At 67.2% G+C, this 55612-nt stretch carries 50 protein-coding genes and 1 pseudogene (1 of these 51 cut by a window edge); 28 read left to right on the top strand and 23 right to left on the bottom strand.

Translation table 11 applies throughout. The features are described from left to right. Window positions 1-25: 25 nt before the first annotated feature. The 3 genes from ACSX1C_RS00005 to ACSX1C_RS00015 all read left to right on the top strand — a co-directional run bounded on the left by ACSX1C_RS00005 (window position 26) and on the right by ACSX1C_RS00015 (window position 1815). A complete protein-coding gene (locus ACSX1C_RS00005) occupies window positions 26-274 on the top strand; it encodes a MoaD/ThiS family protein (RefSeq protein WP_439887688.1) in 249 nt (82 codons plus the stop codon). Window positions 275-276: 2 nt separating this feature from the next. Continuing rightward, window positions 277-732, top strand: a complete 456-nt coding sequence (moaE, locus tag ACSX1C_RS00010) for a molybdopterin synthase catalytic subunit MoaE (protein WP_439887689.1) — start codon at window positions 277-279, stop codon at window positions 730-732. A 306-nt stretch (window positions 733-1038) separates the two neighbouring features. Further along, window positions 1039-1815 (top strand): ABC transporter substrate-binding protein, encoded by a 777-nt coding sequence (locus ACSX1C_RS00015; RefSeq protein ID WP_439887690.1) that lies wholly within the window; start codon window positions 1039-1041, stop codon window positions 1813-1815. Window positions 1816-1909: 94 nt separating this feature from the next. On the opposite strand, the gene ACSX1C_RS00020 is transcribed toward ACSX1C_RS00015, so the two are convergent. The 7 genes from ACSX1C_RS00020 to ACSX1C_RS00050 all read right to left on the bottom strand — a co-directional run bounded on the left by ACSX1C_RS00020 (window position 1910) and on the right by ACSX1C_RS00050 (window position 9628). Beyond that, on the bottom strand, window positions 1910-2539 hold the full coding sequence (locus tag ACSX1C_RS00020; RefSeq protein ID WP_439887691.1) for a helix-turn-helix transcriptional regulator: 630 nt from the start codon (window positions 2537-2539) through the stop codon (window positions 1910-1912). A 78-nt stretch (window positions 2540-2617) separates the two neighbouring features. Then, window positions 2618-3745 (bottom strand): NAD(P)/FAD-dependent oxidoreductase, encoded by a 1128-nt coding sequence (locus tag ACSX1C_RS00025; RefSeq protein ID WP_439887692.1) that lies wholly within the window; start codon window positions 3743-3745, stop codon window positions 2618-2620. Next, window positions 3745-4713, bottom strand: coding sequence for an ornithine cyclodeaminase family protein (locus ACSX1C_RS00030; RefSeq protein ID WP_439887693.1), 969 nt, complete (start codon window positions 4711-4713; stop codon window positions 3745-3747). Before ACSX1C_RS00030 ends, ACSX1C_RS00025 begins: the two co-directional genes overlap by 1 nt. 153 nt (window positions 4714-4866) lie before the next feature. Then, window positions 4867-6333, bottom strand: a complete 1467-nt coding sequence (rhlB, locus tag ACSX1C_RS00035) for an ATP-dependent RNA helicase RhlB (protein WP_439887694.1) — start codon at window positions 6331-6333, stop codon at window positions 4867-4869. Window positions 6334-6468: 135 nt separating this feature from the next. After that, a complete protein-coding gene (locus ACSX1C_RS00040) occupies window positions 6469-7629 on the bottom strand; it encodes a dipeptidase (protein ID WP_439887695.1) in 1161 nt (386 codons plus the stop codon). Between the two features lie 156 nt (window positions 7630-7785). After that, window positions 7786-8724: a GGDEF domain-containing protein gene (locus ACSX1C_RS00045; protein WP_439887696.1), complete on the bottom strand. Its 939-nt coding sequence runs from the start codon at window positions 8722-8724 to the stop codon at window positions 7786-7788. 217 nt (window positions 8725-8941) lie between these two features. Further along, complete coding sequence (locus ACSX1C_RS00050) at window positions 8942-9628, bottom strand: alpha/beta hydrolase (protein ID WP_318643040.1); 687 nt, start codon at window positions 9626-9628, stop codon at window positions 8942-8944. 481 nt (window positions 9629-10109) lie between these two features. Between ACSX1C_RS00050 and ACSX1C_RS00055 the strand changes: the two genes are divergently transcribed. From ACSX1C_RS00055 to ACSX1C_RS00070, 4 genes are all read left to right on the top strand, one after another. Continuing rightward, entirely contained in the window at window positions 10110-11138 is a 1029-nt protein-coding gene (locus ACSX1C_RS00055) for an amino acid ABC transporter substrate-binding protein (RefSeq protein ID WP_318643038.1), read from the top strand. 99 nt (window positions 11139-11237) lie between these two features. After that, window positions 11238-12422, top strand: a complete 1185-nt coding sequence (locus tag ACSX1C_RS00060; protein ID WP_439887697.1) for an amino acid ABC transporter permease — start codon at window positions 11238-11240, stop codon at window positions 12420-12422. A 10-nt stretch (window positions 12423-12432) separates the two neighbouring features. Continuing rightward, window positions 12433-13530 carry an amino acid ABC transporter permease gene (locus ACSX1C_RS00065; RefSeq protein WP_439887698.1) on the top strand — a complete coding sequence of 366 codons (1098 nt, stop codon included), beginning with the start codon at window positions 12433-12435 and terminating at the stop codon, window positions 13528-13530. 10 nt (window positions 13531-13540) lie between these two features. Then, entirely contained in the window at window positions 13541-14308 is a 768-nt protein-coding gene (locus ACSX1C_RS00070) for an amino acid ABC transporter ATP-binding protein (RefSeq protein ID WP_439861135.1), read from the top strand. An 89-nt stretch (window positions 14309-14397) separates the two neighbouring features. Here the strand turns inward: ACSX1C_RS00070 and ACSX1C_RS00075 are convergent, their stop codons facing one another. Beyond that, entirely contained in the window at window positions 14398-15351 is a 954-nt protein-coding gene (locus ACSX1C_RS00075) for a GlxA family transcriptional regulator (protein ID WP_439887699.1), read from the bottom strand. Window positions 15352-15470: 119 nt separating this feature from the next. Between ACSX1C_RS00075 and ACSX1C_RS00080 the strand changes: the two genes are divergently transcribed. From ACSX1C_RS00080 to ACSX1C_RS00095, 4 genes are all read left to right on the top strand, one after another. After that, window positions 15471-15941, top strand: a complete 471-nt coding sequence (locus tag ACSX1C_RS00080) for a nuclear transport factor 2 family protein (protein WP_439887700.1) — start codon at window positions 15471-15473, stop codon at window positions 15939-15941. 140 nt (window positions 15942-16081) lie between these two features. Continuing rightward, window positions 16082-16801 carry a phosphatidylcholine synthase gene (gene pcsA, locus ACSX1C_RS00085; protein ID WP_439887701.1) on the top strand — a complete coding sequence of 240 codons (720 nt, stop codon included), beginning with the start codon at window positions 16082-16084 and terminating at the stop codon, window positions 16799-16801. Next, window positions 16794-17093: a GIY-YIG nuclease family protein gene (locus ACSX1C_RS00090; protein ID WP_318643026.1), complete on the top strand. Its 300-nt coding sequence runs from the start codon at window positions 16794-16796 to the stop codon at window positions 17091-17093. The genes pcsA and ACSX1C_RS00090 overlap by 8 nt, the downstream gene beginning before the upstream one ends. 66 nt (window positions 17094-17159) lie before the next feature. After that, on the top strand, window positions 17160-18095 hold the full coding sequence (locus ACSX1C_RS00095) for a glutathione S-transferase family protein (protein ID WP_439887702.1): 936 nt from the start codon (window positions 17160-17162) through the stop codon (window positions 18093-18095). Here the strand turns inward: ACSX1C_RS00095 and ACSX1C_RS00100 are convergent, their stop codons facing one another. The 4 genes from ACSX1C_RS00100 to yjeH all read right to left on the bottom strand — a co-directional run bounded on the left by ACSX1C_RS00100 (window position 18096) and on the right by yjeH (window position 22918). Further along, window positions 18096-18953: a DUF4344 domain-containing metallopeptidase gene (locus ACSX1C_RS00100; RefSeq protein ID WP_439887703.1), complete on the bottom strand. Its 858-nt coding sequence runs from the start codon at window positions 18951-18953 to the stop codon at window positions 18096-18098. A 169-nt stretch (window positions 18954-19122) separates the two neighbouring features. Next, on the bottom strand, window positions 19123-20130 hold the full coding sequence (gene yejK, locus ACSX1C_RS00105; RefSeq protein WP_439887704.1) for a nucleoid-associated protein YejK: 1008 nt from the start codon (window positions 20128-20130) through the stop codon (window positions 19123-19125). A gap of 86 nt (window positions 20131-20216) precedes the next feature. After that, window positions 20217-21560, bottom strand: a complete 1344-nt coding sequence (locus ACSX1C_RS00110; protein WP_439887705.1) for a TAXI family TRAP transporter solute-binding subunit — start codon at window positions 21558-21560, stop codon at window positions 20217-20219. An 80-nt stretch (window positions 21561-21640) separates the two neighbouring features. Next, window positions 21641-22918: an L-methionine/branched-chain amino acid transporter gene (gene yjeH / locus ACSX1C_RS00115; protein WP_439887706.1), complete on the bottom strand. Its 1278-nt coding sequence runs from the start codon at window positions 22916-22918 to the stop codon at window positions 21641-21643. Between the two features lie 124 nt (window positions 22919-23042). Here yjeH and ACSX1C_RS00120 point away from each other — a divergent pair, with 124 nt between their 5' ends. Together ACSX1C_RS00120 and sbcD are read left to right on the top strand one after the other, a co-directional pair. Continuing rightward, complete coding sequence (locus ACSX1C_RS00120) at window positions 23043-23462, top strand: Lrp/AsnC family transcriptional regulator (protein ID WP_318643013.1); 420 nt, start codon at window positions 23043-23045, stop codon at window positions 23460-23462. Window positions 23463-23464: 2 nt separating this feature from the next. Then, window positions 23465-24685 (top strand): exonuclease subunit SbcD, encoded by a 1221-nt coding sequence (gene sbcD, locus ACSX1C_RS00125; protein WP_439889453.1) that lies wholly within the window; start codon window positions 23465-23467, stop codon window positions 24683-24685. An 88-nt stretch (window positions 24686-24773) separates the two neighbouring features. On the opposite strand, the pseudogene ACSX1C_RS00130 reads toward sbcD, so the two are convergent. After that, window positions 24774-24941 (bottom strand): annotated as a pseudogene (locus tag ACSX1C_RS00130) (IS110 family transposase); the annotation flags it as partial. Window positions 24942-25108: 167 nt separating this feature from the next. Here ACSX1C_RS00130 and ACSX1C_RS00135 point away from each other — a divergent pair. The 4 genes from ACSX1C_RS00135 (at window position 25109) to ACSX1C_RS00150 (ending at window position 30383) form a co-directional block, all read left to right on the top strand. After that, on the top strand, window positions 25109-25609 hold the full coding sequence (locus ACSX1C_RS00135; protein WP_439887707.1) for a hypothetical protein: 501 nt from the start codon (window positions 25109-25111) through the stop codon (window positions 25607-25609). 108 nt (window positions 25610-25717) lie between these two features. Then, the gene (locus ACSX1C_RS00140) at window positions 25718-26224 is read left to right on the top strand and encodes a GNAT family N-acetyltransferase (RefSeq protein WP_439887708.1); all 507 of its coding nucleotides are present in this window, start codon (window positions 25718-25720) and stop codon (window positions 26222-26224) included. 95 nt (window positions 26225-26319) lie between these two features. After that, a complete protein-coding gene (locus ACSX1C_RS00145; protein WP_439887709.1) occupies window positions 26320-26694 on the top strand; it encodes a hypothetical protein in 375 nt (124 codons plus the stop codon). A 269-nt stretch (window positions 26695-26963) separates the two neighbouring features. Next, window positions 26964-30383 carry an AAA family ATPase gene (locus tag ACSX1C_RS00150; RefSeq protein WP_439887710.1) on the top strand — a complete coding sequence of 1140 codons (3420 nt, stop codon included), beginning with the start codon at window positions 26964-26966 and terminating at the stop codon, window positions 30381-30383. 35 nt (window positions 30384-30418) lie between these two features. Here the strand turns inward: ACSX1C_RS00150 and ACSX1C_RS00155 are convergent, their stop codons facing one another. Next, on the bottom strand, window positions 30419-33046 hold the full coding sequence (locus ACSX1C_RS00155) for a putative bifunctional diguanylate cyclase/phosphodiesterase (RefSeq protein ID WP_439887711.1): 2628 nt from the start codon (window positions 33044-33046) through the stop codon (window positions 30419-30421). A gap of 504 nt (window positions 33047-33550) precedes the next feature. On the opposite strand from ACSX1C_RS00155, the gene ACSX1C_RS00160 reads away from it, so the two are divergent. Continuing rightward, a complete protein-coding gene (locus tag ACSX1C_RS00160; protein ID WP_439887712.1) occupies window positions 33551-33976 on the top strand; it encodes a potassium channel family protein in 426 nt (141 codons plus the stop codon). Window positions 33977-34004: 28 nt separating this feature from the next. Here the strand turns inward: ACSX1C_RS00160 and rlmF are convergent, their stop codons facing one another. Together rlmF and ACSX1C_RS00170 are read right to left on the bottom strand one after the other, a co-directional pair. Beyond that, a complete protein-coding gene (rlmF, locus tag ACSX1C_RS00165; protein WP_439887713.1) occupies window positions 34005-34994 on the bottom strand; it encodes a 23S rRNA (adenine(1618)-N(6))-methyltransferase RlmF in 990 nt (329 codons plus the stop codon). Window positions 34995-35614: 620 nt separating this feature from the next. Continuing rightward, window positions 35615-36595 (bottom strand): IS5 family transposase, encoded by a 981-nt coding sequence (locus tag ACSX1C_RS00170; RefSeq protein WP_439887714.1) that lies wholly within the window; start codon window positions 36593-36595, stop codon window positions 35615-35617. Window positions 36596-36806: 211 nt separating this feature from the next. Between ACSX1C_RS00170 and folD the strand changes: the two genes are divergently transcribed. Continuing rightward, the gene (gene folD, locus ACSX1C_RS00175) at window positions 36807-37721 is read left to right on the top strand and encodes a bifunctional methylenetetrahydrofolate dehydrogenase/methenyltetrahydrofolate cyclohydrolase FolD (protein ID WP_439887715.1); all 915 of its coding nucleotides are present in this window, start codon (window positions 36807-36809) and stop codon (window positions 37719-37721) included. A 58-nt stretch (window positions 37722-37779) separates the two neighbouring features. On the opposite strand, the gene ACSX1C_RS00180 is transcribed toward folD, so the two are convergent. From ACSX1C_RS00180 to thiS, 3 genes are all read right to left on the bottom strand, one after another. Next, window positions 37780-38913, bottom strand: a complete 1134-nt coding sequence (locus ACSX1C_RS00180; protein WP_439887716.1) for an aminotransferase class V-fold PLP-dependent enzyme — start codon at window positions 38911-38913, stop codon at window positions 37780-37782. Window positions 38914-39054: 141 nt separating this feature from the next. Beyond that, window positions 39055-39852 (bottom strand): thiazole synthase, encoded by a 798-nt coding sequence (locus tag ACSX1C_RS00185; RefSeq protein ID WP_439887717.1) that lies wholly within the window; start codon window positions 39850-39852, stop codon window positions 39055-39057. Window positions 39853-39889: 37 nt separating this feature from the next. Beyond that, window positions 39890-40090 carry a sulfur carrier protein ThiS gene (thiS, locus tag ACSX1C_RS00190; protein WP_439889454.1) on the bottom strand — a complete coding sequence of 67 codons (201 nt, stop codon included), beginning with the start codon at window positions 40088-40090 and terminating at the stop codon, window positions 39890-39892. Window positions 40091-40398: 308 nt separating this feature from the next. Here thiS and ACSX1C_RS00195 point away from each other — a divergent pair, with 308 nt between their 5' ends. Both ACSX1C_RS00195 and ACSX1C_RS00200 read left to right on the top strand, forming a co-directional pair. After that, the gene (locus tag ACSX1C_RS00195) at window positions 40399-41787 is read left to right on the top strand and encodes an aminotransferase family protein (RefSeq protein WP_439887718.1); all 1389 of its coding nucleotides are present in this window, start codon (window positions 40399-40401) and stop codon (window positions 41785-41787) included. A 221-nt stretch (window positions 41788-42008) separates the two neighbouring features. Next, window positions 42009-43481 carry a PLP-dependent aminotransferase family protein gene (locus tag ACSX1C_RS00200; RefSeq protein ID WP_439887719.1) on the top strand — a complete coding sequence of 491 codons (1473 nt, stop codon included), beginning with the start codon at window positions 42009-42011 and terminating at the stop codon, window positions 43479-43481. 22 nt (window positions 43482-43503) lie between these two features. Here the strand turns inward: ACSX1C_RS00200 and ACSX1C_RS00205 are convergent, their stop codons facing one another. Beyond that, on the bottom strand, window positions 43504-44760 hold the full coding sequence (locus ACSX1C_RS00205; RefSeq protein ID WP_439887720.1) for a mechanosensitive ion channel family protein: 1257 nt from the start codon (window positions 44758-44760) through the stop codon (window positions 43504-43506). 209 nt (window positions 44761-44969) lie between these two features. On the opposite strand from ACSX1C_RS00205, the gene ACSX1C_RS00210 reads away from it, so the two are divergent. Further along, window positions 44970-45386, top strand: coding sequence for a DUF6491 family protein (locus tag ACSX1C_RS00210; protein ID WP_439887721.1), 417 nt, complete (start codon window positions 44970-44972; stop codon window positions 45384-45386). Window positions 45387-45415: 29 nt separating this feature from the next. Here the strand turns inward: ACSX1C_RS00210 and ACSX1C_RS00215 are convergent, their stop codons facing one another. Further along, a complete protein-coding gene (locus ACSX1C_RS00215; RefSeq protein WP_439887722.1) occupies window positions 45416-46240 on the bottom strand; it encodes a peptidoglycan DD-metalloendopeptidase family protein in 825 nt (274 codons plus the stop codon). Between the two features lie 54 nt (window positions 46241-46294). Beyond that, window positions 46295-47674 (bottom strand): exodeoxyribonuclease VII large subunit, encoded by a 1380-nt coding sequence (xseA, locus tag ACSX1C_RS00220; protein ID WP_439887723.1) that lies wholly within the window; start codon window positions 47672-47674, stop codon window positions 46295-46297. A 106-nt stretch (window positions 47675-47780) separates the two neighbouring features. Between xseA and ACSX1C_RS00225 the strand changes: the two genes are divergently transcribed. From ACSX1C_RS00225 to tadA, 5 genes are all read left to right on the top strand, one after another. Further along, window positions 47781-48332 carry a sugar ABC transporter ATPase gene (locus ACSX1C_RS00225; RefSeq protein ID WP_439887724.1) on the top strand — a complete coding sequence of 184 codons (552 nt, stop codon included), beginning with the start codon at window positions 47781-47783 and terminating at the stop codon, window positions 48330-48332. A gap of 129 nt (window positions 48333-48461) precedes the next feature. Then, entirely contained in the window at window positions 48462-49931 is a 1470-nt protein-coding gene (gene guaB / locus ACSX1C_RS00230; RefSeq protein WP_318642993.1) for an IMP dehydrogenase, read from the top strand. Window positions 49932-50068: 137 nt separating this feature from the next. Continuing rightward, window positions 50069-51649, top strand: coding sequence for a glutamine-hydrolyzing GMP synthase (guaA, locus tag ACSX1C_RS00235; RefSeq protein ID WP_439887725.1), 1581 nt, complete (start codon window positions 50069-50071; stop codon window positions 51647-51649). Between the two features lie 178 nt (window positions 51650-51827). Then, window positions 51828-53198 carry a multicopper oxidase family protein gene (locus ACSX1C_RS00240; protein ID WP_439887726.1) on the top strand — a complete coding sequence of 457 codons (1371 nt, stop codon included), beginning with the start codon at window positions 51828-51830 and terminating at the stop codon, window positions 53196-53198. A gap of 2 nt (window positions 53199-53200) precedes the next feature. Beyond that, window positions 53201-53680, top strand: coding sequence for a tRNA adenosine(34) deaminase TadA (gene tadA, locus ACSX1C_RS00245; protein ID WP_439889455.1), 480 nt, complete (start codon window positions 53201-53203; stop codon window positions 53678-53680). Between the two features lie 3 nt (window positions 53681-53683). On the opposite strand, the gene mltF is transcribed toward tadA, so the two are convergent. Beyond that, on the bottom strand, window positions 53684-55144 hold the full coding sequence (gene mltF / locus ACSX1C_RS00250) for a membrane-bound lytic murein transglycosylase MltF (RefSeq protein WP_439887727.1): 1461 nt from the start codon (window positions 55142-55144) through the stop codon (window positions 53684-53686). Window positions 55145-55311: 167 nt separating this feature from the next. Between mltF and purL the strand changes: the two genes are divergently transcribed. Next, window positions 55312-55612: the 5' portion of a phosphoribosylformylglycinamidine synthase gene (gene purL, locus ACSX1C_RS00255; RefSeq protein ID WP_439887728.1), read on the top strand. The gene runs 3596 nt beyond the window's last position; only the first 301 of its 3897 coding nucleotides appear in the window; its start codon is at window positions 55312-55314; its stop codon lies off the right edge, out of view.

Below are 55612 nucleotides of genomic sequence, written 5' to 3' on the forward strand. Positions count from 1 at the left end.
GCCACTACAAGGCTGGGGACGAGCAATGATCCGCGTGCAGTACTTCGCCCGCTACCGCGAAACCCTGGGCCTGGATGGCGAGCAGCTGCGCGACAGCCAGGGCTTCGCGACCCTCGACGACCTGCGCCGCCACCTGCTGGCCCGTGGCGGGGTGTGGGAGGTGCTGGCCGAGCAGAACCTGATGTGCGCGCGCAACCAGGAACTGTGCGGTCTCGACGAGCCCCTGGCGGAGGGCGACGAGGTGGCCTTCTTCCCCACCGTGACCGGGGGCTGAGCATGGCCATTCGCGTTCAGCACGAGCCGTTCGATCCGGGTGCCGAGACCAACGCGCTGCATGCGGCCAATGTCGGCGTCGGTGCGGCGGTCAGCTTCGTCGGTTACGTGCGCGACTTCAACGAGGGCCGCGAGGTCGGCGGCATGTTTCTCGAGCACTTCCCCGGCATGACCGAGAAGGCCTTGGGCAAGATCGCCGCAGAGGCCGGGCGGCGCTGGCCGCTGCTGAATATCCAGATCATCCACCGCATCGGCCGCCTGGAGCCGGGCGAGCCTATCGTCTTCGTCGGCACCAGCAGCGCCCACCGCCAGGCCGCGTTCGACGCCTGCGCCTTCGTCATGGACTACCTCAAGACCCGCGCGCCGTTCTGGAAGAAGGAAGACACCAGCGACGGCCCGCGCTGGGTCGAGGGCCGCGCCAGCGACCAGGGTGCCGCTGCGCGCTGGGGCAAGGCCTAGGCGTACCGGCGCGGCGGTGCGCGCCTGACGGCACTGCCGCCGTTGCTCCCCTGACCAGGCCGAGTCGCGCGCCCCGCGGCTCGCCTATCCGGCTGCCCGGTTGACGATGTGTACCCAAGAGTCCAGTATGGACTTATAAGTACAATACGAGGCCGGCCGATGCCCGCTCCGCCAGCGCTATCGCTCATCCGCTCCCGCCCGGTAGCAGTCCCTCTGCGCCTGTCTTTCGTGTTGCCGCCTTCCGCGCGGCCGCGGCGTCTGCCCGTGGTCGCCAGCCCTGTCACCCACCCCGCAGGAACCCGCACCATGAAGAAACTCGCCATACTGGGCGGCTTCGCCCTGAGCCTGATGACGTCCAGCCTGTTCGCCGCCGACAAGCCCTTGCGCCTGGGCATCGAGGCGGCCTATCCGCCGTTCGCCTTCAAGACCGCCGATGGCCGCATCGACGGTTTCGACCACGACATCGGCAACGCCCTGTGCGCCGAGATGAAGGTCGAGTGCCAGTGGGTCGAGCAGGAGTTCGACGGCCTGATCCCCTCGCTGAAGGTGAAGAAGGTCGACGCCATCCTCTCCTCCATGACCATCACCGACGAGCGGCGCAAGTCGGTGGACTTCACCGGCAAGTACTACTACAGCCCGGCGCGCCTGGTGATGAAGCAGGGCAGCGAGGTCGACGCGGACTTCGCCGGCCTCGCGGGCAAGCGCATCGGCGTGCAGCGTTCGACCACCACCGACCGCTTCGCCAGCGAGGTGCTGGCGGCCAAGGGCGTCGAGGTGGTGCGCTACAGCTCGCAGAACGAGATCTACCTGGACCTGATCTCCGGGCGCCTGGACGGCACCCTGGCCGACGCCGTTCCGGTGGACGAGGGCTTCCTCAAGACCGACAACGGCAAGGGCTTCGCCTTCGTCGGCCCGTCCTTCACCGACCCGCACTACTTCGGCGAGGGCGCCGGCATCGCCGTGCGCAAGGGCGACGCCGAGCTGCTCGGCAGGCTCAACGCGGCGATCCAGGCGATTCGCGCCAGTGGTCAGTACCAGAAGATCCAGAGCAAGTACTTCGACTTCGACATCTACGGCGACTGACGCCTCCTGACCTGCAAAAAAGCCGCGCAGTGCGCGGCTTTTCCATGGGCGCTCGGTGAGCGCGGCGGCCAGCGCAGGGATGCGTGGTCCGGGCTCAGCCCTCGCCCTTGATCTCCTTGAGGTGCTTGTACACGGTGGCGCGGCCCATGTTCAGCACGTTGGCCACGTAGTTGGCGGCGCTCTTGCCCTTGAACGCGCCCTCGGCGTGCAGCGCCTCGACCAGTTCGCGCTTGTGCTCGCGGGTCAGCAGGTTGAGGCCGAGCTGGCGCTGGCGCAGCCAGTTGTGCAGGAAGGTGTTGATGCGCTCCTGCCAGTCGTCGCGAAACAGCGCGTCGGGCTGGGGGATCAGCCGGCCGGGGGCGAGGAACAGGTCCAGCGCCTGCTTGGCGCTCTCGAACAGCGAGATGTTCAGGTTCAGGCACAGCACGGCAATCGGCGTGCCCCGGGCGTCGCGCAGCACGCTGCTGACCGAGCGGATCTTCTGCCCGTCCCAGTTGAGCTTCTCGTAGGGGCCGATGGTGCGCTCCTGTGTGGCGCCGTCGAGCATGTCCTCCAGCGCCGCGTCGTCGCCGACCTCGCGCTTGGAGAGGTTGTTGGCGATGTAGTCGATCTTCTGCGTGCGCAGGTCGTGCAGTACCACCTCGGCGTGGGGGAAGAACAGGGTGGCGATGGCGTCGGCGATGGCCCGGAAATTGTCCAGGTCGGCGGCGGGTGTCGGCTTCATCGGGGAAGGGCTCCAGTCAGCGCCCGGCACGAGGGGCGCTGCGAGTGTGCCGCAAAGTGTCCGTAGCGTCATCTTCGCTCAGCGGAGGAGGCGGGCGGGGGACAGCTGTTCGGCGCTCAGGCCGAACTGGCGCAGCGCTGCGGGCAGCGCTTCACCGCGCACCAGGGCGGCGCAGGCCTGGCCCATGGCCGGCGAGGTCTGGATGCCGTAGCCGCCCTGGGCAGCGCACCAGAAGAAGCCCGGCGCCAGTGGGTCGAAGCCGCCGACCAGGTCGCCGTCGGCGACGAAGGAGCGTAGCCCGGCCCAGGTATGCGCTGGGCGGCGGATGCTCAGGTGGGTGTGCTCCTCGATCTGGTAGATGCCCAGGGCGATGTCCAGTTCCTCCGGCTGCACGTCGTGGGGCTCGACCGGGTCGGCGTTGGCCGGCGAGCCGAGCAGCAGGCCGGCGTCGGGCTTGAAGTAGAAGGACTCGTCGAGGCTGACCACGCAGGGCCAGGCCTGGCAGTCGAGGCCTTCCGCGCCCTGGAAGGTGAAGGCGGCGCGGCGCTTGGGCACCAGGCCGATCGGCGCCACCCCGGCCAGGGCGGCGATCTGGTCGCACCAGCCGCCGGCCGCGTTGATCAGCACCCGGGCGCGGTACTGGGCGCTGCCGCAATCGACCCGCCAGCCGTCGCCGTCGCGGGCGATGGCCTGCACCTCGCGCTGGTTGTGGATCTCGCCGTCGTGCTGGCGGATGCCGCGCAGGTAACCCTGGTGCAGGGCGTCGGTGTCGATGTCGGCGGCGCTGGGGTCGAGCATGGCGCCCCGCACCTTGTCGCGGCGCAGCACCGGGACCAGGGCGCAGTCCTGGTCGGCATCCAGCAGGCGCATCTCGGCCACGCTGGCCTGGGCGCTGGCAAACTGGCGCTGCAATTCCTCCGGGTCGCCGCTGAAGTCGACGACCATCTCGCGGCGCGGGCTGAGCAGCGGGTGTTCGGCAAAGCCCGTCGGTGGGCTGTCGAAGAACGTCCGGCTGGCGGCACTCAGGGCCCTGACCTGGGGCGTGCCATAGGCCAGGGTATAGAGGGCGGCCGAGCGTCCGGTAGCGTGGTAGCCGGGCAGACTTTCACGCTCGAGCAGGACGGTCTTGCCGTGGGGGGAGAGGAAGTAGCCAGTCGATGCCCCGGCGATCCCGGCGCCGATGATTAGGTAGTCGACGTGCTGCATCAGGCGACGACCTCCTGCTGGCACTTGAGTCGATAGAGCGCGTGGGCCAGGGCGATATCTTCCAGGCCCAGGCCGATCGAGCGGAAGAAGGCGTGGCGGCGGTAGTCCGGCAGCGGCGCCTGGTCGCTGAGCAGTTGCGCCAGGTCGCCGCGGATCTGGCTGCGATCCCAGCCGTGGTCTTCGCTCGCCAGGCACATTTCGCCGGCGCTGGCGGGGGTGGTGGCGCGGTAGTCGCAATACACGTCCATATCGTCCAGCGACTGCGGCGGCACCTCGTGGGCGCGCGGCGCGTTGGTGCTGATCGAGGTGATCAGTGCCGGTCGGCCCAGCTTGGTGGGGTCGAGCACCGGGCCGGCAGAGGAGGTGCAGAGCATGATCACCTCGGCGCCGTCGGTGGCCTCCTCCAGGCGGGCGCACAGCTGCAGGCGCGGGTCCAAGCGCTGCAACTGCTGCAGCTGCGCCGGGTCCTGCTCGAGCAGGCCCGGCGAATAGATGGCGATGCTCTGCCAGGCGCGCAGGCCCCTGGCGTAGTGTACGTGGGCGCGGGCCACGGCGCCGCTGCCGATCACCGCCAGGCGTCGTGCCTGGGCGGGCGCCAGGGCGTCCACGGCGACCGCGGTGGTGGCGGCGGTGCGCGCGGTGGTGAGCAGGCCGGCGTCGCACAACAGCAGCGGCTGGCCGCTGTGCATCGACATCAGCAGGGTCCAGGCGCTGACCAGCGGACCCTGCTGGCGAACGATATAGGGCGAGGTCTTGACCCCGTACACGCCGGCTTCGGCCAGTACGCCGAGGTAATTGATGAAGTCGCCGGCGGCGTTGGGGAACTCGACCAGCTGCTGCGCCGGCTGCACTGCCTCGCCCGCCGCCAGGCTGCGGAACATGGCGAGCATGATCTGGTGGACGTCGATCTGGCCGAGCAGCTGCTCGGCTTCGGCCTGCTGGATGACATAGGGGGTGACGCACGCCATAGGACGCTCCGGAGTCGAGTTATACAAAAAGTCTATTCTGGACTTTTATGTGTTGTTCGACAAATACCCGGGCGGCGGCGACTTACGTTCCGGCGACCTCGCAGGAAGAAAAAAGGCGAAGCCGGGGCTTCGCCTTGTCCTGTCGCTGTGCCGTCAGTGCTTGCGCGGCACCGGCTTGAGCAGCGCGTCCGGCGGCATCTCGCAGTTGATCTTGCGCCCCAGCAGCGCCTCGATCGGCGGCAGGGCGAAGGCGTCGTCCTCGCCGGCGAAGCTGATGGAGGTGCCGCTGGTTCCGGCGCGGCCGGTGCGGCCGATGCGGTGCACGTAGTCGTCCGGGTCTTCCGGCAGGGTGAAGTTGATCACATGGCTGATGCCTTCGACATGGATGCCGCGGCCGGCCACGTCGGTGGCCACCATCACGCGGATCTTGCCCTCGCGGAAGCCTTCCAGGGCGCGGATGCGCTTGTGCTGGGGCACGTCGCCGGACATCTGCACGGCGCTGACGCCGTCGCGGGTCAGGCGCTCCTCGATGCGCCGCACCTCGTCCTTGCGGTTGGCGAAGACCATCACCCGGCTCCAGTCGTTCTGGGTGATCAGGTTGTACAGCAGCTTGTACTTGTCGGCGCTGGCGACCGCATAGACGTGCTGTTCGACCGTGTCGCTGGCGACGTTCTCCGGCTCGATCTCGACGATGGCCGGATTCACCGTCCACTGCTTGGCCAGGTTCATCACGTCTTCGGTGAAGGTGGCGGAGAACAGCAGGGTCTGGCGTTCGCCCTTCATCGGGGTCTGGCGGATGATCTGCCGCACCTGGGGGATGAAGCCCATGTCGAGCATGCGGTCGGCCTCGTCGAGCACCATCACCTCGACCATGTCCAGGTGCACCTCGCCGCGCTGGTTGAAGTCCAGCAGGCGGCCCGGGGTGGCCACCAGGATGTCGCAGAAGCGCGATTCCAGTTGCTTGAGCTGCTTGTCGAAGTCCATGCCGCCGACGAAGCTCATCACGTTCAGGCCGCTGTACTTGGTCAGGCCGATGGCATCGTTGGCGATCTGCACCACCAGCTCGCGGGTCGGGGCGATGATCAGCGCGCGCGGCTCGCCCATGTAGCGTTCTTTCGGCGGCGGGGTCTGCAGCAGCTGACTGATGATCGAGACGAGGAAGGCCGCGGTCTTGCCGGTGCCGGTCTGGGCGCGGCCGATGGCGTCCTGGCCCTTGAGGGTGTAGCCGAGGACCTGGGCCTGGATCGGCGTGCAATAAGGGAAGCCGAGGTCGTGGATGGCGTGCATCACCCGCGGATCGAGGTCGAAGTCGTGGAAGCGGGTCTTGCCTTCGGCAGGTGCCACCACGAAGTCTTCCAGCTTCCAGTTGTCGACGGGCTTGGCCGCACGCTCGCGGCGTGGCTTGCTGGCGTTGCCCTTGCCGCCGCGTGCCGGTTTGGTTGCGGCATTGTCTGGCGCCTCGGCACTGTCAGTGGCCGCACGTCCGGCGTCTCTGGGCTTGGCGGGGCGGTTGGGCTTCTCGTCTTGGGCGTTTTGGCTGCGAGGCGCTGCGGGCGCAGTGAGCGTATCGGCTTGCTCGCCCTCGGCTTTGCCGAACATCTTCTTGAGTGCTTTGAGCACGGTCATCTCGTCAATTGGTTAAGGAGTGAACGGCGGCCAGTGTAAAGCAAGAAGTCGGCGCGGCGAAGCACCCTGCTCGGGCGACTTGTCAATGCCTGTGCGGCATTTTCCTCAAGGGGCTGCCTGACTGCTCGGTCAGTCCGGCGGCAGGGTCGCCAGCAGCAGGCGCTGGACGTTGCCGCCCATGATCGCGGCGATCTCGGCATGGCTGAAGCCGGCCGCCTGTAGGCCCTCGGTCAGCTGCGCCAGGCCGCTGACATCGAAGGGCGCGCGGATGGTGCCGTTGAAGTCCGAGCCGAGGGCCACATGTTCGACGCCGATCAACCCGCTGGTGTAGCGGATCGCCCGTACTATGGCCTCGACCGAGGTGGCGCAGACGGCCGCGTCCCAGTAGCCGATGCCGACCAGCCCGCCGCTGGCGGCGATGCCGCGCAGCTGCGGGTCGCTGAGATTGCGCGGGCCGGGGCAGGTGCCCGCGACGCCGGTGTGGGATACCAGCAGCGGTCGTCGGGCCATGGCCAGCACGTCGTCGATCAGGGCGGCGGAGGCGTGGGCCAGGTCGATCAGCATGGCCTTGTCTTCCAGGCGGGCGATCACCCGGCGCCCGAACGGGGTGAGCCCGCCCTTGTCCAGGCCGTGGGCGGAGCCGCCGACTTCGTTGTCGAAGAAGTGGGTCAGGCCGGCGATGCGAAAACCGGCGTCATACAGGCGCTCGAGGTTGTCCAGGTTGCCTTCCAGCGGGTGCAGGCCCTCGGTGGCGAGCAGCGCGGCCACCCGCCGCGGGTCCTGCTGGCGGGCCTGGATAAAGGCCGCTAGGTCTTTCCGGCTGCGGATCAGCACCAGGCGACCCTGGCTGGCGGTCGCCGCCTGCCGGAGTTTAGCGGCCTGGTACAGGGCCCGTTGCAGCAGGCTGTCCCAGGTCGCCCTTGGCCAGCGCTGGGCCAGCGCCAGCAGGGTGATGTTGTCGCTGTCGGCGGCGTTGCGCTGGTAGTTGAGCCCGCGCGGGGTCTTGGTCACGGCGGAGAATACCTGCAGCGCCACGCCGCCTTCGAGCAGCCGCGGCAGGTCGGAGTGGCCGTAGCTGTGGCGTTCGAGGAGGTCGCGCTGCCAGAGCAGCGCATCGTCGTGCAGGTCGGCGACGAACAGCTGCTGGTGAAGACGTCGCGCCGATTCGCTCGCCGAGTAGGGCGGGGCGACGGCGACGCCGTTGAGCAGGCGGTCGAGCAGCTGAGGCAGGCTGAAAAAGAGCGCCCCAGCACCCATGGCGAGCAGCAGGATAAGCAGGAGCTTGCGCATGGGGTCTCCGGAGGTGCGGGGCGAGCAAGGCATGGCGCTGGTATGAGCCTAGCCAAAGGTGAGGCAGGTTCATCCGGGGCTTCTGGAGGCCTCGGTTGGGCGCACGCCCAGAACGCCGGGAATCCACCGGCTGAACAATCTACCGAGAGGTCGCCGCTAGCCGTACAGGCAGTTGCGGCCCTGTTGCTTGGCCCGGTATAGCGCGCTGTCGGCCCGGGCGATCAGGTCTGATAGCTCATCCCTCTGGCGCATCAGGGCCAGGCCGATGGATACCGTTACCCCCGGCAGCACGCCGCTGGGCGCGTAGAAGGAGGGGATCTGCTGCAGGGCCATGCGCAGGCGCTCGCCGATGCGCCGACCGTCGTCCTCGCCGATCTCCGGCAGCAGGATGACGAACTCCTCGCCGCCGTAGCGGATCAGGCTGTCCTTGGGCCGCAACTGCTCGCGCAGCGTGTGGGCGACCATGCTCAAGGCATAGTCGCCGGCCAGGTGCCCGTGCCGGTCGTTGTAGGCCTTGAAGTGATCGACATCCAGCATCAGCAGGCACAGCGGCTGGCTGTTGAACGCGCAGCGGGTGCTTTCCCGTTCGAATACATGCTTGAGCCAGCGGCGGTTGAACGCGCCGGTTAGGGCATCGATATTGGCGCTCTGTTCGCTGTCCAGGAGAATGCGGTTGCCTGAACGCAGCCGTTCGCAGAGCAGGCTGAGCAGGTTGTGCATCAGTTGCGGCGATTGTTGGAACAGCTTGATCAGGGCTTCACGATGCAGGCGTAGCACGCTGCAGGGCGTACTCGCCACCACGTAGGCCGACGGCGCCTGGTTGTCGATGAAGCTGATCTCTCCCGCACAGTCGCCGACGTTCAGGGTATTCACCGGCTGGTTGTCCAGTGAGCCGAGATAGACCTTGAGTTGGCCACTGAGCAGCAGATACAGGTGCTGGTTGCGCTGGAAGGGCGAGAGCAGTATCTCGCCGGCTTCCAGCTCGCAGGCCCGGAAGGACTTCAGCACCTGGTTCACGCAGCTGGCGGCGACGTTGTTGAACAGTCGCAGTTGATGGATACGTTGCGGGTCGACTTGCCAATGCGCTTCTTTCATGGCGAAGGCGCGCGGCGCTGGCTGTGAAGGGGGGCGGGCATCGCGAACACTCCCTGTTGTCAGGCGATCTCCAATCCCGACAGTATGCCGGCGAGCCGGGGCTGGCAATCCTCAAGCTGCCTTGCACGACCGATGGCTGAGGAATCTGACTAGCTCGTCACGTTTCGGCGCCGCCGGCAGGGCCATGACGCAGGAGCCCCCTACGCCTTGCCCGGCATCATGGCACCTGTCCGGATGCCGCCCCGTTGTCGCCCAAGCGCTCCTCCAGCCAGTCGGCTATATCGCGAATCTCCTCCGGCAGGACTTCGTGAGCCATCGGGTATTCGCGCCAGCGCACCTCCACGCCCTGGGCCGCAAGCGCATCATGGGCGGCGCGGCCCAGGGTGGGCTGTACCACATCATCGAAGGTGCCGTGCAGGCAGAGCACGGGTAACTGCTTCTTGTCATCGGCCAGTTGCGTGTCGCCGTCGAGGGTCGGTGCATAGGTGGACAGCGCCAGCACTCCGCCGAGCGGCCCCTGCCAGCGCAGGAACGCGGCATGCAGGGCCACGGCACCGCCCTGGGAGAAGCCGGCGAGGAAGATGCGCCGGGGGTCTATGCCGCTGTCGCGCTGGGCCTCGATCAGCGCTAGCACCTGTTGCGCCGATGCCTCCAGTTGTTCGCGGTTGATCGCGCGAGCCGGGCTCATGGTCAAGATGTCGTACCAGCTGGGCATGGCCCAGCCGCCGTTGATGGTCACCGCCTGGGTCGGTGCCTGCGGCAGGACGAAGCGGGTGCTGGGTAGTCGCTCCTGCAGCGCTTCGGCCACCGGCAGGAAGTCGTAGCGGTCGGCGCCCAGGCCGTGCAACCAGACGACGCAGGCGTCTGCGCGAGGTGTGGGGTGAAGAATCAAAGGATCGCTCATGGCGGGGCTCCAGTCTGGTGCGGCCGTGTCTATTGGAGGGCGGCAGCGCTTTGGCTAGGTGACTAATCTGGGAAGAATATGTCGCAAGATTACAAGTTTTACGCTTGACCTGTCCGTATGGTGGTAATGGCAAGGTGCTGGTATGGGCTTTGCTATGGCCAATAGGACTGATGACGTTGCCCGGTGCGGTAACACCTGTACCAGGCCGGGAGCGGAGCAGACGGGAAGCCGATTTGATGGGGTTTCCAAAGGTTCGTCTAGCATTGCATGCCGGGCGAGGAGCAAATGGCTATCCGTCTCCGACCCATTCGACCAGTGGGTACACGAGAGTTTCTTGGCTTAAGGAAGATTCGCCAACTAGACTCTCGAAGAGGTCTGATCCGCCGGTTTGACGCGTTGCTGCCGACGCATCCGACGAGCCCCAAAAGGGCAGGGTGGTAGGACCGAGACTCCAACACAACAAAAGCAACTGGAGGTTTTAATGAAGATGGTGAAATCCACCCTGGCGGTACTGACTACCGCAGCCGTTCTCGGTGTCAGCAGCTTCGCTCAGGCGGGCGCTACCCTGGACGCGGTGCAGAAGAAAGGTTTCGTGCAGTGCGGTATCAGCGATGGTCTGCCGGGCTTCTCCTACGCGGACGAGAAGGGCAACTACCTGGGGCTCGACGTCGATGTGTGCCGTGCCGTGGCAGCCGCCGTATTCGGTGACGCAACCAAGGTCAAATACAGCCCGCTGACCGCCAAGGAGCGCTTCACCGCGCTGCAGTCCGGCGAAGTCGACATCCTTTCGCGTAACACCACCTGGACCAGCTCGCGCGACTCCGGCCTGGGCCTGAACTTCGCCGGCGTGAACTACTACGACGGCCAGGGCTTCCTGGTGAATAAGAAGCTCGGCGTGTCCAGCGCCAAGGAACTCGATGGCGCCACCGTCTGTATCCAGGCCGGTACCACCACCGAGCTGAACCTCTCCGACTACTTCCGTGCCAACGGCATGAAGTACACCCCCATCACCTACGATACCTCCGACGAGAGCGCCAAGTCGGTGGAAGCCGGCCGTTGCGACGTGCTGACCTCCGACCAGTCGCAGCTGTACGCCCAGCGCATCAAGCTGGCCGCGCCGGAAGAGTACGTGGTGCTGCCGGAAGTGATCTCCAAGGAGCCGCTGGGTCCGGTCGTGCGCCAGGGTGACGAAGAGTGGTTCGACATCGTGCGTTGGTCGCTGTTCGCCATGCTCAACGCCGAAGAACTGGGCATCGACTCGAAGAACGTCGAGGAGATGGCCAAGTCCACCAAGAACCCGGACATCGCTCGCTTGCTGGGCGCCGAGGGTGAGTTCGGCAAGGACCTGAAACTGCCGAAAGACTGGGCGGTACAGATCGTCAAGCAAGTGGGTAACTACGGCGAAAGCTTCAATCGCAACGTCGGTGCCGGCAGCGAGCTGAAGATCGAACGTGGCCTCAATGCCCTGTGGAACAAAGGTGGTCTGCAGTACGCACCGCCGGTGCGCTGACCGTCTTTGCCGGTGTCCCGTCCTGGGGCGCCGGCATCGTTCTGACGACGTGAACCCCTGGCCCGCGGACGCGGGCGAGGGTGTTCCAAGAGGGCTCCTATGCAAAATACCGCAGATACCTCGCACCCCAAGGGCTCGGTCTGGACCGATCCCAAGGTACGCGCATGGATATTCCAGATTCTCGCCGTCATCGCCGTCATGGCGATCGGCTGGTACCTGTTCGATAACACCCAGACCAACCTGGAGAAACGCGGCATCACCTCCGGCTTCTCCTTCCTCAACAACAGCGCCGGCTTCGGCATCGCCCAGCACCTGATCGACTACACCGAGAGCGACACCTACGGACGGGTGTTCGTCATCGGCCTGCTCAACACCCTGTTGGTCTCGGTCATCGGCATCGTCTTCGCGACCATCCTGGGCTTCATCCTCGGTGTCGCGCGGCTGTCCAAAAACTGGTTGATCAGCCAACTCGCCACCGTCTACATCGAGACCTTCCGTAACATCCCGCCGCTGTTGCAGATCTTCTTCTGGTACTTCGCGGTCATGCTGTCCTTGCCGGGCCCGCGGCAGAGCCTGGAGGTCGGGCAGAGCTTCTTCCTCAACAGCCGCGGCCTATACATGCCGGCGCCTAGCGCGTCAGACGCATTCGGCACCTTTATCGGGGCGGTGCTGATCGCGATCATCAGCATCGTGCTGATCGGGCGCTGGGCGAAGGCGCGTCGAGAGGCGACCGGTAAGGTCTTCCACGTGTCGATCGCCGCAGTGGCGCTGATCGTCGGGCTTCCGGGCCTGGCAGTCGTGGTGGCGGGTAATCCGCTGCAATGGAGCATGCCCGAGTTGGCCGGTTTCAACTTCCGCGGCGGCTGGGTGATGATCCCCGAGTTGATGGCCCTGACCCTGGCGCTGACCATCTATACCGCGGCCTTTATCGCCGAGAACGTGCGTTCCGGGATCATGGCGGTCAGCCATGGGCAGACCGAGGCGGCGCGCTCCCTGGGCCTGCGCGGCAGCTATACCCTGCGTCTGGTGATCATTCCCCAAGCCCTGCGGGTGATCATTCCGCCGCTCACCAGTCAGTACCTCAACCTGGCGAAGAACTCCTCCCTGGCGGCCGGTATCGGCTATCCGGACATGGTCTCGTTGTTTGCCGGCACCGTGCTCAACCAGACGGGGCAGGCCATCGAGGTGATCGCCATCACCATGAGCGTCTACCTGGCCATCAGCATCAGCATTTCCATCCTGATGAACTGGTACAACAAGCGCATTGCGCTGATCGAGCGGTAAGGAGCAGCCCATGCAAACCCATACCTTCAGACCCGACATGCCGCCACCCGTGCTGAGCGTCGGTGTACTCGGCTGGCTGCGGGCCAACCTGTTTTCCAACTGGTTCAACACCCTGCTGACCCTGTTCGCCGTCTACCTGGTCTGGCTGATCATCCCGCCGATCATCCAGTGGGCCTTCATCGAGGCCAACTGGGTCGGTACGACGCGGGCAGACTGCACCAATGAAGGCGCCTGCTGGGTGTTCGTGCAGCAGCGCTTCGGCCAGTTCATGTACGGCTTCTACCCGGAAACCCTGCGCTGGCGCGTCGACCTGACGCTGTGGATGGCGATAATCGGCGCGGCGCCCCTGTTCGTCCCGCAGATGCCGCGCAAGGCCGTGTACGGCCTGGCCTTCCTGGTGCTGTATCCGCTGCTGGCCTACTGGTTGCTGCACGGCGGTTTCTTCGGTCTGTCGACCGTGCCGACCAGCCGCTGGGGCGGTCTGATGCTGACCCTGGTGATCGCCTCGGTGGGGATCGCCGGCGCCCTGCCATTGGGCATAGTGCTGGCCCTCGGTCGGCGTTCGGACATGCCGGCGATCCGCGTGCTGTGCGTGACCTTCATCGAGTTCTGGCGCGGCGTGCCGCTGATCACCGTGCTGTTCATGTCCTCGGTGATGCTGCCGCTGTTCCTGCCGGAAGGGCTCAGCTTCGACAAGCTGATGCGCGCCTTGATCGGGGTGATCCTGTTCCAGTCGGCCTATATCGCCGAGGTGGTGCGTGGCGGTCTGCAGGCCATCCCCAAGGGGCAGTACGAGGCGGCCGCGGCCATGGGCCTGGGCTATTGGCGGATGATGGGGCTGGTGATCCTGCCGCAGGCCCTGAAACTGGTGATTCCCGGCATCGTCAACACCTTCATCGCCCTGTTCAAGGACACCAGCCTGGTGATCATCATCGGCCTGTTCGACCTGCTCAACAGCATCAAGCAGGCGACCACCGACCCGGCCTGGCTGGGCATGGCCACCGAGGGCTATGTGTTCGCGGCGCTGATTTTCTGGATTTTCTGTTTTGGTATGTCCCGCTACTCCATGCACCTGGAGCGCAAGCTGGACACTGGCCACAAGCGTTAGGAGTTATGTCATGAGTGAAGCTATCAAGCAGTCGATCAGCGCCGCGCCGGGGATCATCCAGATGGACGGCGTGCACAAGTGGTACGGCCAGTTCCATGTGCTCAAGGACATCAACCTGAACGTGCAGCAGGGCGAGCGCATCGTCCTCTGCGGCCCGTCCGGTTCGGGCAAGTCCACCGCCATTCGCTGCCTCAATCGTCTGGAGGAACATCAGCAGGGGCGAATCGTCATCGACGGCACCGAGCTGACCCACGACCTCAAGCACATCGAGGCGGTGCGCCGCGAGGTCGGCATGGTGTTCCAGCACTTCAACCTGTTCCCCCACCTCACCGTGCTGCAGAACTGCACCCTGGCGCCGATGTGGGTGCGCAAGATGCCCAAGCGCGAGGCCGAGGAAGTGGCCATGCATTACCTGGAGCGCGTGCGCATTCCGGAGCAGGCCAACAAGTACCCGGGGCAACTGTCCGGCGGTCAGCAGCAGCGCGTGGCGATCGCCCGGGCGTTGTGCATGAAACCGAAGATCATGCTGTTCGACGAGCCGACCTCGGCCCTCGACCCGGAAATGGTCAAGGAAGTGCTGGACACCATGGTCGGCCTGGCCGAAGACGGCATGACCATGCTCTGTGTGACCCACGAGATGGGCTTCGCCCGTACCGTGGCCAATCGGGTGCTGTTCCTCGACAAGGGCGAGATCGTCGAGGAGGCCGACCCGGACACCTTCTTCACCAACCCGAAGAACGAGCGCACCCAGCTGTTCCTCAGCCAGATCCTGCACTGACCCATCGGTAACGTGCCGCATAAAAAAGGGAGCCAGGAGGCTCCCTTTTTTATGCAGCCGTATTCGGCCTGCCGGGCTACAGCCGCGGCTCAGGTCGTTTGGCGCAGGCGCTGGCGGAAGGCGCCCGGAGACTCTCCGCACAGCTGCTTGAAGCGTTTGGCGAAGGTCGCGCGGTCGCCGTAGCCGACCCGCTCGGCAATCTGCTCCAGAGAGTGCGTCGGGTCGCTCAGGGCGCGCTGCGCGGCAGTGATGCGCAGGCGCTGCAGATAGTCGTTGGGCGTCAGTCCGGTGCTGGCCTTGAAGCGCCGCAGCAGGGTGCGTGGCGAGCAGTTGGCCCGCGCGGCCAGGCGGTTGAGGTCGATCGGTTCGGCGTGATGCTGATGCAGCCAGTGCAGCAGCGGGCCGAGCTGCGGGTCGTCGCGACTGTCCTGGGGGAGCAGCGGAGCGAAGCGCGCTTGCTGGCCGCGCGGGCTGTCGAACACCAGGGCGTTGGCAACCAGCCGCGCCAGGTCGTCCCCTGCATGCCGGGCGATCAGGTACAGGCACAGGTCCAGGCCGGCATGGGCGCCGCCGGAGCTGAGCAGGTTGCCGTCGTGGCAGAGCATCTGCTCGACATCCAGCGCAATTCTCGGGAAGCGTCTACGGAACGCATCGGCCAGGGCCCAGTGGGTGGTGGCCCGGCGACCGTCGAGCAAGCCGGCGGCGGCGAGCAGGAAGGCGCTGCTGCACAGGCTGGCGATCTGCTGGTGGGCGGGGCGCTGCGCCAGCCAGGCCAGGAACGCGGCATTCGCTGTCAGGTTGGCGTCGATGGCGCTGCCGGTCGCCGGCACTATCAGCAGCTCGGCGCGGGCTGCCAGCTCCAGGCCGCCGTCGACCCGGATGCAGGCGAACTCCAGTTCGACCGGCCGGGCATCGGCGCTGAAGCGCTGCAGATTGAACAATGGCCGTCCGGCCAGGCGGTTGGCCAGGGTGAAGGCATCGTGGGCCATGCTCAGGCTGGAGCACGAGGTTTGCGGGCAGACATGCAGCGCGATCTGGAGCATGGGGGTAGGCTGTCGACAGGAGTTTGGCGATTATTGACACAAGATTGTCGATTGCGCCAATCGCGTCGCGGCGTAGCTGCACCCATACTCATGGGCCTCATATCTTTGGAGCCGGGCCTATGCGTCATCCCAATGCCGAACTGATCAGCCGGTTCTACCGGGCTTTCCAGCAACTGGATGCCGAGACCATGGCCGCCTGCTACGCCGAGGACGTGCGTTTCGACGATCCGGTGTTCGAGGGTCTGCGCGGAGCCGCGGCGGCGGACATGTGGCGCATGCTCACGGCGCGGGCCCAGGACTTTTCCCTGACCTTCGACCGGGTGCAGGCGGACGACCGCCAGGGCAGTGCCCGCTGGGTCGCCCGTTATCGGTTCAGCCAGACCGGCCGGCGCGTGGTCAACCCAATCGAGGCGCACTTCCTGTTCCGCGACGGCAAGATCATCGAGCACCGCGATAGTTTCGACCTGTGGCGCTGGTCTCGCCAGGCCCTGGGGCTCAAGGGGTGGGTGCTGGGCTGGGCGCCGCCGGTGCAGCAGGCCATCCGCCGTCAGGCGCTCAAGGGCTTGGCGCAATTCAGGGCTACGCGCTAGCGGCGCCTGGTTCGGCTGCCTAGGTAGGTGACCGGGGGCGGTGGTAATCTCTGTGCCCCGTGCTTTCATCCAAGATAGCGGCGGCCTGCACAGCCGCGCTGTCCGATGACCATGAGCATCGCCTTTCAGGAAGCCCGACCGTGAGTGAACTGCTGCTATCGCTGAACAAGGCCAAGGCCTGGACCGTGCACGCGGTGACCGCCAGCGGGGTGATTCTCGCGCTGCTGGCGTTGCTGGCGGTGCTCGACGGGCGGCCGCAAACCTGCCTGCTGTGGCTCGGCCTGGCCCTGCTGGTGGACGGCCTGGATGGCACCCTGGCGCGCAAGTTCGACGTCAAGGGCGTGCTGCCGCATTTCGACGGGGTGACCCTGGACCTGGTGATCGACTACCTCACCTATGTGTTCATTCCGGCGATCTTCGTCTATCGCTTCGTGCCACTGCCCGACTACACCCTGCTGCCGGCGGTCGGGCTGATCCTGCTGTCGTCGTTGTTCTGCTTCTGCAACGTCAACATGAAGAGCCAGGACAACTACTTCGTCGGCTTTCCGGCCGCGTGGAACGTGGTGGTGGTCTACCTCTACCTGCTGGATTTCGCCCCCTGGCTGAGTTTTGCCACCATCCTCCTGCTCGCGGGGCTGACCCTCACGCGGATGAAGTTCCTCCACCCCTTCCGCGTCCGCCAGTTCATGCCGCTCAATATCGCCGTGACCCTGGTGTGGATGCTCGCCTGCCTGGCGCTGATCCTGCGCTACCCCAGCCAGCCGATCTGGCTGCTGGCGATCTGGCTGTCGGCCTCGGCCTATTTCGTCGGCATCTGCCTGTGGCGCTCGGCCCGGGAGTGGTTTTCCGCCGATGAGTGAGGCGGGGGGCAAGGTCTGGTTCGTCTACCTGGTGCGCGCCGGCAACGGCGCGCTGTACTGCGGCATCAGCGACGACCCGCAGCGGCGCTTCGTCCAGCACCGCAGCGGCAAGGGCGCGCGCTTCTTCCATTCCAGCCCGGCGGTGGCCTTGGTCTACACCGAGGCCTGTGCCGGCAAGGGCGACGCCCTGCGCCGCGAGCGGGCGATCAAGCGCCTGGGCAAGGCGGCCAAGGAGGCCCTGGTCGCCGCCGGCGGCCTTATCGGCGCGCCTGATGGCGTACTATCAGGCTAGGCAGGTAGGCCGGCGCCGGCCGGCCGGGTAAGCTTGTTACTTCCCCCTAGCGACACGGAGCCAGTCATGCACGAGTTGATCCTGCACCATTATCCGACCTCGCCGTTCGCCGAGAAGGCCCGCCTGATGCTGGGCTTCAAGCAGCTGTCCTGGCGTTCGGTGATGATCCCGCCGCTGATGCCCAAACCGGACCTGACCGCGCTGACCGGCGGCTATCGCAAGACCCCGGTGTTGCAGGTCGGCGCCGACATCTACTGCGATACGGCGCTGATCGCCCGGCGCCTGGAGGCGGAGAAGCTCACCCCGACGTTGTTCCCCGAGGGCCAGGAGTTCAATGTCGCGACCCTCGCCCAGTGGGCCGACTCCGTAGTGTTTCAGCACGCGGTGAGCCTGGTGTTCCAGCCCGAGTCCATCGCCGTGCGCTTCGCCACGCTGCCGCCGGAGTTCCTCAAGAGCTTCATGGCCGACCGCGGCGCGCTGTTCAGCGGCGGCCAGGCCTCCCGCCTGCCGTTGGAGCAGGCCAAGCACCAGTGGCCGACCCTGATGGCGCGCCTGCAGCAGCAATTGGCGCGTGAGGAGGGCGACTTCCTGTTCGGCGAGCCCTCGCTGGCCGACTTCGCCCTGGCCCATGCGCTGTGGTTCCTGCGCGGCACGCCGGTGACCGCGCCGCTGGTCGACGACTACCCGGAGATCGCCGCCTGGCTGGCGCGGGTGCTGGGCTTCGGCCACGGTTCGCTCAGCGAGATGAGTGCCGAGGAGGCCATCGCGGTGGCGCGCGAGGCGACGCCGGCGGCGTTGCCGGAGGAGGCCTTCGTCGATCCGAACGGCTTTGCGCCCGGGCAGCGGGTGGCGATCGCGGCCGTGGATTACGGCGTCGATCCGGTCGAGGGCGAGTTGCTGTTCTGCGGTGCCGAGGAGCTGATCCTGCGCCGCGAAGACCCGCGTGCCGGCGTCGTGCATGTGCACTTCCCGCGTCTGGGCTTTCGCCTCGAGACGCGCTAGCTAGTCCGGTTCGGCCTGGCGCAGGCGCGGCAGCTGCCTGGCCAGGCTGCGGAAATGCGCCAGGCTCTCGTAGCAGAGCACGACCTCGGCGCCGTTGCGACTGTACCAGGCGTCCGCGGCGCCGCAGTTGCTCAGGCGCAGGGTCAGCGGGCGGGGGAGGCGGTAGGCCTGGCTGACACGCTCGGCGATGGCCTCCACCACCCCGGACTCGCGCACCCATTCGAGCAGGCGCGGGCCGTCCTTGAGGCGCGGGCTGGGCGGGTCGTAGAGCACCTTCAGGCGATGCTCCGGCGGCGCGCCCGGCGGCCGTCCGTGTTGCTGCGCGACCCAGGCCAGGGCCCGGCGCACCTGGGCATACTCCTGGTCGCAGTACAGCGCGCGTTCCACCGGCAGGCCGGTGATGTGCGGCACCCACTCCAGCTCATCCGGATCGCTGCCGTAGATCAGGCACGCCAGGTTATAGAAGCGCTGGGCATCCAGGCCGTGGCTGTCCCAGGCATGTACCTCTTCGTAGGCCGGTTTCGGCCGCTGCCATTCCAGGCGCCAGTAGTCGGCGATATCCAGCAGCTTGGCGTAGAAGCCGGCGTCGTGGTGGCGGTCGTAGGAGAGGAACAGGCTGATGAAACCCAGCTGGTCGGCGGCGTCCTCCTCGCGGCCGAGCACCGGCAGTTGCAGTTCGGCGATCAGCAGATGGCCCATCTCGTGCAGCAGGGTGAACTCGGCGTTGGCGGTGACGAAGCGGGCCTCGTTCGAGCGCAGGGCCGCCGCTGGCGGCGTGCTCTGCGCCGTGCTGGGGCCGCTCTGCAGCAGTACCAGGGCGCACAGGCACAGCGCCCGCGCCTCAGCCCAGGCGGCCATGGTGCCGCGGCTGGGTAAGGTTGGCGCCCTGGCGGACGCCAGCAGGTCGGTCGGGTTCGCGCATATCGGCACCTCGGAAACGGCGTGGGTGCCTGTTTGACTCTAGCAGTTGGGGCGCCGATGGCCGTCGGCATGAGGGGCCCCTTGCGGGGGGCCGCCCTCGCGGCATTCAGTCCTTGCGGCGCTTGAGCTGATCGGTCAGCTGGGTCGGCAGGTGGCGGATGATCAGGCAGTCCTGGGCCTCGTCGTACTCGATCTTCGAGCCGAGCAGGTGCGACTCGAAGCTGATCGACAGGCCCTCGGCGCGGCCGGTGAAGCGGCGGAACTGGTTGAGGGTGCGCTTGTCCGGCGGAATCTCCGGCGACAGGCCGTAGTCCTTGTTGCGGATATGCTCGTAGAAGGCCTGGGGACGCTCCTCGTCGATCAGCCCGGAGAGCTCCTGCAGGGTCATCGGCTCGCCCTGCTTGGCCTGGCTGCTGGCGTAGTCGACCAGGGCCTTGGTCTTCTCCCGCGCCGACTCTTCCGGCAGGTCCTCGCTCTCCACGAAGTCGCTGAAGGCCTTGAGCAGGGTGCGGGTCTCGCCGGGGCCGTCGACGCCCTCCTGGCAGCCGATGAAGTCGCGGAAGTATTCCGAGACCTTCTTGCCGTTCTTGCCCTTGATAAAGGAGATGTACTGCTTGGAGTTGGCGTTGTTGCGCCACTCGGAAATGTTGATGCGCGCCGCCAGGTGCAACTGGCCGAGGTCCAGGTGCTTGGCCGGGGTCACGTCCAGGCTCTCGGTCACCGCCACGCCCTCGCTGTGGTGCAGCAGGGCGATGGCCAGGTACTCGGTCATGCCCTGCTGGTAGTGGGCGAACAGCACATGGCCGCCGGCCGATAGATTGGACTCCTCCATCAGCTTCTGCAGGTGTTCGACCGCCTGGCGGCTGAAGGCGGTGAAGTCCTGGCTGTCGTCGAGGTAGGCCTTCAGCCAGCCGCTGAACGGAAAGGCGCTGGATTCCTCGTGGAACAGGCCCCAGGCCTTGCCCTGCTTGGCGTTATAGCTCTCGTTGAGGTCGGCGAGCAGGTTCTCGATGGCCTGGGAGGCGCCCAGCTCGGTGTCGCGGGCATGCAGCACGGCGGGGGAGCCATCGGGCTTCTTGTCGATCAGGTGGACGATGCAATGACGGATCGGCATGGCGGTTCTCTTGGCAAGCTTCGGCGGTGAACGGGGCGTGGAACTACCCGCTGCGGATTGGCAGCGGCGCGAAAGTGCCGCGCAGTTTACCCGAGCGACTCGGCCTGGGTCGCCCGTCGCCGCTGCAGGGTCTGCAGGCGCTCGATCACGTAGCGTAAGTGCATATGCAACTCGTACAGCTCGTTGGAGTAGGACAGCGGCACCTCGACCTTGGCCAGCTCGTCCTGCAACTGCTCCAGACGCGCGATCTCGCTGCCCAGGCGTTCGGGCAGGGTGCCGGCGTCCAGCTGCCGGTCGATCTCGCGCAGGTACTTGTACCAGCGGTAGATGCGCGCGCGAATGCGCCAGCGGTAGAGCGGGCCGACCGCCTTGAACAGGGGGATCAGCACCATCAGCAGGGGGATCAGCAGAATGATGTAGCGATCGGCCAGGGAGGCGATACGGAACGGCAGGTAGCGCTGCAGCAGGGGCAGGCCGTTCTGGTAGTAGTGCGCGGCGTCGCGGGACAGGGAGAAGGTCCGCGGCTCGGCGCTGGGGAAGCTGCCGGCCGGGGCCAGCAGGCTACCGCTCTTCATCACCTCGCGGGCCGCCTCGAGGATTAGTGGCGCCAGACCGGGGTGGAAATCCTGGTTGACCACCAGGGTGGCCACCGGCGAGAGGATGTCCGTCGGCCGGGCCGGGGTGTTCAGCTCGAGGTTGAGCAGGCCTTCGCCGATCCTGAGTTGTTTGAGGAACGGCAGGTGCGCCTGGTAGGCCGCGGCGCGGCGGAAATGTGCCAGAACCAGGTCGGGGTTGGCGGCCAGGCGCTGTATCCGCGCGTTGCCCGCCGGGCTGACGAAGAAGGCGGCGTCCAGCTCGCCGGCGTTCAGGGCCTGTTCCGCCTTGCTGCCTCCCAGGGTCTGCCAGTGGCTTGGGTACTGTTCGGCGGCGATGCCGTTGACCGCCAGAACCGCCTCGCTGGCGGCGCGGGTGCCGCTGCCGGCACCGCCCAGTGCCAGGCGCAGGGGCAGCAGGTCGGACAGCAACTCGAAGTGCACATCCCGACGCAGGAACAGCCACAGGGGCTCCTGGTATACCGCGCCGAGGCTCTCCAGGCGGGCCTGGTCGACGGTCTCGAGCTGGCGCTCCAGGCCGCTCTGCACCAGGGCGATCTGCACCTGAGGATCATCGGCCAGTAGGCGTTCGAGGTTGTCCCGCGAGCCGGCGCTGGGTTGCAGGGTCAGTTCGAAACCCTGCTTGGCCAACTCGTCCCTGAGTTGCTCGGCGAATGCCCGGTAGCCACCGCCCTCGACGCCGGTGGCCATGGTCGCGTGCAGCGGCGGTGGCGGCGCCACGAAGTAGAACAGCGCCCCCACCAGGCCGGCCACCACCGGCACTATCCATAGGTTGGCCAGCAGGATGATCTTCAGGTCTTTGAGCACGCGGCGCATGGGGCTTCCTTTCGCGGATTTGCCCCAAGCATAGAGCCAGGTGTCGTGTGCGGTCACCCCGCGGGGCGCCCCGGCGTGGGTCAGGCCGAGGGCCGTGTGCCGCCCAGGAGCTTGCGCAGGTGCAGGCCGCGGGCGCCGTCCAGGGCCGCGAGAGCGGCCAGCAGCCCCAGGGCATACCAGGCCTCGAGGCCGAGCATCGCCAGCACCAGGCTGCAGAGCAGGGTGCTGAAGGCGGCCAGCCAGCGCCACGGGCCCTCGAGCAGCACCGCGCCTGCGGCCATGCTCAGCAGGTAGATCAGCACGAAGTTGCCGTTGGCGTAGCGGATCAGCTGATCCAGCGACAGCGACAGGCTCCAGGCCAGGGTCGCGCACAGGGCGCAGCCCAGCACCACCACCAGCAGGGCACGGGCCGGCACGCCGTGTTCGTTGCGCCGGGCCAGGCCGACGGGCAGCTTGCCTTCGTCGGCCAGGCTCCACAGCAGCCGGGCGAAGCCCTGGATATAGACGTTCATCGAGGCGAAACAGGCCAGGTAACCGACCAGCGCGCTGAGCCAGCGGGCCTCGCTGCCCAGCAGCAGGTCGAGCAGACGCGGCAGCGAGGCGGCGTCCGAGTCCAGGTTGCCGTAGACGCCGAAGCTCAGCACCGCCACCGAACAGGCCCAGTACACCAGCCCGGCCAGCAGTACGCCGAGCAGCAGGGCCAGGGGAAAGTCGCGTTCGGGACGCTTGAACTCCTCGCCCAGGTGGGTGAAGGCCTCGATGCCGACGAAGCACCAGAACATCACCCCCAGGGCGGCAGGCAGCAGCTGCCAGCTTCCCGCGATGGGCGGCAGCAGCGGCTGGCTGGCCAGCGGCAGCTCGCCGACCCACCAGATCAGCGCGACGGTGGCGATGATCGCCAGGGCGATGGCGCCTTGCACCAGGCCGGAGGCCTTGGCCGGGCGCTGGCCGAGCACCAGGATGGCGAGCAGGGTGGCGAGCTGGATGAGCAGCGCCTGGGCCGGCGTCAGGTCGAACAGCGCCTGCCAGAAGCCGCTGGCGATGTTCAGTGCCGCGGGCAGGCCGACCGGCAATACGGCGAGGAACAGCCAGGCGCTGATGCGTTCCAGGCGCGGGCCGAAGGCCCGGCCGATCAGATGCGGCGCGCCGCCGGCATGGGGAAAGCGCCGGCCCAGTTGGGCGAAGGTGAAGGCCACCGGCAGCACCAGGGCGATGAGGATCAGCCAGGCCCACAGCGACGCCGTGCCGGCGGCGGTGGCGGCCAGTGCCGGCACCACGAAGATGCCGGTGCCGAGCAGCGAAGTGCTCAGCAGGGCGATGCCTTGCAGCAGGCCGAGTTCCTTGTTCAGACGGCTCATGGGGTATGCTCGTGTCCTTTCGATGAATGCCGCCATGTTAAGCCGCCGGCCCGGCGCAAGCTGCCGGCTTTAACCGGCGAATCGCCGCCATTCCCCTTCAAACTGCCGGATGTACCTGAGCCCCGTGGACAAGTTCGATCGCCAGATCCTCGCCCTGCTGCGCAGCGACGCGCGCACCCCTGTCAGCCAGATCGCCCGAGACGTCAACCTGTCGCGTTCGGCGGTCGGCGAACGCATCCGCCACCTGGAACAGAGCGGGGTGATCCAGGGCTATCACGCCCGGGTCGCCGAGGCCGAGGGCGGTGCGGTCAAGGCGTTCTTCGAACTCTTCTACAAGGATGGCCGTTGCCAGGACTACGTCGAGCGCATGCGCGCCTTCCCGGAGATACGCCGCTGCTGCGGCATCAGCGGCGAGACCGACATGCTGGTCTACGTGGAGGCGGCGTCCATGGCGCGGCTCAGCGAGATCCGCGACGAGATCGAGCGCTTCCCGCAGATGCAGCGGGTCAAGACCCATATGGTGGTGCAGGAGTGGGCGATGTGAGCCTGCGCATCCTCCACACCTCCGACTGGCACCTGGGCCAGCACTTCATGGGCAAGACCCGCCAGGCCGAGCATGGGGCCTTCTGCGCCTGGCTGGTCGAGCAGGTGCGCACGCATGAGGTCGACGCCCTGCTGATCGCCGGCGACGTGTTCGACACCGGCGCGCCGCCCAGCTATGCCCGCGAGCAGTACAACCGTTTCGTGGTCGAGTTGAGCGCCACGGGTTGCGCGCTGGTGGTACTCGGCGGCAATCACGACTCGGTGGCCATGCTCGGCGAGAGCAAGACCCTGCTGGCCCGGCTGGGCACCCGGGTGATTCCCGGCGTGTGCGCCGATCCGGCCGAGCAGCTGTTGGTGCTCGGGCGCCGCGACGGCCGGCCCGGCGCCATCCTCTGCGGCATTCCCTTCATCCGCCCGCGCGATGTGCTGCAGAGCCAGGCCGGGCAGAGCGCCGTGGACAAGCAGCAGTCCCTGCAGCAGGCGATCGCCCGGCACTACCAGGCGCTGTATGCCCTGGCCGAGGCCAAGCGCGACGAGCTGGGCGGCACCCTGCCGATCATCGCCACCGGGCACCTGACCACCGTCGGCGCCGGCGCCAGCGAGTCGGTGCGCGAGATCTACGTCGGCAGCCTGGAGGCCTTTCCCACCGGTGCCTTCCCGCCGGCCGCCTATATCGCCCTGGGGCACATTCATCGGCCGCAGAAGGTCGGTGGCCTGGAGCACATCCGCTACTGCGGCTCGCCGATTCCGCTGAGCTTCGATGAGGCCCGTCAGCAGAAGGAGGTGCTGTTGGTCGAGTTGGGCGACGGCGACCTGCGCCAGGTAACCGCGCTGGCGGTGCCGCGCTTCCAGCCGTTGCTGTCGGTGGCGGGCTCGCTAGGGGAGCTGCAACTGGCGATTGCCGAGGCGGCCGCCCAGGGCAGCCGCGAGCTGCCGGTGTGGCTGGAGGTTCGGGTGCGCGGCGACGACTACCTGAGCGACCTGCAGCAGCGCATTGCCGCGTTGTGCGAGGGGCTGCCGGTGGAGGTGCTGCGCATCCGCCGCGAGCGCGACAGTACCGGCGCGGGCCTGCGCGTCCAGGCCCGCGAGACCCTGGACGAACTCAGCGTGGAGGAGGTGTTCGCCCGGCGCCTGCAGCACGAACCACTGGACGAGGCCGACGCGCAGCGGTTGCAAGGCCTCTACCGCGAGGTGCTGGAGGCCGTGCAGAGCGAGCGGGACTGAGTCCTGGTCGGGGAGGCGGCACGCCGGCGAAGGCCTGATCCAGCAATAGCGGGCCACAGCACCCGCCGGGCCCGGCGCCCGCGATAACGCTCACGCCGCAGGCCTCCATCACCCACTCGACCGCCTCGACCTGCTCCTGTATATATCGCCGGAACGCCTCCCGGTTCAGCCGCTTGCGCTGCACCACATGGCCGGAATGGACACTCTCGGCAACTGGGTAAACGGACTGGGCCAGATCAAGCGCTATGCGTTTCATCACGACTCTCCCAACTGTCAGCCACCACCGCTGCGGGTATAGAAGGTGGTGCGGGGAGAGTCCATCACAGCAATCAACGCGGCTCACTGCGTTCGTCGGACGGCCAAAAATTACGCTTTTGGCCGTCCGTTAACTTAATCGTTAGTCGCCAAGCACAAGAGTCGCTTATGCCGAAACCATCGCCTGTTCCGGAATATTCATTTCTTGGTGCATGCCAAGCTTCCGGAGCTTTCACGGATTGCTACTGGGTTACTGTGCCGGGAACCATCAGTTTGTCCGAGTTGGTAGAGGCTTTTTACACGACGCGCCTTTTCAAGATCGAACGCTGGTTGTTGGCAAGGGCTTTAGGGGTTTCATCAACCGACAGCCAGGCTCGGCAACTTGCACGGGGCGAGAGTCGCCGCTTTTCGGCGTGGGAGGTCGAGTGCCGGTCGGATACCGAAATCCTTTTGAGGGTTGGCCGAACCCGCTCTTGGCTGAGCGTTTTATCGACAGCCACAACCCCGTCGTCGACCATTCTCTATTTCGGCTCGGCCGTAGTCCCAGGGCGCCCAGGAGGCCGATTCGGCTTAGTGTTCCATGCACTTGGTGGTTTTCACCGACTCTATTCCAAGCTGCTGCTGGCGTCCGCAGCAAAGCAGATCGCCAAGGTTAGACATGCCGCCTAGCCTTGCGCTCAGCCGGATGGTACGAGGCTGCGCCTTGGGTTTTCCGCGCCGCTGCGCGGCCCCGGCCGCCCGCTACCTCAAATATTGATCCTTTCAGGAGGTCGGGGCTTGGAGATTTTGATTCGCGATGAGCACCAGGGTGATGTTGAGGGTATCCACCGAATTACGGCGTCGGCATTTCGGGACGCCCCGCATACCGACCACACCGAGCAGTTCATTGTGCAGGCGCTTCGCCGGGCCGGTGCACTGGTTGTATCTCAGGTGGCCACGTCGAAGGGCGAGGTGATCGGGCATGTTGCTATCTCTCCCGTCGGCATATCCGATGGTTCTTGCAACTGGTTTGGGCTCGGGCCGATATCGGTACTGCCCGAATATCAGGGCAGAGGCGTCGGCTCTAGGCTTATGGAAAGCGCCCTCACCGAGCTCGAGGCAAAGGGCGCGGCAGGCTGCGTAGTGCTCGGGGACCCTGACTTCTATGGGCGCTTCGGTTTCCGGGTTGTCGCCGGGTTGGTTTTGCCGGGAGTTCCTGCGGCGTACTTCCAGGCCCTGTCGTTTGGTGGCGACTTGCCTCAGGGAGAGGTGGCGTACCATGAGGCCTTTGCGGCGCAGGCTTGAGCCGCTCTGCACGGTGGCCGGTCATCCGTCGCCTCGTGGTTCCAAGCCGGTGCGTGCGCCGGGTGTTAGACACTTGCCGTAATGGAGATACGCGCATGAGCAAGAAAGTGACGTTCGCAGCGGGGCGCAATATCGCAATGAAGGTTCCGCCCCATCTGTACGAGGCCACCGTGCAGTTCTACCGGGATGTGCTCGGCCTCAGGGAAATCACCGAGCATGCCCCGGCCGTCGGCTTCGAGTTCGGTAGCAACAATCTCTGGATAGACAGCGTGGCGGGTATGAGCCAGGCCGAGACCTGGCTGGAGGTCGTCACCGACGACATCGCCGCGGCGGCGCAGCATCTCGAGGCGGCCGGGGTCGTGCGCCGCGACGAAATCGAGCCCTTGCCGCAAGGCTTCAACGCCTTCTGGGTGTCGAGTCCCGCCTCGATCATCCACCTGGTATGCCAAGACGCGCAGTCCTGGGCGTAGCCGACAAGGGGCTGCAAGCCTTCGCCGTGCTCACCGGGGGCGGCTAAAGCCGGCCCTGCGCGGGCTCGGCCTGGCTGCGTTCGCATGCCTGTATCCGGCCTGTGGCGTGAGCGGCGAAGCCGGCGTTCGGTCGTCCCCTGGGCGGGCGGTGCTCTGCCTGCTGGCGCCGTGGGGCTCGCCTGCTCGTCCATTGCTTCGCGCAGGCGGCGTCTGCGCGGCGGCGGCAAGGATGGCAGAATGGCCGTTTTCCGACGCGCCCCAACCCCGACATGAAAATCCTCAGCCTGCGCCTGAAGAACCTCAATTCGCTCAAGGGCGAGTGGAAGGTGGATTTCACCGCCGAGCCCTTCGCCGGCAATGGCCTGTTCGCCATCACCGGGCCGACCGGCGCCGGCAAGACCACCCTGCTCGACGCCATCTGCCTGGCCCTGTACCACCGCACCCCGCGTATGAGCAGCCTGTCGGCCGGCGGCAACGAGCTGATGACCCGGCATACCGCCGACTGCCTGGCCGAGGTCGAGTTCGAGGTCAAGGGCGTCGGCTACCGCGCCTTCTGGAGCCAGCGCCGTGCTCGCGACAGGGTCGAGGGCGCGTTGCAGGCGCCCAAGGTGGAGCTGGCCGCGGCCGACGGGCAGATCCTCACCGACAAGATCAACGAGAAGCTGCGCGAGACCGAGCGCCTCACCGGCCTGGATTTCGAGCGCTTCACCAAGTCCATGCTGCTGGCCCAGGGCGGCTTCGCGGCCTTCCTCGAGGCGGGCGCCAACCAGCGCGCCGAGCTGCTGGAGGAACTGACCGGCACCGAGATCTACGGGCAGATCTCCCAGCGGGTTTACGAGCGCACCAAGGCGGCGGCGGTCGAGCTGGAGAAGTTGCAGAGCCGGGCCAAGGGTGTCGAGCTGCTTGGCGACGAGCAGCGTGCGGCACTGGACGCCGAGGCCGCGTGCCTGCTGGCCGAGGAAGCGCCGCTGGGCGCAGCCCAGCAGAGCCTGCTGCAGCAGCGCCGCTGGCGCGAGGACCTGGTCCGGGCCGAGCAACAGCATCGGCAACAGAGCGAGCGTGAACGGCAGGCGCGCCAGGCCCTGGACGATGCCGCGCCGCAGTTGCAGCGCCTGGCCGCCGGCGAGCCGGCGACGCGCCTGCAGCCGCTGTACCAGGCCTGGCAGCAGGCCCACGCGGATCTGCAGCAGGCTCAAGGTGGGCTGGAGGACATCCAGCGCCAGCAGCGGGGCTGCGCCGAGCAGGTCACCCGCGGCCTCTGGCAGGCCAGCCAGTACGCTGTTCAGCTCGCCTCCCGGCGCCGGGAGGCGGTGATCGAGCTATCTGAGCAGCGCGGTCTGTTGCAGGCGCGATTGGCCGAGCAGCCGCGGCGCAGTCGTCTGGGCGAGTTGCTCGTGGGTTGGCGTGCCCAGTTCGACCGGCGGCGCCAATTGGCGGAGGAGTCGACGGCGGCCCAGGTCCAGGTGCAGCTCAGCACGACGGCCATCGAGGGGCTGCAGAGCCAGTTGAGCCGACTGCGCGAGCAGGTCGCGACGTCCCAAGACGAGCTGCACGCCGCTCGCCAGGCCGAAGCCCGGCAGCAGGATGCCCTGCAGGCCTTGCTCGAGGGCGCCAGCGAGGCGGGCCTGCGGGAACGCTGGCAAGGGCTGCAACAGCAGAGCCGCGGCCTCGACCGCCTGGAACAGCTGGCCCGCTCGCGTCAGCAGGTCGAGAGCCGGCTCGCCGAACAGCGCCCGCAGCTGGCCGAGCTGGGCCAGCTGCGGGCGGCCAAGGAGGCCGAGCTCGGTGAGCTGCGCACGCGCTACAAGGAGCTCAAGCAGCAGGTCGCCGACAAGGAACAGCTGCTGGAGCAGGAGCGGCGCATCCAGGCGCTGGAGGCCTATCGGGCCCAGTTGCAGCCCGGCGAGGCCTGCCCGCTGTGCGGCTCCGTCGAACACCCGGCGATCGCCAGCTACCAGGCGCTGGATGTTTCCACCACACAGCGGCAGCTGGCCGAGCGGCGCGAGGCCCTGGCAAACCTGGAGGAGCGTGGCGTGGGCCTGCGCGACGAGCTGGCGCGCCTGGCGGCCCAGGTCGAGCAGGCGGGCGCGCGCCGTGACGAGGCCGATGCCCAGCTGCGCCAACTGGACGAGCAGTGGCGGCGCCAGGTGGCCGAGCAGGGGCTGACGCTCAGCGATGCCACGGCGTTGCCGCAGGTGCTACGGGCCCATGAACAGGCATTGGCCGAACTGCAGCAGCGGCTAGGCGCCATCGAGGCCTGCAAGGCCGAGGCGCAGCAGGCCGCCGGTCAGCGCGAGCGATGCGAGAAGGCCTGTGCCGCCGCCGAGGCGCAACAGGCTCTGTCGCAGCGCGACCTGGACAACGCCGGCCAGCGTCAACACGAACAGCAGCAGCACCTGCAGCAGCTGTTTCGGCAGGTCGAGGAACAGGCCGCCAGCCTGTTGGCCAGCCTCGACGGATTTGCCGATACGCTGCCGGAGGATGGCGCCACCTGGCTGGCCGAGCGCGAGCGGCAGTGGCAGCAGTGGCAGCAGGACCAGCAGCGCGAGCAACGGCTGCAAGATGAGGAGCGCGAGGCCCAGCGCCTGCAGCAGGAGGCCGAGGCCCTGGCCGAGCAGTGGCGGGCGCGCTGGCTGGCCGGCGGCGAGCAGGATCTGGCGCCATTGGCCTCCACCGAACGCCCCCAGCAGGCCCTGCTGGCGGCCGAGGCGGCGTTGGCCCAGGGGCAACGCCAGGCCGATGCCCTGCAAGGCCGGGCGCAGAGCCAGGCCGCGCAGCTGGAGCAGGCGCGCGGACGCCTGGCCGAGCATGAGGCGGCCTGGGCGAGCGCCTTGCAGGCCAGCCCCTTCGCCGACCTCGAGGCCTTCCGCGCCGCCCTGCTGGACGACGACGAGCGCCAGCGTCTGGTTGCACTCAAGAGCCGCCTGGATACCGCGCTGACCGAGGCGGCGGCCCTGCGTCTGGCCGCCGAGGAGCAGCTGCAGCGCCTGCGCGCCGATCCGCTCAGCAGCCTGGAACTGGCCGAACTGGACGAGCAGCTGCAGGCCCTGGCCGCGCAACTGAAGCGCCTGAGCCAGCGCCAGGGCGAGATTCGCGCCCAGCTGCTGGGCGACGATGCCCGCCGCCAGGGCCAGCAGGCACTGTTCGCGGCGATCGCCGCGCAGCAGGCCGACTACGACCTGTGGCAGCGGCTCAACGGCCTGATCGGCTCGGCCGACGGCGCCAAGTACCGCAGGTTTGCCCAGGGCCTGACCCTCGATCACCTGGTCTACCTGGCCAACCGGCAACTGCAGCGCCTGCACGGCCGCTACCAGCTGGCGCGCAAACCGGGCGGCGAGCTGGAGTTGGAAGTGGTCGACACCTGGCAAGCCGACGTGGCCCGCGACACCCGTACCCTGTCCGGCGGCGAGAGCTTCCTGGTCAGCCTGGCCCTGGCCCTGGCCCTGTCCGACCTGGTCAGCCACAAGACCAGCATCGACTCGCTGTTCCTCGACGAAGGCTTCGGCACCCTCGATGGCGAGACCCTGGAAGTGGCCCTGGATGCCCTCGACAGCCTCAACGCCAGCGGCAAGATGATCGGCGTGATCAGCCACGTCGAGGCGCTCAAGGAGCGCATTCCGGTACAGCTGAAGGTGCACAAGGGTGTGGGCCTGGGCTACAGCGCCCTGGATCGGTGCTTCACCCTGTAGGCCTGTGGCCAGACGAAGGCAGGGCACAGCGGGGGCTAGGAGGGCGACGGTGCGCGGTGTGGCCAGGGGAGCCACTCCGGACTGTGCTCCAGCAGGTCATTGTCGACCCTGAAGGCGTGCCAGTCAAAGCCGCGGGCGAACGGGTCGATCTGCTCCGCCGGCAATGGGCGGGCGATCAGATAGCCCTGCATCCAGTCGCTGCCGGTGGCGTGCATGTTGCAGAACTGCTCGGCCGACTCGATGCCCTCGGCGATGACCTTGAGGCCGAGACGTTGCGCCAGTGCGGTGATCGTATGGCAGATGGCCAGGCCCTGCGGAGTGCCGGTGTCGATGACGAAGCTGCGGTCGATCTTCAGCACGTCCAACGGCAGTTGGCGCAGGTAGCTGAGCGACGAGTAGCCGGTGCCGAAGTCGTCCAGGGCCACCTTGACCCCGGTCTTGCGCAAGCTCTGCAGCAGGTGAATGTTGGCCTCCGGGTGCTGCATCAGCATCGACTCGGTCAGCTCCAGGGTCAGTGCCTCGGGGGCGATGCCGGCGTGGCGGATGGTGTCCTGCAGCGACTCGGCAAACCCTGGCTGGGCCAGCTGTTTGACCGAGACATTGACGCACAGGTGTTTGATCGGCGAGTGGTTGTCTTGCCAACTCTTGAGCTGCCGGCAGGCGCTCTCCAGGGCCCATTGACCGACCTCCAGGACCAGTCCCGACTGCTCCAGCAATGCAATGAAGTGGGCCGGGTAGATCAGTCCCAGGGTCGGATGCTGCCAGCGGATCAGCGCTTCGACGCAGTCGATCTGGCCGCTGGCCAGGTTCAGCTCCGGCTGGTAGTGCAGGGTGAACTGGTTCAGCGCCAGGGCCGAATGCAGGTCGCTCAGCAGGTGCAGGCGCTGGCGCGACTGCTCGTCGAGGTCCTGCTGAAACACCACGGTCTGGCCACGCCCCTGGCGTTTGGCCAGGTACATGGCGGCGTCGGCGCTGCGCAGCAGCAATGGGCCATCGCTGCCGTGCTCGGGGTAGACCGCGATGCCGATGCTGGCATGCACGTAGATCTGCTCCCGGTCCAGGGCGATGGGCTCGCGCAGGCTCGCCTGCAGGCGCTCGGCGATGCCCACGACCTGAGCCAGGCCGGACTGCTCGGGCAGCAGCACGAGAAACTCGTCGCCGCCCAGGCGGCCGACCATCGAGCTGTTCACGTCCAGAGGCTCGGCTTCACAGTGCAGCTGCAACAGCAGGTCAGAGGCGCGCAGGCTGTCGACGAAACGCTGCGCCACCTCGACCAGCAGGCGGTCGCCGACCTGATGGCCGAGGCTGTCGTTGACCTCCTTGAAGTCGTCCAAGTCGATCATCAGCACCGCGTACTGGCTGCTGGCGCTGGGGGCGCGGCTGAGGGCGTTGGCCAGATGTTCGGCGACCAGGCGGCGGTTGGGCAGGCCGGTCAGGGCATCGTAGTTGGCCATCTGGGTGAGGGTGCGGGTCGAGCGCCGCTGCACCGCGAAGACCCGTTCCACCGCCAGGCCCAGGGCGGCCAGCAACAGGCTCAGCAGGCCGAGGCGCTGCCACATCTCGCGCCGGATGGGGGCGATGGCCCGGTCGAGGTCTGCCGCGCTCTTGTAGCGGTGCAGGCGCCAGGCCGAGGAGTAGGGCAGCCTGACATCCTGCGCCAGGTGGATGGCGGCCCGTTCCTGCTCGGCCAGCACGCGCGGCAGGCTGGTGCTGCGTCTGTCCATGATGCGGTCGCCGGTGCCGCGGTTCTCCAGCACGTACTCGGCCGGGGGCGACTGCAGGTCGATGCGCCGCTGGGCGAGCATGGCCCGGTCGAGTTCGGTGACGGGTAGCCGGGGCCAGCCCAGCAGCGCCGCCTCCAGTACATTGGCCCGCAGCACGGCGGTGACCAGGCCCTTGAATGCCTTGCTGCTCAGGTCGTAGATGGGGACCGACAGCAGCAGGCCGTGGCTGTCGCGCTGGTCGCCGTTCGCCAGGGAGGTGTACTGGGAGTTGTCGCAGGTGCGCAGCAGGGCCGAGGTCACCGCGGCTATGCCCTGCGGCGCTTCGTCCGGCAGCCGCGGGGCGTGTCGGCGCAGGTGGTCGAGCTGGCGCACGTACTCGGCGTACTCGGCGGCCTCGTACTCCTCGGGCACGTCGGCATCGTGGGTCGGGGCGTGGGTATGGGCCGTGCTGATACGCTCGAGCAGCACCTCGTCGAACATCAGGAAGGGCACCTGGCCCCGTTCAGGGGCGAAGCCATCGTAGACCAGGTAGATCTCCGAGACCTCGACATCGGCGGCGATGTGGTTGTACAGCTGTTGGATGATGGTGGCGTCGTCGCCGCTGAAATGCCCCTCATCGGCGACATCCTCGGCGGCATCGTCGCGGTTGCGCGGTGCGGCGGCGCGCACCGCCGGCAGCAGGGAGATGGTCTTGACGGTCAGGTAGGTGCGCTCGAGCATGCCGGCCAGCTTCGCAGCCATGGCCCGGGTTTCGATGCCCATTTCCTTGCGGATCTTGGTCTCGGTATTGGCCGCCATCTGCTCGGCGTCGCGGTAGATCACCAGCAGGCCGATCAGCCAGAGCAGGACGAAACCGGCACTGATCGAGTATTTGCGCCACTCGCGAAGACAACCCTTCGCCTGGGCGCCCGGTTTGGGGCGAGCGGGCTTACTGCTCATGGACCCAGCCACTCCTTGCACCTGAGGCTTGGAACAAGCACTGCTGGCCGCAGGGCTGTTCTACCCGCTCGGCGCCGCAGCCGGCACGAACGCGTCGGATGGCGGCACCTGGCCATTAGGACTTATAGCCTAGACGCCGCAGATGGGATGCGCCACGGGCTTGAGCTGCACAGTCGCGAGGCGTGCAACCAGGCTTATGGGGCGCCGGTCCGATCGCCTATAGCGTCGTCCCAGCGTCAGAGAGCTATAGGTGTGGGCGGGTTGTGAGCTCTTGGTAGGTTGTCCATTCGGGAGGGCAGGGACAATCAGCCTGTACTGCCGGCGTAGGGCTGAGCGGTGAAGAGCGGCCCGTGAATATCGCGCCATCAGCAGGAGCAGTCGTCCAACGCGGGCGATGGCCATGGTGCAGCGTGACCACGCGGCTCCGACAGCGCCATACTGATAGGCGTTGCGCGCTCGACAAGGGCCTGCGCATCCCTTCGGTCTTTGGCATTAGGGGCCCCCGTGGTCAGTGTATTTATCGTCAACAGCCTGGTGGTGGTCACCGCCGTGGTGATTCATTACGAGTTCCTCTCGCGCCTCTCCGTGCTGTTGCCCAGGCTTAAGGTGCGTCACCGCCTGCGCATCGTGTTGGGCGTGTGCGGGGCGCTGGTCGCCCATGCGGTGGAGGTCTGGCTGTTCGCCTTCGTCTATTTCTTCACCCACAGGGCCGAGGGCTGGGGGCGGCTGGCGGGCAGCTTCGACGGCAGCCTGCTGGACTGCGTGTATTTCTCTTTCACCACCTTCACCACCCTGGGCTTCGGCGATATCCAGCCCTACGGGGAGCTGCGCTACCTGACCGGGATAGAGGCGTTGACCGGCCTGGTGCTGATCACCTGGACGGCGTCCTTCCTGTTCGTGGAAATGCAACGCTACTGGGGGACCAGGTAGCGCGGCTGCCGGCGACTCGACGTCCCGGCTACTGTCCGCGGGTCCTGTGCCAGGACTGCCGTCGCTCGGGGGTGAGGAAGGTCCAGGCGACGAAACGGCTCTGCTTCTGCCCCTGAGCCATGTTCACGGTGCGCACCGACAGCGCGCCGGCTTGCTGCAGGGCGGCCTGGACTCCGGGCAGGTTGCTGGCCTTGGACACCAGGGAGCTGAACCACAGCACCTGCTCGGCGTACTGCGCACTTTCACGGATCAGGCGCGCGACGAAGGCCGCCTCGCCGCCCTGGCACCACAGCTCGGCGGCCTGTCCGCCGAAATTGAGCACCGGCAACTTGCGCTGGGGGTCGAGCTTGCCCAGGTTGCGCCACTTGCGCTTGCTGCCGCTGGTGGCCTCGGCGGCCGAGGCGTGGAAGGGCGGGTTGCACAGGCTCAGGTCGAAGCGTTCGCCTGCTTGCAGCAGGCCCTGGAAGATGTGCCGGGGATCGTCTTGCCGGCGCAGTTCGATATCGGCGTCCAAGCGGTTGGCCTGGACTATGGCCTGGGCCGAGGCGATGGCGCTGGTGGCGATATCGGCGCCGAGAAAGCGCCAGCCGTAGTCGCGCTGGCCCAGCAGCGGGTAGATGCAGTTGGCGCCGACGCCGATGTCCAGGGCGCGTACCCGCGGTCCGCGGGGGATGGTGCCGGCACAGTCCTCGGCCAGCAGGTCGGCCAGGTAATGCAGGTAGTCGGCGCGGCCAGGAATAGGCGGGCACAGATAGTCGGCGGGAATGTCCCAGTGCGCGATGCCGTAATGCTGCTTGAGCAGGGCGCGGTTGAAGACCTTGACCGCAACTGGGTTGGCGAAGTCGATGCTCTGCTTGCCGTAAGGGTTGAGGATGACGAACTGCGCCAGCTCCGGGCTGCTCTCGATCAGCGCCGGGAAGTCATAGCGTCCCTGGTGGCGGTTGCGCGGGTGCAACTGGCCCTTGGCGGCCGGAGCGGCGGACTTGGGCGGGGTCGGGCGTGGCGTTCGGCGAGGCATGGCAATCCGCTTGGGCGAGTACAGGCCCGGGCATTATTCACAACGAGACGGCCCTGGCTAGCAGTGATTGACAGCGAAATTTGGGCAGGTCAGTAGGCCACTACAGTGCGCATTAGGTCATGAGTAGGACTGCTCGCCGTTATTCGTGGGACTCCTTTGTCCGTGATCTCTGTTCCAGTCGTAGTGCTGGTCACGACTGCGTCGTCACGCATTACCAGGCTCAGGCCATGTTCCCTAAAGCGCTTGGTCCCTGTAACGGTCCACATAGACTGCATGGAGCTCGCCGCTGTTCGCCCGGACGACGGCTTGAGAGCCTGGGTGCTTGTCCAGGTCCGAGCCAATGCCGCAAATCGCCTCGGCTAGCGCCACAACCCTGCCCGTATTACCCTGCGCTCACGCGGCCATTCCCGATCATCCCTTGCTGGTGGCAGTTCATCTCGGCAGCTGCTGCCCGGCGCGTGCACGAGTCGCTAAGGATGGTCTGAAGTAGCTCAGTACTTCTGGCTGACTTCAGCCGCTGCCAATTTTGAAAGAGGCGAGCCGATCAAAAATGGTCGGATCACCCGCTCATTTCTGTGTTTTCAGCCGTCGTGAGCAGCTCGCGACGGCCATTTTCCGCATTACAGGTGCACCTCTCCTGCGCTGGCCAACAAATGTCGGCGGGCCATCCACAGATTCGACAGGGCAAACAGCGTCACCATTTGCGCGGCATTCTTGGCCAGTCCGCGGAAGCGCACCTTCACGTAACCGAACTGCCGCTTGATCACGCGGAAGGGGTGTTCGACCTTCGCCCTCACCTGGGCCTTGGCTTTCTCGATCTTGCGGAACGCTTTGTACAAGGCACTGCGCTTGCCATGCTTCTTGTAGGTGCTGCGTCGAGCCGCGACCTGCCAGATGACTTGGCGACCTTCATGTTCAGGGCGCTTTTCGACTCCGGTATAACCGGCATCGGCGCACACCACGTTTTCCTCGCCGTGCAGCAGTTTGTCGACCTGGGTGATGTCCGCAACATTGGCGGCGGTCATCACCACGCTATGCACCAGACCCGACTCTTCGTCGGCGCCGATGTGCGCTTTCGCGCCGAAGTAGTATTGGTTGCCTTTCTTGGTTTGGTGCATCTCCGGGTCACGCTTACCGTCCTGGTTCTTGGTCGAACTGGGCGCATGGATCAGCGTCGCATCGACGATGGTGCCCTGACGAAGCGACAGGCCGCGGTCACCCAGGTAGCCATTGATCACCGCCAGTATCCCTGCCGCCAACTCGTGTTTCTCCAGCAGACGGCGGAAGTTGAGGATGGTGGTTTCGTCGGGAATGCGCTCCAGGTTCAGCCCGGCAAACTGGCGCAGGATGGTGGTCTCGTACAGCGCTTCCTCCATCGCCGGATCGCTGTAGCCAAACCAGTTCTGCATCAAGTGCACACGCAGCATCGCCATCAGCGGGTACGCCGGGCGACCACCTTCGCCTTTGGGGTAGTGCGGCTCGATCAGGGCAATCAACCCCTTCCACGGCACCACCTGATCCATCTCGATCAGGAACAGCTCCTTGCGGGTCTGCTTGCGCTTACCGGCATACTCGGCGTCGGCGAAGGTCATCTGTTTCATGGAAAAACTCGCGGGGCGGGATCGACGTATTTCACCAGATTCGGGAAGTGTTTTTCAGAGTGTCCCTAACGCATGCTCGAGCCTGTTGCCCAGGCACAGGCGGCGACAACCGCCAAGTCGTGACACACGCGAATGCTCGGGGCGTACCCGCGTATCGCCCGGTATATCGGCCTGGCCGCCCCAGGTTTGCCAACAATGAGGACTAGCACCAATGACCAAGCTTGCAGAAGACTCCCGCCAGGACCAGCCTCGGGCCGCGCGGATCGACGGCAAAGCCTTCGCCGATAAACTGCGGGCCGAGGTGGCGGTTGATGCAAGCCGGTTTGCCCAGGAACATGGGCGTCAGCCGGGGCTGGCGGTGGTGCTGGTGGGCGATGATCCGGCCAGCCAGGTCTATGTGCGGACCAAGATGCGCCAGGCCGCCGAGGTGGGCATCGCGTCCTTTCCCCATCTGCTCGGGGCCGACGCCAGCGAGGCCGAGTTGCTGGCCCTGATCGACTCGTTGAACCGTGATGACCGGGTCGACGCCATCCTGGTGCAGCTGCCGCTACCGGCGTCGATCAACGAGAAGGTGGTGATCGAGGCGATCGATCCGGCCAAGGATGTCGACGGTTTTCACCCCTATAACGTCGGTCGCCTGAGTGGCGGCCGGGCGGCCCTGGTGCCCTGTACGCCGCTGGGTTGTCTGCTGCTGTTGCAGGACAGTCTCGGCGATCTGAGCGGGCTCAAGGCGGTGGTGGTCGGGCGTTCGAATATCGTCGGCAGGCCCATGGCGCAGTTGCTGCTCAATGCCGATTGCACGGTGACCACCGTGCATTCGCGCAGCCGCAACCTGGCCGAGGAGTGTCGCCAGGCCGATATTCTGGTGGTCGCGGTGGGGCGGCCCGGGATGATCGGGGCCGAGCACATCAAGCCGGGGGCCACGGTGCTGGATGTCGGCATCAACCGCATCGAGGCTGCCGAGGGCCAGGGGCAGCTGGTCGGGGATGTCGACTTCGCCGCGGCGTCCGCCGTCGCCGGCGCGCTGACGCCGGTGCCCGGCGGCATAGGCCCGATGACGGTCGCCTGTCTGCTGCGCAATACCCTCACCGCGGCCCGGCAGCGCGTTCAGCCGCCGCAGCGCTGAGGCCGCAGCGAACGGTGCCGCGCGGGGCGAGCCCGCGCGGCCTCGGCAGTCTTTCCGTTCACCCCCGCCCGATGTGCGCCAGCGCCTGTTCCAGGGTGTCGACCGTACGCTGGATATTGTGCAGCTTGTCGAGGCCGAACAGGCCGATACGGAAGGTCTGGAAGTCGGCCGGCTCGTCGCACTGCAGGGGCACGCCGGCGGCGGTCTGCAGGCCTTGGGCGGCGAACTTCCTACCGCTCTTGATCTCGGCGTCTTCGGTGTAGCAGACCACCACGCCGGGGGCCTCGAAACCCGTGGCGGCGACGCTCTTGAAGCCCCTGGCACTCAGTAGCTGGCGCACCCGCAGGCCGAGTTGCAGCTGTTCCTCGCGCACCTTGGCGAAGCCGTAGGCCTCGGCCTCCTGCATCGCGTCACGGAAGCGCGCTAGGGCGTCGCAGGGCATGGTCGCGTGGTAGGCATGGCCGCCCTGCTCGTAGGCCTGCATGATCTGCAGCCACTTCTTCAGGTCGCACGCGAAGCTGCTGCTCTGGGTGGCCTCGACCCTTGCCACGGCCCGTTCGCCGAGCATCACCAGGGCGCAGCAGGGCGAGGCGCTCCAACCCTTCTGCGGCGCGCTGAGCAGCACGTCGATGCCACAGGCCTGCATGTCCACCCAGAGGGTGCCGGAGGCGATGCAGTCGAGCACGAACAGGCCGCCGACGGCGTGCACGGCGTCGGCCACGGCGCGCAGGTAGTCGTCGGGCAGGAGCATGCCCGAGGCGGTCTCCACATGGGGGGCGAACACCAGCTGCGGTTTCTCCGCTCGGATGGTCGCCAGCACCTCGTCGAGGGGCGCCGGGGCGAAGGCGGCCTGGGGCCCGGTCTCGACCGGGCGGGCCTTGAGCACGGTGGTGGCGGCCGGAATGGCACCCACCTCGAGGATCTGGCTCCAGCGGTAGCTGAACCAGCCATTGCGCAGCACCAGGCACTTCTGTCCCGTGGCCAGCTGGCGTGCCACCGCTTCCATGCCGAAGGTCCCGCTGCCCGGCACCACCGCCACGGCCTGGGCGTTGTAGACCCGCTTGAGGGTGCGCGAGATGTCGTTCATCACCTGCTGGAAGGCCTGCGACATATGGTTGAGTGCGCGGTCGGTGTAGACCACCGAATACTCGATCAGGCCATCGGGATCGATACTGGGGAAGAGTTTCGACATGGGGGCCTCCTGTGGCGGGTTGTCCTTTGCTTCGACCCTGCCCCAAGCCTCGGCAAAGGGCAAGTCTGCGCGCAGCGGACCTTCAGTCGGCTTGCTGGGTTACGCCGCTACGCGGCTGACCCACCCTACGGGAGCGGCGGTTCACAGGAACAGTCCGCTCAGGGGCGAGGAGGCGTCGCCGCCGAGGCGCCGCGGCATGCGTCCGGCCAGGTAGGCCTCGCGCCCGGCCTCGACCGCCTTGCGCATCGCCCGGGCCATGCGCACGGGCTCGCGGGCGCGGGCGATGGCGGTGTTCATCAGCACGCCGGCGCAGCCCAGCTCCATGGCGATGGCGGCATCCGAGGCGGTGCCGACGCCGGCATCGACGATGACCGGCACCTTGGCGTTCTCGACGATCAGGCGGATGTTGTAGGGGTTGCGGATGCCCAGGCCGGAGCCGATGGGCGCGCCCAGGGGCATCACCGCCACGCAGCCGAGCTCCTCCAGGCGGCGCGCCACCAGGGGGTCGTCGCTGCTGTAGACCATCACCTTGAAGCCCAGCTCGACCAGCTGGCGGGCGGCGACCAGGGTCTCGCCGATGTCCGGGTAGAGGGTCTGGGCGTCGCCGAGCACCTCCAGTTTCACCAGGTCGTGGCCGTCCAGCAGCTCGCGCGCCAGCAGGCAGGTGCGCACCGCGTCCTTGGCCGTGTAGCAGCCGGCGGTATTGGGCAGCAGGGAATAGCGCTCGGGGGCGATGGCGTCGAGCAGGTTGGGCTGGCCGGCGTCCTGGCCAAGGTTGCTGCGGCGCACGGCGAAGGTGACGATCTGCGCGGCGCTGGCCTCCACCGCCGCGCGGGTCTCGGCCAGGTCGGCGTAGTGGCCGGTGCCGACCAGCAGGCGCGAGGCGAAGGCCTGGCCGGCAATGAACAGCGGATCGGGTGCTGGGGTCGCGTGGGTCATGGGAGGCTCCGGGTCGGGTGGGGAAGGGGGCTGCCGCTCAGCCGCCGCCGATGGCGTGGACTATCTCGAGGCGGTCGCCCTGTTGCAGGCGCACCGCCCCGTACTGGCTGCGGGGCACCACGTCGAGGTTGTGCTCGATGGCCAGGCGCCGGGCGTGCAGGTCCAGGCGGACCAGCAGTTGCGCCAGGCTGATGCCCTCCGGGAGCCGCTCGGTGGTCCCGTTGATCTGCACTTCAATCATCCGCCTCTCCTGGAATCGGGCTGCGTGGCTGTCGTGCCTGCATGGTTGGGGCATCGGGGGGTGCCCTTGAAGGGCCAGTCGCGGCCGCGGCACTGGTCCAGCGCCGGGCCGGGGCTGGCATCACGGCCGGGCGACAACTGGTTCTAACTGCGTCTGCGGCTTGCTCTTAGTTTCGTCGACAAGGGTGGCGGGGCGCGTGCCGCAGCGCGATGCGGAGTGCCGTCGCCGCCGTCGACCTATCGGTGTCTGGAGTTGCTCTCCTGCCCGGCGGCCCACAATAAAAATGCTCCAGTCAGGAGGTAAGCATGAACAGCACAGCTCACGAACTCGATGCAGCCGAGGCCTTGGCCAGCGACCGCGCCCACGTCTGGCATCACCTGTCCCAGCACAAGCCGCTGGAGCAGAACGACCCCCTGATGATCGTCAAGGGCAAGGGCATGCGGGTCTGGGACGCCAAGGGCAACGAGTACCTGGATGCGGTCTCCGGCGCGGTATGGACCGTCAATGTCGGCTACGGCCGCGAGAGCATCGCCGATGCGGTGCGCGAGCAGCTGGTGACCATGAACTACTTCGCCAACACCGCCGGCAACATTCCCGGAGCGCTGTTCGCCAAGAAACTGATCGAGAAGATGCCGGGCATGAGCCGGGTCTACTACTCCAACTCCGGATCCGAGGCCAACGAGAAGGCCTACAAGATCGTGCGGCAGATCGCCCACAAGAAGTACGGCGGCAAGAAGCACAAGATCCTCTTCCGCGAGCGCGACTACCACGGCACCACCATCACCGCCCTGAGCTCCACCGGCCAGTTCGAGCGCAAGAACCAGTACGGCCCCTTCACCCCGGGCTTCGTCGAGTTCCCGCACTGCTGCGAATACCGCTCGCAGTTCGGCGATGTCGCCGACTACGGCGTGCGTGCCGCCCTGGAGATGGAGCGGGTGATTCTCGCCGAAGGGCCGGACACCGTCGGCGCCGTGGTGCTCGAGCCGATCACCGCCGGCGGCGGGGTGATCACCCCGCCGGCCGGCTACTGGGAGACCATCCAGGCGATCTGCAAGAAGTACGACATCCTCCTGCACATCGACGAGGTGGTCTGCGGCCTGGGCCGCACCGGCAAGTGGTTCGGCTACCAGCACTACGGCATCCAGCCGGACATCGTCACCATGGCCAAGGGCGTGGCCAGCGGCTACGCGGCGATCTCCTGCACCGTGACCACCGAGGCGGTGTTCGAGGCGTTCAAGGGCGAGGCCGACGACCGCATGGGCTACTTCCGCGACATCAGCACCTTCGGCGGCTGCACCGCCGGCCCGGCGGCGGCGCTGGAGAACATGCGCATCATCGAGGAGGAAGGCCTGCTGGAGAACGTCACCCAGATGGGCGAGTACTTCCTGGGCCGCCTGCGCGAGCTGCAGGACAAGTACCAGGTGATCGGCGACGTGCGCGGCAAGGGCCTGTTCTGCGGCCTGGAGCTGGTCAAGGATCGCGCCACCAAGGAGCCGGTGGCCGAGGGCCTGCCGATGGCCATCGCCGCCGACTGCATGCGCCAGGGGGTGATCATCGGGCGCACCAACCGCAGCTTCGAGCAGTACAACAACACCCTGTGCTTCAGCCCCGCGCTGATCGCCACCCAGGCCGAGCTGGACACCATCATCGCCGCCCTGGACAGCGCCTTCGGCCGCCTGGCGCCCAACGCCTGATAGCGGGCCGCGGGTGCGCAGCCGGGCTCCCCACCCCAGGTGGGCGGCCCGGCTTTTGCCGTGTCCGGGTGAACCGGGGCGCGCGTTGCCGATGGTCTTACCCAGGCTGTTGTTGCTAGTCTGCGGCGCAGGTGTCGCGCACGCGACAGTCCGCGCATTGTGAAGGCGTTGGCCGCGCTAGGGTGGGCCAACGTTCGTCGTCCTTTCAGCCGAGGCCATCCATGTTCCAGCTGTTCCACCTGTCAGCCGCAAAAGCCACCAGTCTGCAGCAGCAGCTGCGCGAGCAGATCGCCCAGGCCATCCTCAACGGCAATATCCCGCTGGATACGGCGCTGCCCTCCAGCCGCAAGCTGGCCAAGCAGCTGAGCATCGCCCGCAATACCGTGGTGCTGGCCTACGAGCACCTGCTCGACGACGGCTACCTGCTGGCCCGCGAGCGCAGCGGCTACTACGTCAACCCGGACATCCTCGCGCGCAAGGTGGAGACCCCGGCGACGGCGACGGCGACGGATGCCGCCGAGGGCAGCGCGCCGGACTGGTCGCGGCGCCTGGTGGTGCAGCCCTCGCAGCAGCGCAACATGAGCAAGCCGCGGGACTGGCAGAAGTACCAGTACCCCTTCATCTACGGCCAGTTCGACCCGGCCCTGTTTCCCACGGCCAACTGGCGCGAATGCTGCCGCGATGCGGTGAGCATCCCGGCGATCCGCGATTGGGCCTCGGACCGCTTCGACAACGACGATCCGCTGCTGATGGAGCAGATCAGGACCCGCCTGCTGCCGCGGCGCGGGGTCTGGGCCTCGCCCGAGCAGATCCTGGTCACGGTCGGCGCCCAGCATGCCCTGTACATGCTGGCGCGCCTGCTGCTGCGCCCCGACAGCCTGATGGGCATCGAAGATCCGGGCTACATGGACATCCGCAACATCGCCGCGCTCAACCCCTCGCGGCTCCAGCCGCTGGCGGTGGATCAGCACGGCCTGGTGCTCAGCGACGCGCTGAACGCCTGCGACCTGATCTACACCACCCCCAGCCACCAGTGCCCGACCACCGTGACCATGCCGCTGGAGCGCCGCTACGAACTGTTGCGCCGGGCCAACCAGCACGACTTCCTGATCATCGAGGACGACTACGAGAGCGAGACCAACTTCAAGGCCAACCCGATCCCGGCGCTCAAGAGCCTGGACAGCAACGACCGGGTGCTCTACGTCGGCAGCCTGTCGAAGACCCTGGCGCCGGGCCTGCGGGTCGGCTATCTGGTCGGCCCGGAGGCGCTGATCCGCGAGGCGCGGGCGTTGCGCCGGCTGATGGTGCGGCATCCGGCGGCGAACAACCAGCGCTCGGTGGCGCTGTTCCTCGAGCGCGGCTACCACGACGCCCTGATCATGAGCCTGATGCGCGCCTACCAGGAGCGCCACGAGCAGATGGGCGAGGCCCTGCACGAGTATCTGCCGGAGTCGTCCCAGGAACCGAGCTTCGGCGGCTCCTGCTACTGGGTCCAGGGGCCGGCCGGCCTGGATGCGCGGCAGCTGCAGAAGGAGGCCGCGGCCCAGGGCATCCTCATCGAGCCGGGCGATATCCATTTCTGCGGCGACAACCCGCCGCTCAACTACTTCCGCCTCGGCTATTCCTCGATTGCCACCGAGCGCATCCGCCCGGGCGTCAAGCTGCTCGCCGAGCTGATTCAGCGCCTCTGCTGACCTTCGTGTCGGCCAGTGTTCGTTAGGGCCGCGTCGCGGGTGCAGCGCTGCGTCCCAGCTCGCGCATGTCCACCCCGCTGGGATGCTGGAACACGCGCAGGCCGAACTCCGGCAGCAACGCCAGCAGGTGGTCGAAGATGTCGGCCTGGATGCTTTCGTAGCGGCCCCAGGCCGTGGTGTTGGTGAAGCAGTAGAGCTGCAGCGGCAGGCCGTCGGCGGTCGGGCTGAGCTGGCGCACCAGCTGGGTCATCTGCTGGTGGATGTCGGGGTGCTGGCGCAGGTAGTGCTCGACGTAGGCGCGGAAGGTGCCGAGGTTGGTCAGGCGGCGGGTGTTGGCCGGCTCCTCGCCGGCCTCGGCCAGGGCGCTGTTCCAGCTGCGTAGCTCGCTCTGCTTGTGCTGCAAGTAGTCGCCGAGCAGGCGGAAACGTCCCAGACGCTCGATCTGCTCCGGCTCGAGGAAGGCGATGCTGGTCTGATCCAGGTACAGGTTGCGCATGATGCGTCGGCCGCCGCACTCCTGCATGCCGCGCCAGTTCTTGAACGGGTCGGTGATGAAGCGTCGGGTCGGGATGGTCGAGATGGTCTTGTCCCAGTTCTGCACCTTGACCGTGTGCAGGGCGATGTCGATCACGTCGCCATCGGCGTTCAGCTGCGGCATCTCCACCCAGTCCCCGACGCGGATGATGTCGCTGGAGGTGATCTGCACGCTGGCCACCAGCGACAGCAGGGTGTCCTGGAAAATCAGCATGAGCACCGCGGCCATGGCGCCGAGGCCGGACAGCAGGATCAGCGGCGAGCGGTCGATCAGGGTGGCGACCATCAGGATCGCCGCGACGGCGAACAGGGCGATCTTCAGTACCTGCAGGTAGCCCTTGATCGGCCGTAGATGGGCGTCGCGGCGCAGGTTGTAGAGCGTGTTGGCGATGTCCAGCAGGGTGCTCAAGGCCAGCGCGACGGTCAGCACGATGAAGGCGCTGCTGACGTTGACCACCACCGTGCCCACGGCAGCGGGCAGGTGGGGTACCAGGCCGATACCGGCGGAGATGATCAGTGCCGGCACTATATTGGCCAGGCGCTTGATCAGTTCGTTGTCGAGGTGCTGGGCATTACGCCCCAGGGCGGTGGCGTCGATCAGGCGGCACAGGGCGCGCACCAGTATGCGCTTGACCAGCCAGTTACCCAGCCAGGCGCTCAGCAGCAACAGGCCCAGGCCGATCAGGCTGTACAGCTCGGGGTAACGTTCCAGCCACTCGAGGGCGGTGGCGTAGTGATCTGTCATGGCGGTCCTCGCGCGTTTCGTGGGCTGGTCGCGTATTTCTGGCGCCCCGAATCGGGAGTAGGCTAGTGCTTGTGAGGGCACCAAAAGGCGATGAGGGCGCACCTTAGCAAACCGACTGCCCATTTACCTGCGCGGTTTTCTTTCGTTGCGTGTCGGGACGCCGCCTCTGGTCGCTCGATCCCTTCGGCCGGCCGGTGAGGAGGCGCGCTATGCACACGCCATGGGGATTCAGCGTGCTTCTCGGGGTTCTGCTGCTCACGGCGTGCGCCCAGCAGATGCGGTGGGATGAGAGCCTGCCGCTGGAGGCGCGCCTGGCTCTGCTCGGCTGGCGCCAGGGGGAAGCGGTCGAGTCGGTCTGGCGGGGCGATATCGACGGCTGGCAGTATCTCGACAAGCGCCATATGGTGCTCGGCACCGGGCCGGGCCGCTCCTATCTGGTCGAGTTCGCCTACCCCTGCCATAACCTGAGCTTCAGCAACCCCATCGGCTACAGCACCACGGTCGGCGCCCTGACCGCTCTGGACAGGATCGTGTCGATCGACTCCGCGGGCACCCCGGCCTACTGCCTGATCGATGGGATCTACCGGCTGGAGAGGATGCCGGAGGTCGAGGCGGGTGAGACTTGAGCGCGCTTCGAGGCCCTGCCCCTCTCGTTTTAGGGCTTGAAGGCGCCGATAAAGATTGCCGGGTCGATGCGCGCATCGTTGAGGCTGACATTCCAGTGCAGATGCGGCCCGGTGGCCCGGCCGGTGGCGCCGACCTTGCCCAGCACGGCGCCGCGGGGGAGTTCGTCGCCCAGCTTCACGTCGATGGCCGAGAGGTGGCAGAACATGCTGATCAGGCCCTGGCCGTGGTCGACGAACACCGTCTTGCCGTTGAAGAAATAGTCGCCGAGCAGGATCACCCGGCCGGCCGCCGGCGCCCTGACCGGGGTGCCGCGCGCGGCGGCGAAATCCAGGCCCGAATGCGGATTGCGCTCTTCGCCGTTGAAGAAGCGGCGCAGGCCGAAGGGGCTGGACAACGGCCCGTCCACCGGTCGGTCGAACAGCAGGTTGCTCGGCTGGCGCGGGCTGAACTGGCGGTAGGCGCGGGTCTGTTCGGCCAGCTCGTGCTCGATGCGCTTGAGGTTGGCCGGGTTGGGGGTGACCTGCTGCTGATTCTTCAGGGTGATGCGTTGCTCGGCGTAGTGGCGGTTGTCGACCTGGAAGCTCAGGCGGCGCTGGCCGTCGACCTCGATCTGCTGGCTGCCGGGGCGGACGCTCAGCGGCAGGCCGACGATGGCGATCCAGCGCTGGCCGTCCTCGTGGATCACCAGCAGCGGCTTGCCCTGGTAGGTGGCGCGTGGCGCCGTGGTGGCCGGGCCGAGATCGACCACGGCGACCCCGCCCGGCACGGGCTTGTTCAGCAGGCGGGTGATGAACCCCTCGGCCTGGGCGGGCAGGGCGAGCAGGAGGGCAATAAGGAGGGGGATGAGGCGCATGGTTCTTTCCCGAAGTAGGGTGGATGGGGCTTTATCCGTCTACCGGCTCGATCATCAATCCAGCAGCGACAGGGTCGCCGGCTGCACATGGTTGTCCTCGACCCGTACGTCCAGCTCGCCCTCGCCCAGGCGGGCCTTGAGGCGCTGGCCCGGGTGGGTGTCGCCGGCCCGGCGGATGGCCCGGCCGTGTTCGTCGAGGAGGATGCTGTAGCCGCGGCCCAGTGTCGCCAGCGGGCTGACCACGTTGAGCGTCTGCACCTGGCTGTGCAGCTGCAGGCGGCGTTCCTTGAGCCCCTCGCGCATGGCCCGCGGCAGGCGCTCGGCGAGGCTGGCCAGGCGCTGGCGCAGCAGCTGCAAGGCGCGCTCCGGGTGCTGGCCGGCCAGGTGGGTGTGCAGGCGGGCCAGGCGCTCGCGGCGATCATTGAGGCGGCGCTCGACCGCGCGCTGCAGGCGCATCTCCAGGTCGTCCAGACGTTGCGCCTGCTGGCGCAGGCGCTCGCCGGGGTGGCGCATACGCCGGCGCAGGCCGTCCAGGCGCATGTGTTCGCGGGCCAGGCGGCCCTGGATGTACAGCTGCAGGCGGCGCTGCAGGCTGTTGAGGCGCTGCACCAGTTCGCTCGAGTCCGGGGCCAGCAGTTCGGCGGCGGCCGAGGGGGTCGGGGCGCGCACGTCGGCGACGAAGTCGCTGATCGAGACGTCGGTCTCGTGGCCCACGGCGCTGACGATGGGCGTCTGGCTGGCGGCGATGGCGCGGGCCACGACTTCCTCGTTGAAGCACCAGAGGTCTTCCAGGGAGCCGCCGCCACGGGCCAGGATCAGCGCATCGAAACCGGCGCGGTCGGCCAGTTGCAGGGCGCGGACGATCTGGCCGGTGGCCTCGCGGCCCTGCACGGCCGTGGGTACCAGGCACAGTTCGACCAGGGGCGCGCGGCGCCGGAATACACTGACGATGTCCCGAATCACCGCGCCGGTGGGCGAGCTGACGATGCCGATGCGCCGCGGATGGGCGGGCAGGGCGCGCTTGCGTTCGGCGGCGAACAGGCCCTCGGCGGCCAGTTTCTCCTTGAGCGCCTCGAAGGCCAGGCGCAGGGCGCCGTCGCCGGCCGGCTCGAGCGCATCGACGATCAGCTGGTAGTCGCCGCGGCCCTCGAACAGCGAGACCCTGCCGCGCACCTTGACCGCCAGGCCGTCGCGCAGGGCCTGGCGCACCCGCGCGGCGTTCTGCCGGAACAGCGCGCAGCGCACCTGGGCCTGGCTGTCCTTGAGGGTGAAATAGAGGTGCCCGGAGGCCGGCTTGGCCAGGTTGGAAATCTCGCCCTCGACCCAGACGCTGGCGAACACGTCCTCCAGCAGTCGGCGGGCGCGGTTGTTGAGCTGGCTGACGCTGAGCACCTCGCGGTCGAGGCCCAGGCGCTGGAAGGGGTCTGTGATCATGGCCGGCATGATAAAGGCTTTGCCCGGCCGACCATAGGCCGGCGGCCTTGACCTCGCCGCCGTCGTCGGTAAGCTGCGCGGCTTTTCCTTCTGGGCGGGGCGGCGCATGGCCGAGCAGCAGAGCATTGTGGTGCCACGGATCTCCAGCTTTCCCGGGCACGAGGCGCGGGCCCGGGCGACGCTGCGCTGGCTGGTGCAGCAGAACGTGGTCGAGGAGCGCCTGAGCACCTGCGGCGGCCTGGGCAACCGCATGGCCCACGCCATCGCCCCCGGTGCGCGGCGGGTGGTCGAGCACCCGCAGCTGCTGCCCTTCGCCCGGCCGAGCAACGGCCTGGAGGTCATCGGCAAGCGCTGCATCTACACCCCCACCCGGGACTTTCTCGAGGAGGCCGGCTGCCCCGAGTGCCGCCAGGAGGTCGGCGAGGCGCTGTTCGACAGCCTGGAGGCGTGGATGCCGGGGCACACCGATAACTTCGCCTGTCCCGAGTGCGGCTTCGAGGACGACATCAACGGCTTCCTGTTCCTGCTGCCCTGCGCCTTCTCCAACCTGGGCTTCGTCTTCAACAACTGGGGCGCGGCGGGCTTTCGCCGGGACTTTCTCGACGAGTTCGCCGCGCGCCTGGGTTATCCGGTCTCGCTGATACAGGTTGACTTGTGAGTCAGATTGGCGACGTTATCCGCCAGTCTCTCGACGAACCGCGTGGCTGAGCGATTCTTTGCATTGAGTGGGCGGGGGAGCCTGGGTATAATGGCGCGCTTCCAATTTTCCCGTCTGGGAGCCCCCGCCATGCTGCGTATCAGTCAAGAAGCCCTTACCTTCGACGACGTTCTACTTATTCCTGGTTATTCCGAAGTTCTGCCGAAGGATGTCAGCCTCAAGACTCGCCTGACCCGTGGCATCGAGCTGAATATCCCCCTGCTGTCCGCCGCCATGGACACCGTCACCGAGGCGCGCCTGGCCATCGCCATGGCCCAGGAAGGCGGCATCGGCATCATCCACAAGAACATGACCATCGAGCAGCAGGCTGCCGAGGTGCGCAAGGTCAAGAAGTTCGAGGCCGGCGTGGTCAAGGACCCGATCACCATCGAGGCCGACGCGACCGTCCGCGACCTGTTCGAACTGACCCGGCAGAACAACATCTCCGGCGTGCCGGTGCTGTCCAACGGCGACCTGGTCGGCATCGTCACCTCCCGCGACGTGCGCTTCGAGAACCGCCTGGACGCCCTGGTGCGCGAGGTGATGACGCCCAAGGAGCGCCTGGTCACGGTCAAGGAAGGCGCCGACAAGGAAACCGTGCGCGAGCTGCTGCACAAGCACCGCATCGAGAAGGTGCTGATCGTCGACGACGCCTTCGCCCTCAAGGGCATGATGACCGTCAAGGACATCGAGAAGGCCAAGGCCTACCCGCTGGCCAGCAAGGACGACCAGGGGCGCCTGCGCGTCGGCGCCGCGGTCGGCACCGGCGCCGACACCGGTGACCGGGTCGCCGCGCTGGCCGCCGCCGGCGTCGACGTGATCATCGTCGACACCGCCCACGGCCACTCCAAGGGCGTGATCGATCGCGTGCGCTGGGTCAAGCAGAACTTCCCCGAGGTCCAGGTGATCGGCGGCAACATCGCCACCGGCGACGCTGCCAAGGCCCTGGTCGAGGCCGGCGCCGACGGCGTCAAGGTCGGCATCGGGCCGGGCTCGATCTGCACCACGCGCATCGTCGCCGGCGTCGGCGTGCCGCAGATCAGTGCGGTGGCCAACGTCGCCGCCGCCCTGGCCGGCAGCGGCGTACCGCTGGTCGCCGATGGCGGCATCCGCTTCTCCGGCGACCTGTCCAAGGCCATAGTCGCCGGTGCCTCGGCGGTGATGATCGGCTCCATGCTGGCCGGCACCGAAGAGGCGCCGGGCGAGGTCGAGCTGTTCCAGGGGCGCTCCTACAAGGCCTACCGCGGCATGGGCTCGCTGGGCGCCATGGCCCAGGCCCAGGGTTCCTCGGACCGCTACTTCCAGGACTCCTCCGCCGGTGCCGAGAAACTGGTGCCCGAGGGCATCGAAGGCCGCGTGCCCTACAAGGGCGCCATGGCGGCCATCGTCCACCAGCTGATGGGCGGCCTGCGCGCCTCCATGGGCTACACCGGCTGCGCCAGCATCGAAGAGATGCGCACCAAGCCGGAGTTCGTGCGCATCACCGGCGCCGGCATGGCCGAGTCCCATGTGCACGACGTACAGATCACCAAGGAAGCCCCGAACTACCGGGTCGGTTGATTCGCTGTAGGGTGGATGACGGCCTGGCCTTATCCACCATCGCGCAGGTGGACAGGCGCGCCATGCGTCTTCCACCCTACGCACGGGGCTGGTTACCAGCCCCGTGTCATTTGTGAATTCCGCTACGAGAGACGGCCATGGCCCATCCTGATATTCACGCCCACCGCATCCTGATCCTGGATTTCGGTTCCCAGTACACCCAGCTGATCGCCCGTCGCGTGCGCGAGATCGGCGTGTATTGCGAGTTGCACCCCTTCGACATGAGCGACGAGGACATCCGCGCCTTCGCCCCGCGCGGCATCATCCTCGCCGGCGGCCCGGAGTCGGTGCATGCGGCCGACAGCCCGCGGGCGCCGCAGGCGGTGTTCGATCTCGGCGTACCGCTGCTGGGCATCTGCTACGGCATGCAGACCATGGCCGAGCAGCTCGGCGGCAAGGTGCAGGGTTCGGATCTGCGTGAATTCGGCTACGCCCGCGTCGACGTGGTCGGCAAGGGCCGTCTGCTCGACGGCATCGAAGACCATGTCGACGACGACGGCGTGTTCGGCCTGGACGTGTGGATGAGCCACGGCGACAAGGTCACCGCCTTGCCGCAGGGCTTCCACATCCTCGCCAGCACCCCGAGCTGCCCGATCGCCGCGATGTCCGACGACGAGCGTCGTTACTACGGCGTGCAGTTCCACCCGGAAGTGACCCACACCAAGCAGGGCGGTCGCATCCTCTCGCGCTTCGCCCTGGAAATCTGCGGCTGCGCGGCGCTGTGGACGCCGTCGAACATCGTCGAGGACGCCATTGCCCAGGTGCGCGCCCAGGTCGGCAGCGCCAACGTGCTGCTGGGCCTGTCCGGCGGTGTCGACTCTTCGGTGGTCGCGGCCCTGCTGCACCGTGCCATCGGCGATCAGCTGACCTGCGTGTTTGTCGACAACGGCCTGCTGCGCCTGCACGAGGGTGAGCAGGTGATGGCCATGTTCGCCGAGAACATGGGGGTCAAGGTGATCCGCGCCAACGCCGAGGCGCAGTTCCTCGGCAACCTGGCCGGCGAGGCCGACCCGGAGAAGAAGCGCAAGATCATCGGCCGCACCTTCATCGACGTGTTCGATGCCGAGGCCAGCAAGCTGCACGACATCAAGTTCCTCGCCCAGGGCACCATCTACCCGGACGTGATCGAGTCGGCCGGCGCCAAGACCGGCAAGGCCCACGTGATCAAGAGCCACCACAACGTCGGCGGCCTGCCGGAGGAGATGAACCTCAAGCTGGTCGAGCCGCTGCGCGAGCTGTTCAAGGACGAGGTGCGCAAGATCGGCCTGGAGCTGGGACTGCCCTACGACATGGTCTACCGCCACCCGTTCCCGGGCCCCGGTCTGGGCGTGCGCATCCTCGGCGAGGTGAAGAAGGAGTACGCCGACCTGCTGCGTCGCGCCGACCACATCTTCATCGAGGAGCTGCGCAACTTCGACTGGTACCACAAGACCAGCCAGGCCTTCGTGGTGTTCCAGCCGGTCAAGTCGGTCGGCGTGGTCGGCGACGGCCGCCGCTACGCCTGGGTCGTGGCCCTGCGGGCGGTGGAAACCGTCGACTTCATGACCGCACGCTGGGCACACCTGCCCTACGAGCTGCTGGAGAAGGTCTCCAACCGCATCATCAACGAGATCGAAGGCATCTCCCGCGTCACCTACGACGTGTCGAGCAAGCCGCCTGCCACCATCGAGTGGGAGTGATCTGAGCGATAAGGGCAGCCGAGGCTGCCCTTATCGCATCTGCGCGCCGCTGCGGCATTCGGCCCCGCTCATGCGGGTCGCCGGTGCCGTCGTTTAAATGAGAAAATATTGCAATAGATGGCCCTGACCCGATCGGGGCGATGCTGTCCCGGCGCTCGTCCGGGTTAGGGAAGCGAATATGGCATTTAGCCGCAGACAGATTCTCGCCGGCCTGGCCGGCCTCGGCGTCGCAGGCCTCGGTGCCGGCGGCGTGCGCTATTGGTTGGGGCGGCCGCGGGTCCCGGCCGAATACGACTACGAGTTGATCGCCGCGCCGCTGGACGTGGAGCTGGTGCCGGGGCACCCGACCCCGGCCTGGGCTTACGGCGGCCAGGCGCCGGGGCTGGATATTCGCGCCAAGCAGGGCGAATGGCTGCGGGTGCGCTTCATCAACCGCCTCGAGGTACCGACCACCATCCATTGGCACGGCATCCGCTTGCCGCTGGAGATGGACGGCGTGCCCTATGTCTCGCAGTTGCCGGTGCTGCCGGGCGAATACTTCGACTACCGGTTCAGGACGCCGGACGCCGGCAGCTTCTGGTACCACCCGCATACCGCCAGCAGCGAACAGCTGGGGCGCGGCCTGGTCGGTCCGTTGATCGTCGAGGAGCGCGAGCCGAGCGGTTTCGCTCACGAGCGCACGCTCAGCCTGAAGAGCTGGCATGTCGACGGCCAGGGTGCCTTCACCGCCTTCAGCGTGCCGCGGGAGGCGGCACGCGGCGGTACGCCGGGCACCCTGAGCACGGTCAATGGCGTGCACGCGCCGACCCTGGAGCTGCCGGCCGGGCAGGTGGTGCGCCTGCGTCTGATCAACCTGGACAATACCCTGACCTATCGCCTCAATCTGCCGGGCGTCGAGGCGCGTATCTATGCTCTGGATGGCAATCCGGTGACGCCGCGGCCGCTGGGGAAAGGTTACTGGCTGGGGCCGGGGATGCGCATAGAGCTGGGGCTCAGGGTGCCGGCGGCGGGCGCCGAGTTGTCTCTGCGCAACGGTCCGCTGCGCCTGGCCACCTTGCGTGCGGCGGCCTCTGCCGAGGCGCCGGGCGACTGGCCGCCGGCCCTGCCGGCCAACCCCATCGCCGAACCGGACCTGACCGCCGCCGAAACCCTGCGTTTCAACTTCGAGTGGGTCGGCGCGGTGTCGGTGGGGGTGGAGCAGGGTGCCGCACCCAGCTTCTGGCAGATCAACGGCCAGGCCTGGGATATCAACGACAAGACCTGCGCCGATCGGCCCATTGCCCGGCTGCAGCTGGGCAAGAGCTATGTCTTCGAGTTGCGCAACATGACCCAGTACCAGCACCCGATCCACCTGCACGGCATGACCTTCAAGGTGCTCGCCTCCAATCGCAAGCGCATCGAGCCCTACTACACGGACACCTACCTGCTGGGCAAGAACGAGCGGGCGCGCATCGCCCTGGTCGCCGATAATCCGGGGGTGTGGATGTTCCATTGCCATGTCATCGACCATATGGAAACCGGTCTGATGGCCTCTATCGAGGTGGCTTGAGCGTGCGTCAGCCCAGGATCATCGATCGCTCGCGCGACGAGCACTTCATGCGTCAGGCCCTGGCCGAGGCGGCTGCCGGCGCCGCCTTGGGCGAGGTGCCGGTGGGCGCCGTGCTGGTGCAGGATGGCGTCGTCATCGGTCGCGGCTTCAATTGCCCGATCTCCACCCATGATCCCAGCGCCCATGCCGAGATGGTGGCCATCCGGGCTGCGGCCAAGGCCGTCGGTAACTACCGTCTGCCCGGCAGCATCCTGTATGTGACCCTGGAGCCGTGCAGCATGTGCGCCGGGCTGATCGTGCACGGGCGGATCGAGCGGGTGGTGTACGGCGCCACCGAGCCCAAGGCCGGAGTGGCGCTCAGCCGCGGCGAGTTCTTCAGTCAGGGGTTCCTCAACCACCGGGTGCTGATCGAGGGTGGGGTACTGGCACAGGAGTGCAGCGAGATGCTCAGCGCCTTCTTCAAGGCGCGCAGGGCCCGTTAGGCCTCAGAGCGGCGGCAGTTGCTCGCGCGGCGGGTTCTTGTTGACGCCCGGTACGTGCAGGCTGGATTCGGCCACCTGGGTGCCCTCCAGCTGCGGCTGGGTGACCCAGGTGAGGATGTCGTAGTAACGGCGGATGTTGCGCACGAAGTGCACCGGCTCGCCGCCGCGGGCATAGCCGTAGCGGGTCTTGCTGTACCACTGCTTTTGCGCCAGGCGCGGCAGGATCTTCTGCACGTCCAGCCACTTGTTGGGGTCCAGGCCCTCGGCCTCGGTGAGCTTGCGCGCGTCCTCCAGGTGGCCGGCGCCGACGTTGTAGGCGGCCAGGGCGAACCAGGTGCGATCCGGCTCGACTATGCTGGCCGGCAGCTGCTCCTTCACCCGGACGATGTACTTGGCGCCGCCGTCGATGCTCTGCTTGGGGTCGAGGCGATTGGATACGCCCATGGCCTGGGCGGTGCGTAGCGTCAGCATCATCAGGCCGCGTACGCCGGTCTTGGAGGTGGCGGTCGGCTGCCACAGGGATTCCTGGTAGCCCATGGCGGCCAGTAGGCGCCAGTCCACCCCCTGGATCCGGGCGGCCTCGCGAAAGTGCTTCTCGTACAGGGGCAGGCGCTGCTGCAGGTGCTTGGCGAAGGTGTAGGCCCCCACGTAGCCGAGGACGTCGACATGGCCGTAGTAGCGCTCGGTCAGGCGCTTGAGGCTGCCGTTCTGCTGGGCGCGGGCGAGAAACGCATCGACCGCCTCGAGCAGGCTGCGGTCCTCGCCGGGGGCGACGGCCCAGCCCAGGCCCTGGGTGTCGCCGAAATCGAAGGCCACGCGCACGTTGGGGAAATACACCTGGTTCATCGCCAGTTCGTTGGAGTCCACCAGGGTCAGGTCGATCTGCCCTTCGTCGACCATGCGCAGCAAGTCGACCACCTCCACTTCGGCGGACTCCTCGTACTGCAGCTCGGGGAGTTCGATCTTGAGTGCCGCCAACTGCTCGGCGTGGCTGCTGCCCTTGAGCACCAGAATGCGTTTGCCGAGCAGGTCCTGGGGGCGGGTCGGGCGCAGTTGGCCGTTGCGGTAGACGACCTGCGGGGTGACCTGCAGGTAAGGCTGGGAGAAGCGGGCGATCTGCCGCCGTCCGTCGCTTGCCACCAGGCTGGCGGCGGCCAGCACCGGCCCCTTGGCCTCGCCGAGGCGAGCGAACAGCTGGTCGAGGTTGTCGGCGGTCTCGATCTGCAGCTCGACGCCCAGGTCGGCGGCCAGGCGCTTGACCAGCTCGTATTCGAAGCCGGTCTCGCCGTTGCGGTCCTGGAAGTAGGTGGCCGGGCTGTTGCGGGTGATCACGCGCAGCACACCCTCCGCCTGGACGCGCTCGAGGGTACTGGGTTCTTCGACACAGCCGCCGAGCAGCAGGAGGATTCCGATCGCTGACAGCCAGCGGGCGCAGCGGGAGCGGAACGCAGATTGGGCAAACATTAGCGCAGTATACGCAAAGCACCCTGTGCGCCATATCTCGACAGCATCGGCCTTCTCTGCTAGCACGCCGGGCGGCGTACGGACTGCGCTACGGGTGCCGCCGTGCGCCGCTTTAGGCTAGAATGCACGGCCTCAAAGTACACCCCCTTCCCAGAGGCTGTCCCCCGATGCTGATCCTGCGCGGCGCTCCCGCCCTTTCTGCTTTCCGCCACGGTAAATTGCTCGAGCAACTGACCGGCAAAGTACCCGCTGTGACCGGACTGTACGCCGAGTTCGCGCATTTTGCCGACGTCTCCGGTGTGCTCGATGCCGACGAAGAGCGGGTGCTGGCCCGTCTGCTGAAATACGGCCCGAGCGTGCCGGTGCAGGAGCCCAGCGGCCAGCTGTTCCTGACCATCCCGCGTTTCGGCACCATCTCGCCCTGGTCGAGCAAGGCCAGCGACATCGCCCACAACTGCGGCCTGGCGA

The sequence above is a fragment of the Pseudomonas sp. MBLB4123 genome, assembly GCF_051904775.1.
Lineage (GTDB): Bacteria > Pseudomonadota > Gammaproteobacteria > Pseudomonadales > Pseudomonadaceae > Aquipseudomonas > Aquipseudomonas benzenivorans_B.

What these genes read in the sequence shown, in the direction of transcription:
- ACSX1C_RS00060 (WP_439887697.1), top strand. Translation starts at nt 11,238, where the DNA reads ATGCAAAATACCGCAGATACCTCGCACCCCAAGGGCTCGGTCTGGACC.
- ACSX1C_RS00240 (WP_439887726.1), top strand. Translation starts at nt 51,828, where the DNA reads ATGGCATTTAGCCGCAGACAGATTCTCGCCGGCCTGGCCGGCCTCGGC.
- ACSX1C_RS00150 (WP_439887710.1), top strand. Translation starts at nt 26,964, where the DNA reads ATGAAAATCCTCAGCCTGCGCCTGAAGAACCTCAATTCGCTCAAGGGC.
- ACSX1C_RS00215 (WP_439887722.1), bottom strand. Translation starts at nt 46,240, where the DNA reads ATGCGCCTCATCCCCCTCCTTATTGCCCTCCTGCTCGCCCTGCCCGCC.
- ACSX1C_RS00110 (WP_439887705.1), bottom strand. Translation starts at nt 21,560, where the DNA reads ATGCGCCGCGTGCTCAAAGACCTGAAGATCATCCTGCTGGCCAACCTA.
- ACSX1C_RS00090 (WP_318643026.1), top strand. Translation starts at nt 16,794, where the DNA reads ATGAGTGAGGCGGGGGGCAAGGTCTGGTTCGTCTACCTGGTGCGCGCC.
- ACSX1C_RS00045 (WP_439887696.1), bottom strand. Translation starts at nt 8,724, where the DNA reads ATGAAAGAAGCGCATTGGCAAGTCGACCCGCAACGTATCCATCAACTG.
- ACSX1C_RS00050 (WP_318643040.1), bottom strand. Translation starts at nt 9,628, where the DNA reads ATGAGCGATCCTTTGATTCTTCACCCCACACCTCGCGCAGACGCCTGC.
- ACSX1C_RS00075 (WP_439887699.1), bottom strand. Translation starts at nt 15,351, where the DNA reads ATGCTCCAGATCGCGCTGCATGTCTGCCCGCAAACCTCGTGCTCCAGC.
- ACSX1C_RS00155 (WP_439887711.1), bottom strand. Translation starts at nt 33,046, where the DNA reads ATGAGCAGTAAGCCCGCTCGCCCCAAACCGGGCGCCCAGGCGAAGGGT.
- mltF (WP_439887727.1), bottom strand. Translation starts at nt 55,144, where the DNA reads ATGTTTGCCCAATCTGCGTTCCGCTCCCGCTGCGCCCGCTGGCTGTCA.
- xseA (WP_439887723.1), bottom strand. Translation starts at nt 47,674, where the DNA reads ATGATCACAGACCCCTTCCAGCGCCTGGGCCTCGACCGCGAGGTGCTC.
- guaB (WP_318642993.1), top strand. Translation starts at nt 48,462, where the DNA reads ATGCTGCGTATCAGTCAAGAAGCCCTTACCTTCGACGACGTTCTACTT.
- ACSX1C_RS00015 (WP_439887690.1), top strand. Translation starts at nt 1,039, where the DNA reads ATGAAGAAACTCGCCATACTGGGCGGCTTCGCCCTGAGCCTGATGACG.
- ACSX1C_RS00200 (WP_439887719.1), top strand. Translation starts at nt 42,009, where the DNA reads ATGTTCCAGCTGTTCCACCTGTCAGCCGCAAAAGCCACCAGTCTGCAG.
- ACSX1C_RS00005 (WP_439887688.1), top strand. Translation starts at nt 26, where the DNA reads ATGATCCGCGTGCAGTACTTCGCCCGCTACCGCGAAACCCTGGGCCTG.
- ACSX1C_RS00205 (WP_439887720.1), bottom strand. Translation starts at nt 44,760, where the DNA reads ATGACAGATCACTACGCCACCGCCCTCGAGTGGCTGGAACGTTACCCC.
- ACSX1C_RS00020 (WP_439887691.1), bottom strand. Translation starts at nt 2,539, where the DNA reads ATGAAGCCGACACCCGCCGCCGACCTGGACAATTTCCGGGCCATCGCC.
- ACSX1C_RS00100 (WP_439887703.1), bottom strand. Translation starts at nt 18,953, where the DNA reads ATGGCCGCCTGGGCTGAGGCGCGGGCGCTGTGCCTGTGCGCCCTGGTA.
- ACSX1C_RS00195 (WP_439887718.1), top strand. Translation starts at nt 40,399, where the DNA reads ATGAACAGCACAGCTCACGAACTCGATGCAGCCGAGGCCTTGGCCAGC.
- moaE (WP_439887689.1), top strand. Translation starts at nt 277, where the DNA reads ATGGCCATTCGCGTTCAGCACGAGCCGTTCGATCCGGGTGCCGAGACC.
- ACSX1C_RS00135 (WP_439887707.1), top strand. Translation starts at nt 25,109, where the DNA reads ATGCCGAAACCATCGCCTGTTCCGGAATATTCATTTCTTGGTGCATGC.
- guaA (WP_439887725.1), top strand. Translation starts at nt 50,069, where the DNA reads ATGGCCCATCCTGATATTCACGCCCACCGCATCCTGATCCTGGATTTC.
- ACSX1C_RS00170 (WP_439887714.1), bottom strand. Translation starts at nt 36,595, where the DNA reads ATGAAACAGATGACCTTCGCCGACGCCGAGTATGCCGGTAAGCGCAAG.
- yjeH (WP_439887706.1), bottom strand. Translation starts at nt 22,918, where the DNA reads ATGAGCCGTCTGAACAAGGAACTCGGCCTGCTGCAAGGCATCGCCCTG.
- rlmF (WP_439887713.1), bottom strand. Translation starts at nt 34,994, where the DNA reads ATGCCTCGCCGAACGCCACGCCCGACCCCGCCCAAGTCCGCCGCTCCG.
- ACSX1C_RS00145 (WP_439887709.1), top strand. Translation starts at nt 26,320, where the DNA reads ATGAGCAAGAAAGTGACGTTCGCAGCGGGGCGCAATATCGCAATGAAG.
- ACSX1C_RS00065 (WP_439887698.1), top strand. Translation starts at nt 12,433, where the DNA reads ATGCAAACCCATACCTTCAGACCCGACATGCCGCCACCCGTGCTGAGC.
- ACSX1C_RS00180 (WP_439887716.1), bottom strand. Translation starts at nt 38,913, where the DNA reads ATGTCGAAACTCTTCCCCAGTATCGATCCCGATGGCCTGATCGAGTAT.
- ACSX1C_RS00210 (WP_439887721.1), top strand. Translation starts at nt 44,970, where the DNA reads ATGCACACGCCATGGGGATTCAGCGTGCTTCTCGGGGTTCTGCTGCTC.
- ACSX1C_RS00055 (WP_318643038.1), top strand. Translation starts at nt 10,110, where the DNA reads ATGAAGATGGTGAAATCCACCCTGGCGGTACTGACTACCGCAGCCGTT.
- ACSX1C_RS00225 (WP_439887724.1), top strand. Translation starts at nt 47,781, where the DNA reads ATGGCCGAGCAGCAGAGCATTGTGGTGCCACGGATCTCCAGCTTTCCC.
- ACSX1C_RS00040 (WP_439887695.1), bottom strand. Translation starts at nt 7,629, where the DNA reads ATGCGCAAGCTCCTGCTTATCCTGCTGCTCGCCATGGGTGCTGGGGCG.
- ACSX1C_RS00030 (WP_439887693.1), bottom strand. Translation starts at nt 4,713, where the DNA reads ATGGCGTGCGTCACCCCCTATGTCATCCAGCAGGCCGAAGCCGAGCAG.
- ACSX1C_RS00185 (WP_439887717.1), bottom strand. Translation starts at nt 39,852, where the DNA reads ATGACCCACGCGACCCCAGCACCCGATCCGCTGTTCATTGCCGGCCAG.
- ACSX1C_RS00025 (WP_439887692.1), bottom strand. Translation starts at nt 3,745, where the DNA reads ATGCAGCACGTCGACTACCTAATCATCGGCGCCGGGATCGCCGGGGCA.
- ACSX1C_RS00080 (WP_439887700.1), top strand. Translation starts at nt 15,471, where the DNA reads ATGCGTCATCCCAATGCCGAACTGATCAGCCGGTTCTACCGGGCTTTC.
- yejK (WP_439887704.1), bottom strand. Translation starts at nt 20,130, where the DNA reads ATGCCGATCCGTCATTGCATCGTCCACCTGATCGACAAGAAGCCCGAT.
- folD (WP_439887715.1), top strand. Translation starts at nt 36,807, where the DNA reads ATGACCAAGCTTGCAGAAGACTCCCGCCAGGACCAGCCTCGGGCCGCG.
- ACSX1C_RS00095 (WP_439887702.1), top strand. Translation starts at nt 17,160, where the DNA reads ATGCACGAGTTGATCCTGCACCATTATCCGACCTCGCCGTTCGCCGAG.
- ACSX1C_RS00070 (WP_439861135.1), top strand. Translation starts at nt 13,541, where the DNA reads ATGAGTGAAGCTATCAAGCAGTCGATCAGCGCCGCGCCGGGGATCATC.